Source organism: Actinoplanes sp. NPDC051861 (assembly GCF_040681145.1).
Taxonomy (GTDB): domain Bacteria; phylum Actinomycetota; class Actinomycetes; order Mycobacteriales; family Micromonosporaceae; genus Actinoplanes.
Window position 1 is genome coordinate 1 of the sequence record NZ_JBFAYE010000006.1, and the last position, 57,019, is coordinate 57,019.

Below are 57,019 nucleotides of genomic sequence, written 5' to 3' on the forward strand. Positions count from 1 at the left end.
GATACCAGCAGTGCTACCGCCACGAACAGCACACAACGCCGCACAGCCACGAAAGAGGCACCCCGACAAGATCACCTTAAGCTACGCGGCATTGGACAAGACCCCACCGTCGGCGGCGCGCATGGTCACGACTGAATTGCTCCTTCTCCGGAGAATAATTCCGCGCTTTGGTGCGGTCACGCATTGCAGCCGTCGCCGTCTGGCTGAATAATTGAAGCTGCTGGTACCGCATGAATCAATTATCCGCGCCTGCGCAGGGCCCGCTAAGAAAGTATTATGCCAACCTGGTAAAACCGCATTGAGCCAGCTGAGCCGCTGGCATCGCGTTCATGGTCAGCAGGTCGAGTGGAACAGGCCGGCGACGGCGGCGCCGCTGGTCGCGAGGTCGTTGTAGATATCCACTGCCTCGGTGGTCTCGACCTCGTGGACTGTGACGCCACGCTCGTTCAGCAATTTGTGTGTGCGCGGGTCGATCTGCAGTTGCAGTTGCATGCCGCGCGATAGAACGACGATTGTGGCGCCGTGAGCCAGGAGCTCTTCGACATCCTCGGGCTGAATGCCAGGGCTGTGCTGGGTATTGGTTTCGGTCCAGTCCCACGGGCGGCCACCGCCGGGGTAGAGCTTGAAGTCCTTACCGACCCCAAGTTTCTCGACGTCCATGCGACCCCACGAGATCGACACGATGCGCGGTGAGCGAGTCATGCCAGAACCTTCTCATGCCGTCGAACAGCCAGGAAGTAAAGAATGGGCGCGTTCGAGGGCTGCGGCCGCCGAGCGCTCTGCAGTGACGGCCGAACGTTGGCTGGCGCTGACTCACGGTTTCCGACCGTGATTGCCGGTCTGAGTGCCAGCCGGGCCCACTGGTCACTCCGTGGGGTAGCCGGCCGGGCTGGGTGCCGCCCGGACCGGTTGGTCACTCTGTGGGCGGCCGGGCGCGGGACCCGGCGGGTGGGCGCGAGAGGCGCCCTGTGGCATGGGGTGGCAGTGGCGTCGCGGGTCATCTGGAGGTAGGACGCGTAGCGCGTACCTCTTCAAAGGGTTTCTGATCCGCCAGGCACAAGGGTGACCTCGCCGTCCAGATGTTGGACCGTGAAGAGGGTTCCCGGGGGATAGGAGCCGAGCACCTCCGGGGGGAGCTGGACCGTCCCGTCGCCCGCGACCACCGCGAAATCCTGGCCGTCGCGGCCCTCCGCGCCCACGCGGCCGTCGCGGATCGTGACCGCTCGGCCCAGGCGGGCGCCGACCTCGTTGTCGTGCGTGACCACCACGATCGTGGTGTGTCGTTCCTGGTTCACCGTTTCGAGTGCGTCGAGGACCTCGTCGCGGCCCGCGGTGTCCAGGCGGCTGGTCGGCTCGTCCACCAGCAACAGGCCGGGACCTGCGGCGATGCCCACCGCCAGGGCCGCGCGCTGGCGGCCGCCGGGCGTCAGATCAGGCAGTTTTCGGCGGCCCTGGCCGGGGAGGCCGACCAGGTCGAGGATGCGGTCGGGGTCGTCGAGTTTGATGCCTCGGGTGTGTGCGGCGCGGCGCTGGGCGAGCCAGATGTTGCGGTGGAGCGTGGCGTAGGGGAGCAGGTTGCGGGCGGCGCCCTGCAGGACCACGCCGATCTCGGTGCCGCGGAGGCGGGAGATCTCGCCGTCGGAGAGTTTGCCCATGTCGTAGGTGCCGATGTTGATGCGGCCGGCGGAGGGGCGCATCAGGCCCGCGAGCAGGGAGATCAGGGTGGACTTGCCGGAGCCGGACGGGCCGACCAGGGCGAGGGTCTCGCCGGGGGCGATGGAGAGGTCGACGCCGGCCAGGGCCACGACGTCGCCGGCCTCGGCGCGATAGATGTGTACGACGCGTCGGCACGCCACGGCAAGCCCGTTCATGTTCACAAGCTAGCCAAGCCAGGACCGTCTGACGACCCCGTCCGGCCGCATTCTAGGGTGGTGCGCGTGCGTGACATCGCCGTTTTCACCGGATCCGCCCATCCCGAGCTGGCCGCCGAGATCTGCGAGAACCTGGGTGTGCCGCTGCTGCCCACCAAGATCTCGCGGTTCGCCAACGACTGCATCGAGGTGCAGCTGCAGGGGAACTGCCGGGAACGCGACGTGTTCCTGATCCAGCCGCTGGTCCCTCCGACCCAGGAGCACCTCGCCGAGTTGCTCTTCATGCTCGACGCCGCCCGGGGCGCGTCGGCCGCCAGGATCACCGTGGTCCTGCCGCACTACGCCTACGCGCGGTCCGACAAGAAGGACGCGCCGCGCATCTCGATCGGTGGCCGCCTGGTCGCCGACCTGCTGACCACCGCCGGCGCCGACCGGGTGCTGGCGATGACTCTGCACGCGCCGCAGGTGCACGGGTTCTTCAGCATCCCGGTCGACCACCTGCACGCGCTGCGCGAGCTGGCGAACCACTTCCGGGGGTACGACCTGAGCAACTCCGTCGTCGTCTCACCCGACCTGGGCAACGCCAAGGAGGCCGCGGCGTTCGCCCGGATGCTCGGCGTCGAGGTGGCCGCCGGTGCGAAGCAGCGGTTCGCCGACGACAAGGTCGTGATCAGCTCGGTCATCGGTGAGGTGGCCGACCGGGACGTGATCGTGCTGGACGACGAGATCGCCAAGGGCAGCACGGTGTTCGAGCTGCTCGCCCGGCTGCGCGAGCGCAACGTGCGCAGCGTCCGGGTGGCCTGTACGCACGGCCTGTTCACCAACGACGCGGTGGCCCGGCTCTCCGCGGAGAAGGAGATCGAGGAGATCGTCTGCACCAACACGGTGCCGATCCCGGCCGCGAGGCGTACCGACAAGCTCACCATCCTGTCGGTCGCGGCGCCGCTCGCCGAGGCGATGCGGCGGATACACAACGGCGAGTCAGTAAGCGCGCTTTTTTCCTAATTCTGGCAACACGAGCCTCACCAAACGCGAATCATGTCCGCATGGGAGTCATGGCTTACCCCCTCCGGTTCGCGCTCGCCGACCTCGCCCTCGCGCTCAGCCGCGCGGCGGCCGACCCGGCTGAGGTGCGATCGACCGCCGCCCGCGCCGCCGCCGACATGATCGGTGACGGCGCGGGCGTTCAACTGATTCGCGACGACGGCCGGTACGAGCAGATCTCGTACCACCATCTCGACGACGAGCGGTCCGGGCCGGTGGCGCGCGCACTGGACCGGTCCGGCCAGTCGCCGGACGACGAGTACTCGACGACGCTCGCCGCCAGCCGGCGCCCGATCGTGCTGGCGGGCGAGTCCGCGGCGGCTCTGGGCGCTCCGGAGCTGGGCATCACGGCGGCGGTGCTCAGCCCGGTGATCGTCGACAACACGTACGCGGGATATCTGATCCTGACCCGCCACACCCCGGACGCGTTCTATTCGACGCCGGAGGTGGAACTGGCCCGGGACATCGCGGGTGAGGTGTCGCTCGCGGTGTCGTCGGCGCGGGCGCAGGAGCGTCTGCGTGCCGCCGAGGAGCGGTACCGGCGGGTCCTGGAGACCATCCCGGAAGGCGTGCTGCAGCTCGATCCGGACGGTGTCGCCACGTACGCGAACGAGCCCATCGGCGTCGTCCTGGGCATGCCGAGAGCCGAGCTGATCGGCGTCTCACTGCGCGGCTTCCTCGACAACGTCGGGCAGAAGGAGCTGGACCGGCGGATCGCCGAGTGCCGTACCGGCCGGTCCACGGTGGGCGCCACCCGGCTGATGCGGGCCGACGGTTCGCGGCGCAGCGTGCGGATCAGCATGATGCCGGCGATCGACGACCACGGCGAGTTCGCCGGCGTGCTCTGCATGATCACCGACACGACCGACCACATCGACGCGCGCGGTCTCAAGCGGCAGCTCGACCACCTGCGCCGGCTGGACAGCCTGGGTCAGCTGATCGGCGGCCTGTCGCACGACTTCAACAACCTGATGACGGTCGTGGCCGGGTCCGCCGACATGATCCTGACCAGCGCGGAGGAGGACTCGTCGCACTACCGGCTGGCCAAGGACATCCTGGACGCGGTGGGCACCGGGCGTACGCTCACCCACCAACTCCTGGCGTTCGGCCGCAGCGAGGGCAACCGCCCCGAGGTGATCCCGATCCCGGACCTGCTCACCGACGTGCAGACGCTGTTCAGCCGTACGCTCGGCGAGCACATCGGCCTGGACCTCGCGTTCGGTGCGGACGTGTGGCCGATCAAGGCGGAGCGCGGGCCCCTGGAACAGGCCCTGGTCAACCTGGCCGCGAACGCCCGCGACGCGATGCTGCACGGCGGCATGGTCCGGGTGGCCGCCACCAACGAGGTCGTCGAGCCGGGTCAGTTGGCCGAGGGCGCACCCACCGGCAAGCTGGTGCACCTGGTGGTCACCGACACCGGCATCGGCATGGACGACGAGATCCGCAAGCGCGCACTGGAGCCGTTCTTCACCACCCGGCCCACGGCGGCGGGCCTGGGCCTGGCCACCACCGCCGGCATCGTGCACAACCTGGGCGGGCACATCGAGCTGGAGTCGCAGCCGCGGATCGGCACGACTGTGCACATCTACCTGCCCGCGGCCGAGCAGCAGAAGTCGCCGTCGGGTGAGCGCCGGGAGAAGGGCGCGGTGATCGGCCGGGTCCTGATCGTCGAGGACCAGCCGGACGTGGCGGCGCTGGTGGAACGGTTGATCGCGCCGGCCGGGTACGAGATCACGGTCGCCACCGACGCGCTGATGGCGGTGACACAGGTGGCGTCCGGAGCGCGGCCGGACCTGCTGATCACCGACGTGGTGATGCCGACGATGACCGGGCCGGAGCTGGCCGGGGCGCTGCGTACCCATCAGCCGGATCTGCCGGTGCTGTACATGTCGGGGTACACGGCGGCGTCGCTCGGGCCGCAGTTGCACCTGGACGAGAACAGCATGCTGCTGGAGAAGCCGTTCACCCGCTCCACGCTGCTCGGGGCGATCAGGTCTCTCTGCGGGCCGCAGCCGCTCCCGAACGACACCGCCCCGACGAAGTAACGGGAGCCGTCCCACTCCTACCGAAGGGTGCGAAACCCACGCTGAGAGCTTGCGACTCGATCCGGACAAACGGCAATATTCCGGGGCATTACCGTCGCCGGAAGGACTGCGGAGTTGATCCAGGATCCCACGGATAGCGGCTCGGATGCGGGACTCGCCGGGCGGTGTGTCGGGAATTCGTACCGTTTGGTCAGGCCGATCGGGCAGGGCGCCACCGGCACCGTCTGGCGCGGGGAGGACCGCAGCGCCGGGCGCCCGGTGGCGATCAAGCTGCTGCACGAGAGCCTTCTGCGGCAGCCGCGCCTGGTCACCCGGTTCGTCCAGGAACGGACCATCCTGCTGATGCTGCGGCACAGGCACGTGGTCCGGGTCCACGACCTGTTCAGCGTCGGCGAGACGCTCGGCCTGGTGATGGACCTGGTGGACGGCGGCAGCCTGCGCGACCATCTGAACCGCGACGGCACGGTGCCGCCCGGCGAGGCGGTCCGGCTGGCCGCGCAGGTCGCGTCGGCACTCGCCGAGGCGCACGAGCTCGGCATCATCCACCGCGACCTCAAGCCCGACAACATCCTGCTGTGCACCGAGGACGGGGCGCTGCAGACCCGGCTCACCGACTTCGGCATCGCCCGGATCCTCAACCTGCCGAGCATGACGACACCCAACGCGGTCGTCGGCACCCCGCACTACATGGCGCCGGAGGCGTTCCACGGGGTCACACCCAGTCCGGCGACCGATGTGTACGCGCTCGGCGTGCTGCTCTACGAACTTGTCTCGGGGCGTCCGCCGTACCGCAGCGACGCCATCGAGGAACTGATGCGCATGCACGCGGACGGCGATCCGCGCCGCCGTGACGGCATCCCCGACCCGCTCTGGCGGATCATCATGCTCTGCCTGGCGCACAAGCCCCGGCTGCGGCCCAGCGCCGCCGAACTCGTCACCGACCTGTCGAGCCTGGCCGCACTGCTCGGCGACCTGCCCGCCCTCTCCGCGCCGTCGCACATCGTCGTTCCCGACCTCTCGATGCCCAGGCCGCGCCGCCATGCCCCCAAGCGCAACGACGCGCCCAGGAACCGCTGGGTCCGGCCGGGTGCGACGGCCGCGGTGGTCGCCGGGACCATGCTCGCCTCCGGCATCGCGACCACCGCGTGGCATCTTGGCCGCTCCGGCGAGCCGCGCACGGTGGTGGTCGCGCCCAGCGCTCCGCAGGCCAGCGCGCCGGTCCGGCAGGTGCCGGTCCGGCAGAAGACCACTACCAGACCTCCGCAGCCGAGAAAGACCCATCCAGAGGTACGCGCACCGCGCGCGAAATCCAAGAAGGTCGCGTCCACCCGCTCGCCCGTGCCGGAGGCCAAACCCTACGGACCGTGGCAGTGCTCGCAGAACTTCGTCTTCGACCTGCCGTCGCGGACACCGCTCGGGCCGCGGTCCTGCCACTCGATCGGGCGGGACGTGCAGTTCCAGGCGTCACTGACCGCGCCCGCGGGAGGTAAGGGCCGGATTGAGGTCCGCCTCCAGGACGCGGGGACGGGTCGTACCGTGGCCGGCCCGACGACCTGTGACGATCTGAACTTCACGAAGAACCGGATCACGCACGAGTGCGGGCCGGCGGGCGCGGCTGCGCAGCGGGGCCACAGCTACGCCGTGGTGATGTCGTATCGGTATGTCCGCGACGGGCGCACCACGGCGAGTACCACTCGCGGGGCGCCTTTCACGTTCTGAGCCGTCACTTTTCGCGCAGGGGCGTCATCTCTCTCGCAGGGCGTCATTTTTCTCGCAGGGCGTCGGCCAGTGCGCGGACGAAGTCCGGGTCGTCCTCGGGGCCGATCGGGCCGCGGGGGAGGTGCACGTCACGAGAGGAGGTGGCGCGACCGGCCCGGAACCACGCGACGGCGCCGGCCAGCGGGCAGAGCAGGATCAGGACGATCCAGGCCGCCCGGGGGAACGAGCGCAGGCGCGTACGGTCGGTGACCAGGCAGTCGATCAGTGCCACCACGCTGAGGGCGACGACGACCAGGAAGATCAGCATGTTCACTCGGGCCATGGGGAGCAATCCTGGCGGCCGGAGGCGGCGCTCCCGGTCCGGTCACGGTGCGCTCCGGTTGCACGGGGCCCGGTCACGGTGCGTTCCGGTTGCACGGGGCCCGGTCACCCGGGCCCCGCTGTGATGATCAGCCCACCGACCCGCTCAGGGCCGGCAGATATCCGTTCGTGTAACCGCTGCTGTTCGGGTGGTAGGAGTTCTGCGGCGGGACCAGGGTCAGCCCGTTGAGATACGGCCGCGACGAGCACACCCCGTGCCCGGCGAATTCGTCACGGACGTCCGAGTAGACGAATCCCGCAGCTTCCGCCCTCTGCTTGATCATCGCGTCGAGCGTGTCGGCGCCGCTGTTCAGTGAGCGCCGCTTGGCGATGCTCATCTCGCAGAGCAGGGACGAGGTGTTGAAGATCTGCGGGTACGACAGCACCACGACCCGGGCGTCCGGTGCCTTCGCCCGGATCGCCTGATAGGTCTTGTCCAGCTTGCCCGGCAGGGTGTTGGCGACGTACGCCTTGCCCTCCGCCACCTTCGCGGCACAGGCCGAGTCGCTGGACGTCAGGCACGTGATGACCGTCGGCGCGAAGCCTGCGTCGTTGCCGCCGATCGTGATGCTGACCAGGTCGGCGCCGCTCTTGATGGCCGGCACCTGCGAGTTGAGGACGTCGTCGGTCTTGGCGCCGCTGCAGGCCAGGAACTGGAACGAGGCCGGGCTGTTGCGGGCGGCCCAGACAGCGGCATAGCTGGAGTTGCTGCGCAGGCAGGACCCGGACTGGCCGGGCGCGCCGACACCACTGGAGTACGAGTCGCCGAGTGCGACGTAGTCGATGCTCGCCGCCTGGGCGGGTGCGGCGAAGGCGAGGCTCAGGACGGATGACGTGACGAGAGTGGCGAGGACGTGGGCCGTTCTCATCGGTGGCCTCCGATATCCACGTGGGGATCTGGGGCCGAAGCGCTTCGGTTACCGCACAGTAAGTCAGCCGTCCGGGAAATGGAATCCAGTGACATTCTTATTACGATGTAGTAACATGCATCGATGTGAGCTGGGGATATCACACGTAGTGATGTTACGTGTGCGGTTCTCAACGGCTGTGGAGCCGATCTTCAGCGTGTTTCCAGATCACCGGTTTACCGTCGTCGGCATGGACGAGATTCGAGCCCGGCGGGTCGTCGAGAAACTGCGCGCCCGCAACGTGTTCGCCCACCTGAAACTTCCGCGAGCCGGCGTCACGCAGTATGGGATCCGGGTCGTCCTGCCCGACGGCCGCGAGGCGATCTGGGACAACGACGGCACGGCCGGCCTCGAGGCTCAGGTGATGCGCGACGGCATCCTGGTCGGCTTCGTGCCCTCGATCCCCGGCTCGGAGAACTTCGGCGAGGATCAGGTCATCGACGCGATCGCCGCCGCCGACTACGACCAGCCGATCGGCCGCTCCACGCCGCCCGCGGTCCGTCGCCCGGTCCCGCCCCCGCCACCCCCGTCCCTGGCCCAGCGCCTACGCACCTTCCGCACCTGACCCCCTCCCGTGTGAAGTTCGGCCCCCCTACGCACCCCAACTCCACACACCGAGCGCTTCAACCCGTTGTGTGTGGAGTTCGGCCGCTCTACGCACCGCAACTCCACACACCGGGCGCCTCGAGCCGTGTTGAGTTCGGCCCACCTGCGCACCCGAAATCCACACGCGATTTGGGGGTCAGGCTGAGTCGCGCCAGACGATGGGGGTGGGGAGCAGCTGGCCGCCGGGTTCCAGGTGTTCGCCGTTGAGCTGGCGCAGGACGAGTTGGGCCGCGCACGACCCCAGCTCCTTGGCCGGCTGGTGCACCGTGGACAGCGTCGGCTGGCAGCGCACCGCCCACGTGCTGTCGTCGAAGCCCACCACGCCGACGTCGCCCGGCACGCTTCGGCCCGCCTCGCGCAGCGCTTCGAGAGCGCCGGCCGCGATCGCGTCCGAGGCCGCGAACACGCCGTCCACGCCGGAGTCGCGCTGCAGCAACTCGCGCATGCCCTTGACGCCCGAGCCGTAGTCGTAGTGCGGCACCTCAACGACCAGATCCGCGTCGAACAGCGAACCCAGTGCCTCGCGGAAGCCGTTCAGCCGGTCGATGCCGGAGTCCCGGTCCAGCGCGGCCGCGATCATGCCGATCCGGCGGCGGCCGCCTGACCGGAGCCGGGTGGTGATCGCCCGGGCCGAGCCCGCGTTGTCTATCCCGACGAACGGGATGCTCTGGTCGAGGTCCGGTGGGTGGCCGACGAACGCCGCGGGCAGCGCCAGATCCGAGATCACCCTGATGATCGGGTCTCGGGTGCGGGCCGACACGACGATCGCGCCGTCGACGAAGCCGCCGCTCAGATAGCGGGCGACGCGCTCGGTGTCCCGTGCCGACTCCACGACGAGGCTCACCATCTGGTGATCGGCGAGCGACAGGGCCGCGTTGGCGCCCAGCATGATCGAGCCGATGTTCGGGTCGTCGAGGAAGAGCGAGTGCGGCTCGAGCGCGACGAACGCCACCGCCTGTGACCGCCGCATCTTCAGGGCGCGTGCCGCGTTGTTCGGTACGTAACCGACCTCGGTGATGGCGGCCTCGATCGCCGCGCGGGCCTCGGCGGAGACGTACCCGCCGTTCAGCACGCGGCTGACGGTGCCGCGGGAGACACCGGCGGCGGCCGCGATGTCGTGCACCGTGGCGCGCTTCTGCGGTTTCGGCCGGGACATGCGATCACGATAACGCCGCCACTATTGACCGAGCGCCAGGGCGGTCCTACTGTGTGCACGTTCACACATTGGTAACCGGCGTCACAAGACGCCGAAATGTGTGCACGTGCACAGATCTGTGACCAGGAGTTTTATGAACACGTTCCCCCTTCCGGGTATCAGCCTCGGCTGTGATTACAACCCGGAGCAGTGGTCGCCCGACGTATGGCGCGAGGACGTCGCGCTGATGCGCCGGGCCGGTGTCGACCTGGTGGCCGTCAACATCTTCGGCTGGTCCAACCTCGAACCCAGCCCCGGCGTCTACCACTTCGACGACCTGGACGAGGTCATCGAACTGCTGCACGCGAACGGCATCCGGGTCAACCTGGGCACCGGGACGTCCTCGCCGCCGCCGTGGCTCAGCACGCTCTACCCGGAGATCCTGCCGGTCACCGACGACGGCACGGTCCGCTTCCCGGGCGGCCGGCAGGCGTACTGCCCGAGCTCCCCGGTCTTCCGCGACCGCGCCCTCGACCTGGTCGCCCGGGTGGCCCGGCGGTACGGCAACCACCCCGCCGTTGCCCTCTGGCACGTCTCCAACGAGCTGGGCTGCCACAACGCGCTCTGCTACTGCGACGCCAGCGCCGACGCGTTCCGCACGTGGCTGCGTGGCCGGTACCGGAAGATCGAGACGCTGAACGAGGCGTGGGGGACGTCGTTCTGGAGCCAGCGCTACGGCGACTGGTCGGAGATCCACCCGCCCCGGCTCGCCCTGTCGATCCGCAACCCGGCCCAGATCGTCGACTTCCACCGGTTCAGCTCCGACGAACTGCTCGGCTACTACCGGGCCGAGGCCCAGATGCTGCGCCGCCACTCGGAGAAGCCGGTCACCACGAACTTCATGGTCACCGCGCACATCCGCAACCTGGACTACTGGACCTGGGCGCCGGAGATGGACGTGGTCGCCAACGACCACTACCTCGACCACCGCCTCGGCGACCCGGTCGCGGAGCTCTCCTTCGCCGCCGACCTGACCCGTGGGCTGGCCGGCGGCGCGCCCTGGATGCTGATGGAACAGTCGGCCGGCGCGGTCAACTGGCAGCCGCACAACCTGACCAAGGCGCCCGGCGAGATGCTGCGCAACTCGCTCACCCACGTGGCCCGCGGCGCCGACTCGATCTGCTTCTTCCAGTGGCGCGCCTCGGCGCAGGGTGCTGAGAAGTTCCACTCGGCGCTGCTGCCGCACGCCGGGACCGACACCGTCGCCTGGCGCGAGGTGCTGCGGCTCTCCGAGACCCTCGACCGGATCCAGGAGGTGGCCGGCACCGAGGTCGTCGCCGACGTCGCCCTGCTGTTCAGCTGGGAGTCGTGGTGGTCGGCCGAGGGCGAGGCCCGGCCGTCGCAGGCGGTGAAGTACCTGGACCAGGTGCACGCGGCACACCGGGCTCTGCGGGAACTCGGCGTGACCTGCGACGTGGTCTCCCCGGACGCCGACCTGAGCGGTTACCGCCTGGTCGTGGTGCCGTGCCTCTACATGGTGTCCGACCCGGCCGCCGAACGGATCGCCGAGTACGTCCGCGACGGCGGGAACCTGCTGGTCACGTTCTTCAGCGGGATCGTCGACGAGCGCGACCGGATCCGGCTCGGCGGTTACCCGGGCGCGTTCCGGGACGTGCTCGGCGTGCTGGCCGAGGAGTTCGCCCCGCTGCTGCCCGGCCAGGAGGTCACGCTGAGCAACGGCGCGACCGGCACGCTCTGGACCGAGCGGCTGCGCACCACGACAGCCACGACGGTCGCCAGTTACACGGACGGCCCGCTTCCCGGCGTCCCGGCGATCACCCACAACCGCCACGGTGCTGGAAATGCCTGGTATATCGCGACAAATCTCAACGAGATCGGCCTGAGAAATGCCGCAAAAGCCGCTATCCAGCAAGCAAAAGTCACACCGGCCGGCCCGGAGAGCAACGACGTCGAGGTCGTCAGGCGGAGAAAAGACCACCACAGCTACCTCTTCGTGATCAACCACGGGTCGCAACCTGTCGAGATCAACACCACCGGGTGCGATCTCGTCACCGGCGAGCCGGTCGACGGGTTGCTCCGCGTCGAGGGCGGCGGCGTGGGCGTCGTCCGAGAGGAGGCGAAATGAAACAAAGGAAGCCGACAGGGGCCCTGCTCTTCTTCATTCTGCCGTTCGGGCTGCTGTTCGCCGCGTTCTATCTGGCGCCGATCGGGTACGCCGTCAAGCAGTCCCTGTACAAGGTCCAGCGCACCGGAACGTTCGGCCCGGCCACCGAGGTCTTCGGCGGGCTGGCCCAGTACCAGCGGGTCTTCACCGACGGCCCGTTCTGGGAATCGATCGGCCGGGTGCTGCTCTTCGGTGTCGTACAGGTCCCGGTGATGCTGGGCCTGGCCCTGATCCTGGCCCTGCTGCTCGACTCCGGCCTGGTACGCGGCCGCCGCTTCTTCCGCCTCGCGTTCTTCGTCCCGTACGCGGTACCCGGTGTGGTCGCGGCGATCATGTGGGGCTTCCTCTACTCCCCGAACCTGTCGCCGTTCACCGCCGTCACCAGCGCCTGGGACCTGCTCTCCGCCGACCTCGTGCTCTGGGCCATGGCGAACGTCGTGACCTGGGTATACGTCGGCTACAACATGCTGATCATCTACTCCGCGCTGCTGGCGGTCCCGCAGGAGGTCTACGAGGCCGCCCGGATCGACGGCGCCGGGGCGCTGCGCACCGCGTGGTCCATCAAGATCCCGCTGGTCATGCCGGCGATCGTGCTGACCACCGTCTTCTCGATCATCGGAACCCTCCAGCTGCTGGCCGAGCCGCAGGTCTTCCGGACCTTCAGCTCCGCGGTCTCCAGCACCTACACGCCGAACCTGACCGTGTACTCCACCTCGTCCATCCCGAACTTCAACCTGGCCGCGGCGTTCTCGGTGGTCCTCGCGCTGGCCACCTGCGCCCTCTCCTTCGGCTTCCTGAAGCTGACCCAGCGAAGGGGGAGCGAGCTGTGAAGAACCGCGTCCTGCCCATGATCGTCATGGGCGCCGGCACGCTCTACTTCCTGGTGCCGATCTGGTGGCTGGTCGTCGCCGCTTCCAAGACCCGGAGCGAGTTCTCCAGTACCGACCCGCTCTGGTTCGCCGACTTCGCGATGGGCGACAACCTGAGCGAGCTGTTCGCCTACCGCGACGGCGTGTTCCTGCGCTGGCTCGGCAACAGCGTGCTCTACACCGGCGGCGCCGCGCTGCTCGGCACCCTGCTGGCCGCCATGTGCGGGTACGCCCTCGCGAAGTACCGGTTCCCCGGCCGGGAGGCGATCTTCAACGTGGTGCTCGGCGGCGTCCTGGTGCCGGCCACCGCGCTCGCCCTGCCGCTGTTCCTGATCTTCAGCCAGTTCGAGGCCACCAACACGTTCTGGTCGGTCTTCCTGCCCAGCCTGGTCAACCCGTTCGGCGTCTACCTGGCCCGGATCTACGCCACCGCGAGCGTCCCGGAGGAGCTGCTCGAAGCGGCCCGCCTGGACGGCTCCGGCGAGGTCCGGACGTTCTTCCGGATCAGCAGCCGCCTGATGTTCCCGGCCCTCGTGACGATCTTCCTGTTCCACTTCGTCGCCGTCTGGAACAACTTCCTCCTGCCGCTGATCATGCTCGGCAACGAGCGGCTCTTCCCGGTCACGCTCGGCCTCTACACCTGGAACACCCAGGTCAATCAGCATCCTGAGCTGCGGATGCTGGTGCTCACCGGCGCACTCGTCTCGATCGTCCCGCTGGTGATCGCCTTCCTGCTTCTGCAGCGCTTCTGGCGCAACGGCCTCGGCGCCGGCGCCGTGAAATAACCCCCTAGAAATGAGGATCAAGATGCGTCCACCCATGCGATCACTCAGCATCGTGCTGGCTTCCGCACTAGCCCTGACCGCCTGCTCGTCCGGCAGTGACGAGGAGGGGACCGCGGCAACCGGAACGGCGAGCTGCGCCCCGTCCTCCGGCCCGGTCACGCTGAACTACACCACCTGGATCCCCGGGATCGAGAACGTGGTGAAGGTCTGGAACGACAAGAACCCGAACATCCAGGTGAAGGTGCAGACCGGCCCGAACGGCAACGGCGGCACGTACCAGAACTTCTTCAACCAGCTCAAGGCCGGCAACGCCCCGGACCTGGGCCACATCGAGTACGACGCGCTGCCCAGCTTCCGCGTCCAGGACGGCCTGACGAACCTCGCGGACTGCGAGGAGGTCAAGGCGGCCAAGGACCAGTTCGTCGACTGGACCTGGGGCCAGGTCACGTTCGGCGAGGAGAACTCGGTCTACGGCGTGCCGCAGGACGCCGGCCCGATGGCGCTGTTCTACCGCAAGGACCTGTTCGAGAAGAACAAGATCCCGGTGCCCACGACCTGGGAGGAGTACGCGGCAGCCGCCGAGAAGGTGAAGGCCGCGGGTGGCTTCATCACCAACTTCTCGCAGAGCGACATCAACCAGTTCGCGGGTCTCGCCTGGCAGGCCGGCGGCCGCTGGTTCGCCAACGACGGCAGCAAGTGGACCGTGAACCTGGCCGACGAGAACACCACCAAGGTGGCGAACTACTGGCAGGGGCTGCTCGACAAGAAGCTGGTCTCGACGGTGCCGCCGTGGACCACCGAGTGGGACAACGCGTACAACACCAGCAAGGCCTGGACCTGGGTCTCCGCGGTGTGGGGCGCCAACTCCATCATGTCGGGCGCGCCGGACACCTCCGGGAAGTGGGCGGTCGCACCGATGCCGCAGTGGACCTCCGGCGGCACCGTCGCCGGTAACTGGGGCGGCTCGGCCACCGCGGTCTTCAAGGGCTCGAAGCACCCGTACGAGGCGGCCAAGTTCGCGCTCTGGCTGAACACCTCCTCAGAGGCGCTGACCCTGCTCAACAAGGAGGCGCAGCTCTACCCGGCGACCAAGGCCGGCGCCGCGCTGCCCGCGCTTTCCGAGGGAGTCGCGTTCTACGGCGGCCAGAAGATCTACGATGTCTTCGCACAGGCTTCCGCCCAGGTCGCGCCCGATTTCGTCTGGGGACCGACGATGACCTCCACCTACGCCAGCGCCTCCGACGGCTTCAAGGCCGCGGTGTCCGGCAACGGCACGCTCGTCGACGCGCTCAAGTCGGCGCAGGCGTCGACCATCGAGAACCTGAAGTCCCAGTCCATCCCGGTCGCCGAGTGACGGTGTTCCACCTGCGCGCCGCGGGCACCAGCGTTGTGCTGGACGCCCGCGGCGCTGCCGTACCCGCGATCGTTCACTGGGGCGCCGACCTGGGTGATCTGCCCGAGTCCGCCCTCACGGCGCTCGCCGAGGCATCCGTTCCCGCCGTGCCGCCGAGCTCGGTCGACGTACCCTTGCGGCTCTCGATTTTGCCGTCCCTCGCAGAGGGATGGAGTGGCAGGCCGGCGCTGCATGGTCACCCAGCCGGGCCCCTCCAGCTGATCAGTGCTGAAGATCAAAATGCTGGGGTACGGGTGACAAGCTCCGATGGTTCCCTTGAGGTGACGACTGACGTCGAGCTGGCGCCCCACGGTGTGCTGCGGATCCGGCACCGCCTGGCGAACCGTGGCACCGCCGACTTCGACCTGGCCGGCCTCGACGTCCTTCTCCCGATCCCGGAGAACGCCGCCGAACTGCTCGACTTCACCGGCCTGTGGGCGCACGAGCGCGAACCGCAACGCGCCCCGCTGCGCCACGGCGTCTGGAGCCGGGAGAGCCGCCACGGCCGTCCCGGGCACGACGACGCGTTCCTGATGATGGCCGGCGAGCCCGGTTTCGGCTTCCGGAGAGGTCGCGTCTGGGCCGTTCACCTGGCCTGGAGCGGCGACAAGCGGATCTGGGCGGAACGCAGCGCCCTCGGTCCCGGCGTGCTCGGCGCCGGCGAACTGCTCGCACCCGGCGAGATCCGGCTGGCGCCCGGCGGGACCTACGAGACGCCGTGGCTGGTCGCGGTCTTCTCGGACACCGGCATCGACGGACTCTCCGACCGCCTGCACCCGTGGATCCGCTCCCGCTCGACGCTGCGCCGGCCGCGCCCGGTCGTCCTCAACACCTGGGAGGCGGTCTACTTCGACCAGAGCCTCCCCGTCCTGACCGAACTCGTCGAGGCGGCGGCCGCCGTCGGCGTCGAACGGTTCGTCCTCGACGACGGCTGGTTCACCGGCCGCCGCGACGACAAGCGCGCCCTCGGCGACTGGTACGTCGATACCTCGATCTGGCCGGACGGCCTCCACCCGCTGATCTCGCTGGTCCGCAGCCGGGGGATGGACTTCGGCCTCTGGGTCGAGCCCGAGATGGTCAGCCCGGACTCCGCCCTGGCCCGTGATCACCCGTCCTGGGTGCTCAGCTCCGGCCTGACCTGGCGGTGGCAGCAGGTCCTCGATCTGAACGACCCGGATGCCTACGCCTACGTGCGTGACCGCGTCACCGCGCTGCTCAACGAGTACCCGATCGCGTTCCTCAAATGGGACCACAACCGCGACCTGCTCGTCGCCTCCCACCACCAGACCCGTGCCCTGTACCGCCTCCTCGGCGAATTGCGCGCGGCCTTCCCGGACGTGGAGATCGAGAGCTGCGCCTCCGGCGGCGCCCGCGTCGACCTGGGCATCCTCGACCTGGTCGACCGGTTCTGGACCTCCGACACCAACGACCCGCTCGACCGCCAGCGGATCCAGCGCTGGACCAGCGTCCTGATCCCGCCCGAGTACCTCGGCGGCCACCTCGGCGACGGCACCGCCCACGTCACCGGCCGCGTCTCGGCTCTCGGGTTCCGCCTGGCCACGGCCCTGTTCGGCAGCGCCGGCATCGAGTGGAACCTGACCGCGGCCTCGGACTCGGAGCGCGCTGAGATCGCGGCGTGGATCGCGGAGTACAAGCACTTGCGCCCCCTCTTGCACACCGGTGTCGTGGTGCGCGCGGACGCGGCGGATCCGGCACACGAGCTGCACGGCGTGGTCGCGCAGGACCGTTCCCAGGCGGTGTTCGCCCTGGTGTCGATGGGGTCGGCGCGGGCCGCCCTGCCCCCGCCGATCCGATTCCCGGGCCTGGATCCGGACCGGCTCTACACGGTGCGCCCCCTGGGAACACCCCCGCGCGTGATGCAGGACGCGCCGCCGCCCTGGATGGCGGCCGGGTCGGTCACCCTGCCGGGGCGGGTCCTGGCGGAGGTGGGCCTGCCGGCGCCGCTCCTCGCCCCGGAACAGGCGCTGCTGCTCAACGTCGCCCTCGCCTGAGCCGACCGGGGGTGGGGGTCAGCGGTGGTGGCGGGGGGACTGGGCCGCGGCGCCGTCGGTGCGGCGGCGGGCTATGCGGAACAGGCCGCCCTGTTGGGTCGGGTCCCATGAGGGTGGGGCCACGATGTGTGAGCGCCGGCGGAAGTTGGGTCCCGGAGCGCGGTGCCGGACCCGTCGTGGGTAACCGCCCAGCACGTAGACCAGGCCGGGACGGAACCGCGCGACGACCACCACCACGGTCGCCGTGATCAGCCCCTCGCCGATGCCGATCATCAGTTGCGCCTCGACGATCATCGCCACCGGCTGCGATGCCGTGGCGCCCAGCGCGTACTCGATGAGGTAGCCCGACGTCGCCGCCACCACGCCGGCGATCGACGCGATGAGGGCCGTGGCCGCCAGCCCGTCCGGGTTCTTCGGCAGCACTTTCAGGAGCAGGACGACCACGAGATAGGCGCCGAGAGTGCCCAGGATCGCCAGGTTGACGACGTTCGGCCCGAGTGCGCTCAGTCCCGCGTCGCCGAGCACGCTGTGCAGCACCGCGACAAGTGCCAGGGTGAACGTCCCCGCCCAGGGCCCGACCAGCATCGCCGCGAGCGCCCCGCCGACCAGGTGCACCGACACTCCCGGCGCCACCGAACGGCTGACGAACTGAGCGGCGAGTACGAGGACCATGACCGCGGCGGCCATGAGACACAGCCGCCGATCCAGCTGAAGGCGGGCTTTCGCGGCACACACCGTGAGCGCGGCCGCCGCGGCCAGTGAGAAAACGAAGGTGACCGGTACGTTCAACGCTTGTGCGTCCATGTGCGACCTCCCCGTCACACATGGATTCGCGCCAGTGAAGCCCGTGGATGGCTCGGATCAGAGGGGCAGCTCCAGCCGGGTCGTCCCGGTGAGGCAGAGGAAGACCCGGTCCGGCGTTCTGACCAGCCGCAACACCACGTCCTGGCACTCCGGGCACCGCCCGACCAGTCCCGGCGCCGGCTCCCACACCCGCAGCGTGGCCACGGCGCCCGCGTGCCCGCACCCGGCACACGTGAAGACGGCACCGGTCACGTCGAAAGCGAAGACCTCGCGCAGGTCGCCGGCGAGCGCGTTGCCGTCCAGCTCCATCAGGCACCTCCGAAGCGTTCGGTGCGGATCCTCTTCGGATCGTGCCCCAGCGCGACGAGGATGTCAGCGGCTGTCTCGACGAACGCGGTGGGGCCGCAGACGAAGCAGTCCGGCTGGAAGTCGGGCGGCCACCCGTACGTGTTGAGCGTCGCCACGTCGATGCGTTTCGGCGGCGAGGGCCAGTCGGCGGGCGTCTTGCGGGTGTAGACGAAGCGGACGTCGAGGCCGGGGTCGTCGCGTACCCGACGTTGAAGTTCCTCGGCGTAACAGGCGTCCGCTGGCGTGCGCACCGAATAGATCAGCCGGAACGGCTGCCGTCCGCGCGCCAGCCCGCGAGCCCGGATCATCGCCATCAGCGGCACCACGCCGGAGCCGCCCGCCACGAGCAGCACCGGCGCCGGCTGCTTCTCCCGCCAGACGAACCAGCCACCGACCGGGCCGCGCAATTCGAGCTGGTCACCCTTGGTGACGACATCACAGAGGTACGGCGAGACCTCACCGTCCTCGAGACGCTGCACCGTCAGCTCGACCGTCCCGCCCGGCTGCCACGCCGAGGCGATCGAGTAGCTGCGCTGGGCAGAGTATCCGTCCTCGGCCGTCAGCCGGATGTCGACGTGCTGGCCGGGCAGGTGACCCGGCCACTCCGGCACGTCGAGCACCAGCGTCCGCGCCGAACTCGTCTCCCAGCGGGCGTCGGTGATCGTAGCGACCCGCCAGTTCAGCCTGCCCCGCATCAGTCGCCGTGGTAGCGCTGCTCGAGCCAGGGGTCGCCGTACATGTGGTAGCCGGCGGCCTCCCAGAATCCGGGCTCGTCCTCGTGCATCATCCGCAGCCCGTTGACCCACTTCGCGGACTTCCAGAAGTACAGGTGCGGGATGAGCAGCCGCGCCGGTCCGCCGTGCTCGGGGTGCAGGGGCTCGCCGTCGTACTCGTACGCAATCCAGGCCTTGCCGTCCAGGAGGTCCTCGACCGGCACGTTAGTGGTGTAGCCGCCGTAGCTGTGTGCCATCGCGTAGTCCGCAGCCGACTCGACGTCCGCCAGCAGCACGTCCAGCGAGACGCCCTTCCAGCTGGTGCCGAGCTTGGACCACTTGGTGACGCAGTGGATGTCCTCGGTGATCTCCTCGGACGGCAGCGCGGTGAACTCGTCCCAGTTCCAGGTGTGCTTCTCGCCCGTCTCGGTGACGATCGAGAAGCTCCACCTGTCCAGCGGGATCCGCGGCGTCGGTCCGGCGGAGAGGACCGGGAAGTCGTGCGCCAGGTATTGACCGGGCGGGAGGTCGGGCGACGAGTCACGCCGCCGCCCGCCGAAGCCCCGGGAGATGATGCCCATGGGGTATGAGTAAACCCCACCGGCGGCCCCTCAGGTCAGGCCTTCACCGTGCCGCTGGTCACGCCCTGCACGGTCTTTGTGCTCGCCAGCACCACCCGGTACGTTCCGCCAGCGACCAGCCCGGTGACCTTGCGGCTCGTGGTCGCGCTGAACGTCTTGACCGTCTTCCACGACTTGTTCTGGTACCGCTGCACGGTCATCCGCTGCCCGGCGGCTCCGGCGACCTTCACGGTGATCGCGCCCTTGCCCGCCCTGGCCACCTTCACGACGGCCTTCACCGCGTACTCGACGGTCGCCGACGCCTCGGTGGAGATCTCCGTCTCCGGCACGTCCAGGCGCACCCGGAACGCGCCCTTCGCGGCCCACGGCACCTCCACCGCGCCGGAGGCGTCGGTCTCCGCGTCGTCGCAACTCCACGCGCCCCCGCCGGCCGAGACGCACGCCTGAACGGTCTGCGACGCCAGCGGGTCGCCGTTGACGAATACCGTGAATCCGGTGACGGTCCGCGTCCCGTAGGCGACCGGTGCGGACGGCTCCTCGACGTCGATCTCCGGCTCGACGAGCTCGCCTGGGCCGTCGGGGTCGCCGTCGCCGGGCTCGGCGGCCAGCGCGGCGGCCGCGTCGACGCGCCCGTAGCCGTAGTCCGCGTCGAAACCGTCCTCACCCAGGTCGACGGCGGTGTCCTTGAGCACGTCCTCGATCTGGTCGGGGGAGAGGTCCGGGTCCCTGCCGAGCAGCAGCGCGGCCACCGCGGCGACGTGCGGCGCGGCCATCGAGGTGCCGCTCATCGTGTCGTAGTCGCCACCCGGGTAGGTGCTGACGATGTCGCTGCCCGGCGCGGCCACGTCCACGTAGTCGCCGGCGTTGGAGTACTCGCCGTACTCGTCGTTCTCATCGGTGGCGGCGACCGCGATGACGCCCTCGTCGGCGGCGGGCCAGCTGGTCGGGCTGCCCTCCTCGCGCTCGTTGCCGGCCGCCGCGATCACGGTGACGCCCCTGTTACGCGCGTACCCGATCGCCTCGCTGACCGCCTCGGACCGCTCCGGCGCGCCCAGCGACAGGTTGATCACCTGGGCGCCGTTGTCGGCCGCCCACACGATGCCCTCGGCGGTGTCGGACATCCAGCCGGCGCCGTCCGCGTCGAGCGCCTTGACCGGCAGGATCCGGGCGTCCGGCGCGATGCCGGCGACGCCCTCGTCGTTGCCGGCGATCGCTGCGACGGTGCCGGCCACGTGCGTGCCGTGCCCGTTGTCGTCGGTGCCGCCGCCCTCGACGTCGTCGATCGTGTCGAAGCCCGGGAGCACCTGGCCGGCCAGGTCGGGGTGCTCGGCGTCGACCCCGCTGTCGATCACGGCGACGACCACGCCGTCACCGGTGGAGGTCTCCCACGCGGTGTCCACGCCCATCGTGTCGAGGTCCCACTGGTCCTCCCGGTACGGGTCGGACAGCGCCCGTACCGGGACGTCCACCTGCACGCTCGTCGTGCCGGCGGCCGCGGCGGCGATCGCGACCAGGTCGGCGGCGCGGGCCTTGGTGGTGGCCGTACGCACGCTGACCACCGGGCGGCCGGTGGCGTCGCGGGTGGTGGTGACCACCCGGACCGGCTGTGCCGCCGAGACGACCGCCGGCAGCGCCACCCCGTGCGAGACGGGTGCGAAGGCCTGGCTGCCGGTGGGCAGCGCGAACGCGCCCATCGCCGCCGCAGTGGTCACCGTGATGCCGTTGGTCAGGAAGCGACGCCGCACTTGTCCTCCGCTCGTTGCACGCCTTGTCTCGGCAAAGGTCCGGCGAGCGGAGTGCGAAGCGGGGTCATGCGGGTTGCGGTTCAGGAGTTGAGGACGACGAGCTCCCGGGTGGCGCGGGTCATCGCGACATAGCGGTCGACGGCACCCTCGATGCCGTCCCCGAACGTCTCCGGGTCGACGAGCACGACCAGGTCGAACTCGAGGCCCTTGACCAGTTCCGGCAACAGCGACCGGACGCGGTCCCGATCCTCGAACCACGGCGCGCCGACGACGCAGGCGGTGCCCTCGAACGGGGCCGCCAGGATCTCGTCGAGTTCGGACAGCGAGCCGTACCGGACCGGGATGCCGCTGCTGCGGATCGAGGTGGGCACGTTGGCGTCCGGCAGCGCGGCCCGGATGACCGGCTCGGCCTCGGTCATGACCTCCTCCGGCGTACGGTAGTTGATGCTGAGCGAGGCCATCTCCAGGTGCTCGACGCCGATCCGCTCCAGGCGCTCGCGCCACGACTCGGTGAAACCGTGCCGGGCCTGCGCGCGGTCGCCGACGATCGTGAAACTGCGGGACGGGCAGCGCAGCAGCAGCATCTGCCACTCCGCGTCGGTGAGCTCCTGCGCCTCGTCCACGACGATGTGCGCGAACGGCCCGGCCAGCCGGTCGGGGTCGGCCGCCGGCGCCTCGGAGTCGTCGACGAGGACCTCGCGCAGGTCCTTCTGGTACAGCATCTGCATCAGGCCCTCGCCGTCGTCGTACGCGTGCGACGCGATCAGGTCCTCGACGACGGTGTCCATCCGGTCCCGCTGGACGGCGAGTGCCGCCTCCTGCCGCCGGTTGCGGCGCGACGTCTCCGGGTCGCCGAGCCGTTGCCGTGCCGCGTCCAGCAGCGGCAGGTCGGCGACCGTCCACGCGCGGGCGTCCTCGCGCTGCAGAGCGCGGATCTCCTCGGCGCTCAGCCAGGGCGCGCACTTGCGGAGGTACGCGGGCACCGACCAGAGGTCCGCGACCAGATCGGCCGGCTCCAGCAGCGGCCACGCCCGGTGGAACGCGGTGGTCAGCTCCCGGTTGCGGGTCAGCGAACGGCGCAGCAGTGCCTCCGGCTCGTCGCCGTCGTACTTCTCGGCCAGGATCGTGAGCAGCTCCTCCCAGATCTGGTCGCGTGCCTCGTTGTGCGGTGCGCCCGGCCCGCCAGCCCGGAACGCCTCCGCCCAGTCGGCGCTGGTCAGCCGGATGTCCACGTCGTCGGTGGCCACGATCATCGGCTTGGCCGGCGGCTCCTCATAGAACCGGACCGCCGCCTCGATCGCCCCGACCATGTCCACCGACGACTTGAGCCGGGCCACCTCGGGGTCGGTTTCCGCCACGGCCGCCGCGCCCTCCGGGAGCAGGTCGCGCAGCGTGCAGGTCTGCACGTCGTCCTCGCCGAGGCTGGGCAGCACGTCCGCGACGTACGCGAGATACGGCTCGTGCGGCCCGACGAACAGCACGCCGCCCTGCCGGTGACCCAGGCGCGGATCGGAGTAGAGCAGGTACGCGGTGCGGTGCAGCGCCACCACCGTCTTGCCGGTGCCCGGGCCGCCGTCGACCACCAGGGCACCCCGCGAGCCGGCCCGGATGATCGCGTCCTGGTCGGCCTGGATGGTGCCGAGCACGTCACGCATCCGCGGCGACCGGGTGGTGCCGAGGCTCGCGATGAAGGCGGACTGGTCGTCGAGCGCGGCGTGCCCCTCCAGGCCCTCCGCGGTGAACACCTCGTCCCAGTAGTCGGTGATCCGGCCGCGGGCCCAGCGGTACCGCCGGCGGCTGATCAGTCCCATCGCGTCGGCGTGGGTGGCGCCGAAGAACGGCGCGGCGGCCGGCGAGCGCCAGTCGACGAGCAACCGCCGTCCCTCGCCGTCGGTCAGGCCGAGCCGCCCGATGTAGACCGGCTCGGCGTCGTCGCCCACCATCCGCCCGAGGCAGAGGTCGAGGCTGAACCGGCGCAGGGTACGCAGCCGCGACGTCATACGGCGTACTGCGTCGTCCCGGTCCACCGCTTGCCGTCCCCTGCCGGCCGGTGCCCGGCGTTCCACCTCGAGCCGCTCGGACAGCTCGGCGATCGAGTGTTCCAGGCTCTCCGAGACGGCCGCGAAGTGTTTCTCGTCGTCGGCGATCAGCGCCGGGTCGTCCTTCGCGGCGAGGTTGTCGGGCAGGTCGAACACGCGCAATTGGAACCCCCATATCGGCTTCGACCTGCGATTTTGGTGGATGACCCGGGTCTTGCGGCAAGCCCCCGTCTCTGCTATAGCTTGGAGATGGGAGGGGATGATCCGACGTAGTATCGGGATCATGCCGTTGACTGGTGAGTACGCACCCAGCACCGCGGGCTGGGCCCGCGACCAGGCCGAGAAGTACGAGGCGACCGATGGCGCCGAGGCCAACACCATTGTCGGAAAGCCCATCATCGTTCTGACGAGCGTCGGCGCGAAGACCGGCCTGTTGCGCAAGACCGCGCTGATGCGCGTCGAGCACGACGGGGAGTACGCGGTCGTCGGTTCGCTCGGCGGAGCGCCCAAGCACCCGGTCTGGGTCCACAACATCCGCAAGAGCCCACACGTCGAGCTGCAGGACGGCGCGGTCAAGAAGGACTACGAGGTGCGCGAGCTGGAGGGCGCCGAGCGCGAGACCTGGTGGGAGCGGTCCGTCGAGGCCTACCCGCCGTACGCGGACTATCAGAAGAAGACCTCCCGGCAGATCCCGGTCTTCCTGCTGACCCCTCGATAGTGGGAAATGGGGATGCCGAGCTGGTCTCCGCCTCGGATCATGGGCTGATGCGCGTACCGCACCAGCCCGTCGACCGGACCACGCCGACCCGCCCCGCGGGCACGGCGGGCTTCAGCCTGCCGCTCGCGGGGTCGATCGACGACGACGACCGTCTCGTCGACGTCGTCGACCTGCTCGCCCTGGACGCCTTCGTCACAGGGCGCGAGCCGTTCGGCCGCACGAAGTACCTGGAGAACCTGCGGGCCGAGGCGACGCTGACCACCGAGGGCGCGCGCCTGGTCCGCGAGGCCAAGGACGACGACGGGCACGGCTGGCTCAGTGTCGGCGACGGCTGGTCGCTGCACGTCACCCGCTGGAAGCAGAGCCGGCGTGCCCGGGTCGCGGTCACCGCCGTCTCCGCGGAACTCGCCGAGAAGGTGCTCGCCGAGGCCGTGGCGGACGCCTGCGACGAGCCGGCCCCGGTCGCCGAGAGCGTGCCGATCGGCTTCTGGCACCAGGGCCCGCACGGCCCGCGCCGCACCGAGCGGGAGATCGGCGCCACCCCGTGGGAGCAGATCCGCCCCAACTACGCCCAGCCGGTCGCCGACACCCTCGAACGGCTCATGGCCGTGGACAGCTCGGCGCTCACCGGCCGCCTCCTGCTGCTGCACGGCGAGCCCGGCACCGGCAAGACCACCGCGCTGCGGGCGCTCGCCCAGCAGTGGCGCGCCTGGTGCCAGGTGGACTGCGTGCTCGACCCGGAGCGCCTCTTCGCCGACCCGGCGTACCTGATGAACGTGGCTCTGGGCAGCGACGACGCTCAGCAGAAGTGGCGCCTGCTGATGCTGGAGGACTGCGACGAGCTGATCCGCGGCGAGGCCAAGGCGAGCGCGGGCCAGGCGCTGTCCCGGCTGCTCAACCTCACCGACGGCCTGCTCGGGCAGGGCCGCAACGCGCTCATCGCGATCACCACCAACGAGGACCTCTCGGCGCTGCACCCCGCGGTGGTCCGGCCGGGACGCTGCCTGGCCAGCATCGAGATCGGCCGGCTTCCGTACGCCGAGGCGGTCGCCTGGCTCGGCACCCCGACCGGCGTCAACCCGGACGGCGCAACCCTGGCCGAGCTCTACGCCCTCAAGACCGGCGCCACCCCGGTCACCGTCCCGAAGCAGGACATCCCGATCGGCGGCATGTACCTCTGAGACCCCCGAACACCGCCCGATATGTCCTGGCCTTTGGGAGCATGGAGCGGTGGCCGGGGATGACGAGCAGTGGGAGACGGGGGCGCGGAGCGGTCTTTACGCCTCGGTCACGGCGGCTGACGCGGCGGAGGCGCGGCGGGAGCGGCGGCGCCGGTGGATGGCTGTGGGGATTGTCGCGGGCGCGGCGGTGGTGGCCGGGGGCGGAGTCCTCGTCACTCGGAGGGTGAGCGAGTCGGGGGGAGGCGGGCTGCCGGAACCGGCGGCCATCGCGCCTCGGACGTTCGCCACCACAGCGGGGGAGACCGGCGGGGAGGCTTCGGTTGCGCGTACGCCGGAAGGGTTCAAGCCGGCGCAGCCGGTGGAGCGCAGCCCGGCGCCCGCGCCGCAGCCGAGTGATCAGCCGGACGCCGGCGGGGACGTGCGGCAGGAGGCTGCGGAGGACGGGGTCAGCGAGCGGACGGAGACCCTGGAGAACGGGACCATTCGCATCGTCACCGCCCCGCGGGATCTGACCGGGGAGCGGGAGTTGCTGCTCGCCGGGGATGAGGGTGAACAGGTGGCTGACGGGGTGCGGTGCACGAGCGACGTGCGGATGGGTATGGGGGTGCCGGCCAGCCGGCGGCCCACGTTGCTGCTCTGCTGGCGCACGTCCGCGGCACGGAGCGTGGTCACTGTGGCGATCGTGCCGAACGGGGAGCCACCGACGGCATCGAGCGTCGCCGTGATCGGCCGGGAGTGGGAACGGCTGGAATAGGCAGAGGGCCGCGGCAGGACCGGAGTCCCGCCGCGGCCGGAAGAACCGTCAGGCCTTGACGACGTTGCTGGTGGCGCCGAGCAGGCCGGTGGCGTCGGCGACGACCGCGCGGTACTGCTGGCCGGCGCGCAGGCCCGTGAATCGGGAGACGGGCTGGGCCTTGTAGGTGGCCACGGTTCGCCAGGTGCCGGAGCTGAGCTGCTGGACCTTGGTCGTCTGGCCGGCCGCGCCGGTGACCTTGACGGTCAGCTGGCTGCCGCTCGCGGTGACGGAGACGGCGGCGCGGACCTGGTAGGCGACCGGTGCGGACTCCACGGCCGGGTCGGCGATCTTGAGCTGGACCTGGAAGGCGGTCTTGGCGGTACGGGTGACCGCCACCGTGCCCGCGTCCGTGGTCGTGGTGTCCGTGCACGTCGCCGGGCCGGCGCCCTCGGTCACGCAGACCGAGACGGCCTGCTGAGCCCGCGCCTTGCCGTCCGCCGTCACCGTGAAGGTGGTGACCGTGCTGGTGCCGTGGACGACCTCGGAGGCGGACGCACTGGCCGTGATGACCGGCGTGACCTTGACCGGCGGCGCACTCGAAACAGGAGGCGCGGAAGGCGGGGACGTGGAAGGCGGGGCCGTAACAGGGGTCAAGGACTCCAGCGCCGCCACCGGATCAATGCGGCCGTTCCCGTAGTCGTTGTCGAAACCGGCCTTGCCCAGGTCGACCGCCGTCTTCTCCAGCGTCGCCTCGATCTCGTCCGGCGTCAGCCGCGGCGCGAACGACTTGAGCAGCGCGGCGACCGCCGCGACGTGCGGGCTGGCCATCGAGGTGCCGCTCATCGTCTTGTACGCGCTGTTCGGTGCCGTGCTGAGGATGTCGCTCCCGGGCGCTGCCACGTCGACGTAGCTGCCGGCGTTGGAGTAGCTGCCGTACCGGTCGTTGCTGTCGGTCGCGGCCACGCCGATGACGCCCTCGTCGGCACCCGGGTAGTTGGTCGGGTTGCCCTCCTGGCGGCTGTTGCCGGCGGCGGCGACGACCGTGACGCCCTTACTGCGCGCGTACTTGATCGCGTTGGTGACCGCGGCGACCTTGGCGTCCGAGCCCAGCGACATGTTGATTACCTGGGCACCGTGGTCGACCGCCCACGTGATGCCCTCGGCGGTGTCCGACATGTTGCCGCTGCCGTTGGCGCCGAGCGTCTTGATCGGGAGGATCTTGACGTCCGGCGCGATGCCCGAGATGCCCACGCCGTTGCCGGTGACGGCGGCGATGGTGCCCGCGACGTGCGTGCCGTGGCCGTTGCCGTCGGTGCTGACGCCGGCCTTGTTGGCGATCGCGTCGTACCCGCTGAGCACGTTCGCCTTGAGGTCAGCATGTGAAGCGTCGACGCCGGTGTCGATGACGGCCACCGTGACGCCCGCACCGGTCGACTTCGTCCAGGCCTCGTCGACCCGCAGCTTGGCGAGGTCCCACTGCTTGGCGCGCTGCGGGTCGGAGCCGGAGGGAACATCGAGGGCGTACGCCGTGGCGTCGAGCTCCACGCTGACCGCGTTCTTCGCCCGCTGCGCATCCTCGACCAGTGAGGTCGCGGACTGCCGGTCGGTGGCCTGCTCGACCTTGACGACCGGGCGGCCGTCCTCATCGATCGTCGTGGTGACGACGCGGGCCGGCTGCGCCTCGGAGACGGTGGCCGGGAGCATCTGCTCCGCGCTGGTGGTCAAACCGTAGGTGACGGGCTGCCAGCCCGCCGTGCCGGTCGGGAGGGCGAAGACGCCGACCCCGGCGAGCACACCCGCGGTGGCGGCACCGACGGCGAACCTACGGATCTGAGCCTTCACAACGTCCCCTCCCGTTTGGCGTACGGCAAACAGGTTCGGAAGGGGACGTTGTGATCTCGGGTGTCGCGTTGTTGCGGACCGGTTGTAGCGGTTCAGCCGGTGATGGTGGAGCTGGTGGCTCCCAGGATCGTGGTGGTGTCCGGCACGACCACCCGGTACCGCAGCCCGCTCGTCAGCCCGCTGACCTTGGTGGTCTCCGCGGCCGGGAACTCGCCGGCGCTCTCCCACCTGCCGAGGTAGTACTCCTGGACCTGCACGGTCTGGTCGGCGGCACCCGCGATGCGCACCGTCATGACGCCCCGGGCGGTACGGCTGACGGTCACCTTGGCGCGCACCTTCCATGTCGCGATCGGTGAGGTGGCGGCCTTCGTGGTCGCGGACTCGGCGACCTTCACGAAGGCCTGGTACGAGCCGGTGCCGGGCCGGTTCAGCACGACCGTCCCGGAGGCGGTGGTCGTGACGTCGGTGCAGGCGAACTCGGTGTCGCCCTTGATGCCCTTGATCCCCTTGGCCGCGAAGCCCTCCGCCACGCAGAGCGACGCGGGCTTGCGATCCCACGCTTTACCGCCGACCCGGACGGTGAAGGTGGTGGAGGTGGCGGCCCCGTAGGCGACCTCACGAGTGGTCACATTGGACGTGAGGAGGGGGTTGAGCTTGGGAGCGCCCGAGGAGGGAGAGGAAGAGGGAGAGGAGGAAGGGGACGGGCTCTTCGACGCGGGGGTCAGCGACGCCAGCGCCGCCACCGGGTCGATACGACCGTTGCCGTAGTCGTTGTCGAAGCCCTTGGCGCCCAGGTCGACCGCGGACTTCTCCAGCGCCGCCTCGATCTGGTCCGGGGTCAGCGTGGACACGGCGGACTTGAGCAGCGCGGCCACCGCGGCCACGTGCGGGGAGGCCATCGAGGTGCCGTTGAGCGACGCGTACGGCTTGCCGAGCGCGGACGGGTAGGTGCTCAGGATCGCGCTGCCGGGCGCGGCGACGTCGACATAGCTGCCGGCGTTCGAGTAACTGGCGTACCTGTCGGCGGAATCGGTCGCGGCCACGGCGATCACACCGGCGTCGGCGCCGGGATAGGAGATCGGGCTTCCGGACGTACGGCTGTTGCCCGCCGCCGCCACAACGGTGACGCCCTTGCTCCGGGCGTAGGCGACGGCATTGCTGACCGCGGTGACCTTGGTCGTCCCGCCCAGCGACATGTTGATGACCTGGGCTCCGTGGTCGGCGGCCCAGATGATGCCCTCCGCGGTGTCCGACATGTTGCCGCTGCCCTTGGCGTCCAGCACCTTGATCGGCAGGATCTTGACGTCCGGCGCGACGGCCGAGATGCCCACGCCGTTGCCGGTGACGGCGGCGATGGTGCCCGCGACGTGGGTTCCGTGGCCGTTGCCGTCGGTGCTGACACCGGCCCTGTTGGCGATCGCGTCGTACCCGCTGAGCACGTTCGCCTTGAGGTCGGCATGCGAAGCGTCGACGCCGGTGTCGATGACGGCCACCGTGACGCCCGCACCGGTCGACCTCTTCCAGGCCTCGGTGAGGTTCAGCTTCGCGAAATCCCACTGCTGACTGCGATAAGGATCAGAGCCAGAGGGTACGCCGAGCGCGTACACCGGTGCGTCGATCTCCACGCTGACCGCGTTCTCGGCCCTCTGCGCGTCCTTGACCAGTCTGGTCGCGGCCGTCTTGCCGGTCGCCTCCTTGACCGTCACGACCGGGCGGCCGTCCTTGTCGAGGGTGGTGCTGACGACGCGGGTGGGCCGGTCCTCGGAGACGGTGGTGGGGAGCAGCTGCTCGGGGGTCTCGGTGAGGCCGTAGGAGACGGGCTCCCAGGCCGGGGTCGCGGGCGGCAGCGCCACGACGACCACCGCCGCGGCGGCGAGCGCACCGCTGGCCGCGGCTCCGGCGGCGTACCGGCGTAGATGATGCCTCATCCTCGAGTCCCTCCCGTTGGGGTCGGGATCGAGGATCGGCGGGGCCGCGGTGGCGATGAACCTTCCTGGGTTGCAGGTTGGTAGCACCGCTGGTGGTGCCGTGGGCATAAAACCGCAAATTATTCGGATTAGGTCCGGTATGCACCGGACCTCTGGAAGCATGAGGGGCTGTGAACTCGACCGACCACGAGGGCGGTGACATGACGGAGGACTCCCGAAGCCGGCGCCGGCTTGTTCTGATCGGCGCGGGCGGTGCGGCCGGGCTGCTTGTGGGTGGCGTGCTGTTCGCCACGCAGATGCGAGATCCGCAGCAGGAGAGACTTCCGGAAGTCGTGGTCGCGGCGCCGCTGGACACCACCGCCGCGGCCGATCCGGAGCCGGCGTCCGACGCCGAGGAGCCGGCCGCCGGGACCACCGCGCCGGACAACGCCGCACCGAAGACCGCCGATACCGTCGACCGGACCACCGAGCCGCCGCAACCGAGAACGACGGAGCGGGTCCGGGACGAGATCGAGCAGGCGCGGGCCAGAGCGGCCGAGGAGGGTGTGACGCTCCAGCGGCCCCTGAAACAGGCGCGGGGCGCCCAGGTGGAGCACCGCACCGAGACGACCAAGAACGGCACGATCCGCGTGACGACCGCCCGGGACGACCTGACCGGCACGGCTCCGCTGACGATCGCCGCCGACGAGGGCACCAGGGTGGGCAGCGCTCACTGCACCGACCGGGTTCGCTTCAGCCAGGACGCACCGGCGGTGAAGCGGCCGACGTTGCTGCTCTGCTGGCGCACGTCCGCGGATCGGAGCGTGGTCACCATGGCCGTGACTCCGAAAGGCAAACCGAAGGCCGCGACCAGCGTCGAGATAATTGACCAAGAATGGGCGAAACTCGGCTGAGTTCCACCGGAAAACAAATGGCGGTCGGCGGTTTAGCCGGTCGCCATTTCGGTGAATCCGGAAATGGGCCGACACCAGCATCTCCCCTGGCCGCAGCGCTCCCAGGCGTGCAGCCTCGCGCGTGATCAGTCTACGTCGCGACTTCCGGCCGGGTTGGGAATCCGCGAAAAACCGGGTCCGGACAAATGTCGGATCGAACCACCCGATTGCAGATCCACTCAAATTCGTCAGTCTTGGCAATTCACCGTAAATGCCACGTTACGCTCACCGCGAGACGGCCCGCGATGCGCATTCGAGCGCCCGGGCCACACATCCAAGCAACGCGGTCCGAAGGGACCCGTAGGAGGACCTCGCATGCGTAACTCCCTGCAACGAAGGCGAACGCGGCTGCTAGGGGCCGGGCTTGTCACCGGAGCCGTCGTCGTCGCCATCACGGGCACCCAACTGCCCGCCCTGGCCGCCCCACTCGCCAACATGACGGGTGGTGGCCCGACCGGATCGACCGTCTACGCGGCCGGTATGACCGCGAACGCCAACGCGACCATCGGCGCCATCTTCACGACCGCGACGAGCTGCCCGAGCACCTACAACACCACGGCGCCCAACGTCGCGGCCGGCAGCCCCACCAAGCTGAGCAGCACGTCGGGCTCGTTCACCGTGCCGACCACGCTCACGCTCAACACCGGCGGCCTGCCGAAGACCTACTACGTCTGTGTCTACAACGGCACGACGGTGGGTACGAGCTCGGTCATCGGTGACGCCACGCCGTTCGCGCTGACTCCGGCGGCGACCCTTACGCCGACCAGCGGCGCCAGCGGTGGCGGCAACACCGTCACGATCAACGCACCGGCCACCAGCACCACGCTGTTCTCGACCACCGCGCCGTACGTCGCGTTCGCGTCGAGCACCACCGGGTGTGGGCAGGTCGCCAACGACTCGGCGCCGGCGAACATCGCGGCGACCAGCACGACGAAGGTGTCGGCCACCCAGCTGACCGCCGTCGTGCCGCCCGGCGTGGGCGGACCGAACAACACGTCGTTCGCCGTCTGCGCCTACACCGAGTCCGGCGGCTCCGGCACGCTCCTGGCAGTCGGCTCGTACTCGGTGACCCTGCCGGCCGTGACGCAGAGCAGCACGGTCGGACCGGAGCTGGCCAGCGTTACGCTCACCGCCACCTCCGCCTTCCTCACCGGCATCACGCCGGCGGCCGAGGTCGTCGCTCCGGCCACCACCACGACCACGACGGCTTGCCCGGCGCTGTACACCACGCCGACCTCCGACATCGTCTCGGCCACCGTCCGCAAGATCTCCAACTACAAGGCGGCTGTCACCATGCCGTCGGACGTGGACGAGGGCGAAGGCCCGTGGAGCATCTGCCTCTACACCGAGGCGACGAACGCAGTCGGCAAGCTGCTGGCAGCGGGTCAGTATGCCGCGGCCGCGGTACCCACGCTGGCCACCGTCTCGCCGTCATCCGGTACGCCGCTCGGCGGAAGCCAGATCACGATCAAGGGCGCCAACCTGCCGACAACGGCCGGCTCCATCACCGCGAACCTGGGCGGCACCCCGCTGGTCGTGACACCGGTCAACGAGACCACCTTCACCGCGGTGACCCCGCAGAACAGCCTTGGCAGCAAGGCGCTGACCATTTCCACGGCGACCGGTACAGCGACGCTGCCCGGCGCGTTCACCTACGTGAACAGCCTCGCGGTAGCGCCGAACACCGCGCCCAACACGGCGACGGCACAGGACATCGACGTGCAGGGTACGGGCTTCCTCGAGTACACCTTCGCGAACACCGCCAACGTGTCGGCGCACGTCTACCTCGTGGCCGGGCGCTGGGTTGGCACCGAGCACGCCACCATCTCGGAGAGCCGGGCCAACGTCAACGCGGTCGCGGACTGTCTCAACGTTCTGGTGATCAGTGACAACGAGCTGGTGTGTGCTCTCGACCTGGCACACGCGCTGGGCGCCGACGGCGCCCCCACCGACAACGACGACGGCTCGCGCAGCGCCACCGGCACCCCGACAACCGTCGTGGGTACCACCATCTCGGCAACCGATGCCAACTTCACCAGGGCTGACATCGGCAAGCCGGTGACGGCGACCGGCGGTACCGGCACCGTTGCGGCAAATGCGGTGATCGTCCAGGTCATCGACGAGACGACCGCGATCATGTCCGCGGCCGGCACCGCCGGTAACCCGACATCCTTCACGATCGGCAGCACCCGCAACGTTACGGCCAACGCCGACGACGACGCGACCTCGCTGACCGCCGCGCCGGGCACCTTCACCACGGCCGACGTCGGCAAGTACGTCAGCGGCACCGGCGTCGAGGCCGACAGCTTCATCACCGGTGTCAACGAATCCGGTAGCACCGCCACCCTCTCGCTCGCCACCACGGCTGCCATCAACGCCGGCACCATCGCGGTCAAGACGAGCAACGCGGTTCCCAGCGGCGCGTACAACGTGACCGTGGTCAGCGACGCCGACCCGGACAACGCCAGCGTCGCCAGCGTCACCTCCAGCGGTTCCACCTTCACGGTGGCCCCGTTCTGATGTGACGGTGTGACACCAGCACGACCTGAGTAGCGCAAGCGAGGCGGCCCGGAGCATCAAGCTCCGGGCCGCTTCACGTGTCCACTAACAAATCAGCCCATCGCCTTCCAGCGCTTCTCCAGCGCCTTCACGCTCTTCTCCTTCGACGGCTTGCCGTCCAGGTCAACGAGAACCGTGTACACGCTCTTCGAGGTGCTCGTCCGCCAGCAGATCAGCAGGTTCGGCTTTTTCGCCGCCTTCTCCTCGTTGGCCAGCTTGAACGTCTGGGAGCAGGTCGCGGATCCGTACGGCTTCCCGAGATCCGCCACCCAGGCGAGTTCCCGCTGCCCGGTCAGGTCGGACTCGGCGGACATCACCTTGAGCTGCTCGCCGTGTTTCTGCAGAGTGCCGGACTCCTTCACCTCGACGTCCGCGTCACGCACCCCGATCTCCCCGGGGAGCGGCCGCTTCACCGGTACACCGCGCTCCTCGCCCACCTTGCGCGCCGCCGCGGCCCGCTCCTTGGCGGTCTGCGCCTGCGCCTGCGGCTGAACCGGCCCGTGGACAGCGCCGGACTTGCGCTCCTGAGGCTCCTGAGGCTCCTGATCCGGCCCCGCCCCGGCGGTGATTGTCGGCGACTCGTCCGGCCGTTGGTGGTCGACGATCAGGAAGACGCCGGCCCCGAGAACCACGGCCACTCCGGTGGCCCCGATGGCGGCCTGCGTGCGACGGCGGCTGAGGCCGGCTTTCGAGGGGGTTCGTCGGTCACGTTTACGCATGCTCTCGCCCTTCGCGGTTCGCCCGTTCTGGCCGCCCCGCTGTGGGGGCGAACCCCGGACGACCATCGTTTCAGACCTAAAGGCGAATATTCTGGCGAATTGACCAGCTCCATCGCCGCCTTGACAGCGCCAGCGGGGCGAGCTAGGTTCATCTCATATCGAGTAAGACTCAACTTGAGAAACACTCACAGCGAGGCAGACTCCATGGACGAAGCGACTTACCTCAAGAGCTACGACCCCACGGCCTACCCCTCGATCGCCGTGACCGTCGACGTCGTCGCGCTCACCATTCGCGACTCCAAGCTCTGCGTCCTGCTCGTCGAGCGCGGCGCTCCGCCCTACGCCGGCCACCGCGCCCTCCCCGGCGGCTTCGTCAAGGCCGAGACGCTCGACGAGGCGGCCAAGCGGGAGCTCGCCGAGGAGACCGGTCTGAACCCCGGGCACGGCGTCCTCGACCGGGTCCACCTCGAGCAGCTCAAGTCGTACGGCGACCCCACCCGCGACCCCCGGATGCGCGTCATCTCGGTGGCGTACCTGGCCTTCGCCCCCGAGCTGCCGGAGCCGACGGCGGGCAGCGACGCCGCGGGTGCCTACTGGGTGCCGGTCGACGAGGCCAAGGACCTGGCGTTCGACCACGACGAGATCGTCGCCGACGGGCTGGAGCGCGCCCGCTCCAAACTCGAATACACGCCACTGGCCACCGCCTTCACGAACCCCGAGTTCACGATCAGCGAGCTGCGCCAGGTTTATGCGGCGGTCTGGGGCGAGGAGCTGCACGCCGGCAACTTCCACCGCAAGGTGCTGTCGGTGCCGGGCTTCGTGGAGGGCACCGGTGGGACGACGGCGCGCGGCGGTGAGCGAGGCGGGCCGAGGGCGAAGCTCTACCGTGCCGGCGACGCGACGTCGCTGCATCCGGCACTGCTGCGGCCCACACGGGAGGACCGGGTGCGATGACGAAGCAGGAGGAGCAGCCGAGGCCCAAGCACTACCGCGGACGGCATCGCAGGAAGCGCCGGTTCACGAAATGATCACCTTCGACGAGGCGGTTCCGCGGATCATGGCGGCGACCACGTTCAGCGAGCTGATGGACGAAAATCGCCCGCTTTCCGCGTACCGAAAATGGGTGAAGATCGTCCACCCGGACACCGTGGGTGCGCCGCGGCGCGCAACCGCGACGCAGGCCTGCGCGAAGCTCTCGGAGCTCTACCACGGGCGTGATCGGACATGGATCACCGGTGACATCGCGGATTTCTTCGAGAGCGACGGCGACGTGCTGCTCAAGGTGCCGCGCGACCCGGCGGACAACGATCTGATGGCCACCGAAGCGGACGCCCTGCGAAAACTACGACAAAGCGGCGATCTGCGATTTCAGGCCTATGCGCCGCGGCTGATCGACACGTTCCTCCACGAGGACGGGCAGAGGCGGCGCCGCCACGTCAATGTGATCAAGCGCCAGAAAGACATGACAAGTCTCGACAAAATCACCCAGGTCAGCGTCGAGGACGGCATCTGGATCTGGCGCCGGCTCCTGGTGGCACTCGGCTGGGCGCATCGGACCGGCGTGATCCACGGGGCGGTCCTGGAGCCCCACATCCTGATCAACCAGCGCGATCGCGGCCTCGTGCTCGTCGACTGGTGCTATGCGGGACATCGACCGAAGGCGATAGTGGGGGCAAGGGAGTCCGCCTACCCGCCGGAGGTGCTGACGGAAAAGATCGCGAGCCCGGCCACGGACATCTACATGTCCGCCGGCGTCATGACCCGCGTCCTCGGCGAACGAATGCCGCAAAGGCTGCGCAACTTCGCGGCCGGCTGCAGCTTCGACCGAGAGAACATGCGGCCCCGGGACGCCTGGGAGCTCCTGGCCGAGTTCGACGCAATCATCCCCCAGCGGTACCGGAACTGAGGAGGAAGACATGGGAAGCGGACGATGGTCCACTGACGTCTGGACCGCGGCGGCCGACTACCGAGCCGCCTCCGGGCAGAGTGCCTTCGCGTACAGCGACAGCGGCGCCCGTACGGTGCACCCGGACCTGGACCCGCACGGGGTGTTCATGCGGGAGAGCCGGGACAGCGAGGAGCACCCGTTCAGCACGCCGATCACCGTCCTGTTCGACGTGACCGGCTCGATGGGACACGTTCCCCGCGTGCTGCAGACGAAGCTTCCGCAGCTGCTGGGCCTGCTCACCCGCAAGAGCTACGCGATCGACCCGCAGATCATGTTCGGCGCGATCGGCGACGCGACCTGCGACCGGGCGCCGCTGCAGATCGGCCAGTTCGAGTCCGACAACCGGATGGACGACGACCTCGCCAAGATCCTGCTGGAGGGTGGCGGCGGCGGGCAGAAGCGGGAGTCCTATGAACTCGCGCTCTACTTCATGGCCCGGCACACGGTCCTGGACTCGATGATCAATCGCGGTCGTCGCGGGTATCTGTTCATCATCGGCGACGAGATGCCGTATCCGCAGGTCAAGCCGCGTGAGGTCAAGGCCGTGATCGGCGACGAGCTGCAGAAGCCGATTCCGATTGAGGACATCATCACGGAGCTGCGGCGCAAGTACGACATTTACTACATCCTCCCGACGGCCGCGGGCTGGGGCGGCGACCGGGAGATCCTGGGCCGCTGGCGGGAACTGCTCGGCCAGAACGTCCTCGAACTCGACGACCTGGACGCGGTCTGCGAGACCATCGCGCTCACCGTCGGCCTCGGCGAGGACGCCATCGACCTGGACGAGGGCATGTCCGACCTGGTCGACCTCGGCTCCGAGGCCGGCGACTCGGTCGGCCGGGCGCTCGCCTCCCTGCCGCGCACGCCGGTGGTCCGCGACGCGCCGTTCCAGATCAGCGCCGGCCCGGGTGGAAACCGGCGACTGTGAACGATCATGTCGCGGTGGTCGATCTCGGCTACGGGGACGCGGGCAAGGGCAGGGTGGTCGACGCCCTGTGCGAAAGCGGTCAGGTCACCGCCGTACTGCGCTTCAACGGAGGGGCGCAGGCGGCGCACAACGTGATCACCGAGGACGGCCGGCACCACACGTTCGCCCAGTTCGGCTCGGGCACGCTGCGCGGCGTGCCCACCCATCTGACCCGCTTCATGGTGGTCGATCCGCTCGCGCTGGCCGCCGAGGCGCGGGCGCTGGGCAACCCGTTCTCCCTGCTCACGGTGGATGGGGACGCCCTGCTCGCCACTCCGTGGCATCGCGCCGCGAACCAGCGCCGGGAGCTTGCGCGAGGCGATCAGCGGCACGGTTCGTGCGGGATGGGCGTGGGCGAGACCATGGCGTACGCGCTGAGCCACCCCGACGCCCCCAGGATCGCCGACACGCTGTCCCCTCGTCGTCTCCGCGCCCGGCTCTCGGCCGTACGCGACGAACTGGGTGATTGCGGAGTTCTCCTTCAGGACGCCGTCGACGCCTACACCGCCTTCGCCGCCACCGTCCGCATCGTCGGCTCCGAGCACACCGACCGCCTCCTGGCGCAGGGCCCGTGCGTCTTCGAGGGCGCGCAGGGTGTCCTGCTCGACGAGTGGCGCGGCTGGCACCCGTACACCACCTGGTCCACCACGACGTTCGACAACGTGACCGCGCTCTGCCCGTCGTTCCGGCGGCTCGGTGTCGTGCGCACGTACACCACCCGGCACGGCGCCGGCCCGTTCGTCACCGAGGCGCCGGAGCTGGAGCCGGACCTGCCCGAGGCGCACAACGGCCGGGACGAGTGGCAGGGCGCGTTCCGGATCGGCCACTTCGACGCGGTCGCCCACCGGTACGCGATCGAGGTGGCCGGCGGCGTGGACGCGCTGGCGATCACCCACCTGGACGCGCCGGAGCGCTGCCCGGGTCTGCGCATCTGTCCGTCCTATCGGATCGACGGCCGCACCTGGAATCGGATCGTGCCCGGCCCGGTTCGCGATCTCGCCTACCAGGAACAGATTTCCGATAAGTTGCGGCGAGCGTGCCCGGACGCGCTTTACCGTCCGGATGACTGGGCCGCCGAGATCGCCGAAATACTGGGTTCACCAGTGTTTCTGGAGTCTCACGGACCACGCTCCGGCGACAATTTCGCAGCGCAACTAGCAGGGAAGACTCCCCTAACAAATGGTTAGGCTGGCCTAAGTAAATCTTTACGGCAACATCAATAAGATAAGTGGAAACAGATTCCTTCGCGGGTTATGGTCACGGAGAGGCCATTGACCATCAGGGGAGCTGGTAACCATGACGCAGATGATGAACATGCCGCGGGTGCAGACCTGTACGGTCGCCGAATGCGGCTACAACCACGACGGCTGTACGGCTTTCGCGATCACCATCGGAAGCTTGAGCAGCGCGGAGTGTGACACCTTCATCGGCACCGGCGACAAGGGCGGCATGGGCGTTGCCACCGCTCAGGTGGGCGCCTGCAAGCGTGCCGACTGCAAGTACAACGAGAACCTGGAGTGCCGTGCCCCGGCGATCACCGTGGGCGCCTCCGCCGACCGGGCCGACTGCTTGACGTACGAGCACAGCTGACCCGGCGCGACCTCAGGCCGCCGTCCCCGAACCGGGGGACGGCGGCCTCGCTCTATCAGGGCATACGCCCCGCGTCCTACGTTGAATACGCTTCCGGGCGTATTGCCCCTCCGTCGAGCCGGATCGATGCTGAAGTGGTCCGGCTCGAAGGGGGAAAGTCCGGTGCGTACGACATATCGCGTCATTGCGATGCTTATTCCGATCGGCGTGGCCGTGCAGGTGATCGTGATCGCCGGCGCGTGGTTCCTGGTCCTCAACGACCTCGACTCCGGAACCGTCCTCGACAACAACACCGTCGGCAACTGGGCGCACGCCGCGCACGCCCAGATCGGCGCCATCGTCATCCCGCTGCTCGCCCTGGCGCTGCTGATCGTCTCGTTCTTCGCCAAGGTCCCGGGCGGCGTCAAGTGGGCCGCGATCACGTTCGGCGTGGTGATCCTGCAGGTCTTCCTGGCCTTCGTCGGCTTCGCGGCACCTCTCGTCGGCCTGCTGCACGGTGCCAACGCACTCGCCGTCGCGGCCGTTGCCGAGGTCGCCGCCGGCAAGGCCAAGAAGGCATCCGTGACGGCGCCGGCCCAGCCGGCCGTCGTTTCCTGAGCGGGTGCGCACGGGGGTAAGGGCCGCCATCGCCTCGGTGGCGGCCCTCGCCGTGCTCGGGCCGATCGGCTGGTTCTGGTACGACAGCCTGGTGCCCGGCACGTACGACATGGCCGCCATGGGCTACGCGGACTTCGGCGGCGGCCCGGCGGTCGACCACCGCCACACTGGTGGGCTCAGCGTCGCCGACCTGCGCGGGCCGTCCGGCCCGGCGGACGTGCGCGTCACGCTGACCGCCCGGCGCGACGGCTCCCGCTACACCCTCAACGGCTCCTCACCCGGCCCGGAGATCCGCGCCGAACAGGGTCAGTTGATCGAGGTGACGCTGGTCAACGAGTCGGTGCCGGACGGTGTGACCCTGCACTGGCACGGACTCGACGTGCCCAACGGCGAGGACGGCGTCGCCGGGCTCACCCAGGACGCCGTCGCGACCGGCGGCACCCACGTCTACCGGTTCGTGGCCTCCGACGCCGGCACCTACTGGTATCACTCCCACCAGGTCTCGCACGAGCAGGTGCGGGGCGGTCTCTTCGGCGCGCTCGTGATCTCCGGGGCGGGCGATCCGGTGGTCGCCGTGCACACCTACGACGGTCGCCGCACGATCAACGGCAAGCCGGGGATCACCCCTCTCGACGCCGCGCCGGGCAGCACCGTCCGCGCCCGGGTGATCAACACGGACGCCGGCCCGATCCGGGTCTGGGTGAGCGGGCCGGCCTACCGGGTGGTCGCGGTGGACGGCCGGGACCTGCACGATCCGGCACCGGTCACGGGCAAGGCGGTGCTGGTCACGGCGGGTGGGCGGGTCGATCTGGAATTCCCGGCGCCGGGCCGCGTCGAGGTCGGGGGCAATGCCGCCATCGGGTCGGGCGAGACCTCCGCGGAGCCGCGCGAGCTTCTCGATCTTTTAGCGTACGGGAAAAGCACTCCCCTGACCTTCGACCCGGCCCGCGCCACCCGCGTGTTCGACTACCGCATCGGGCGCCGGATCGGCTTCCTGGACGGCGTGCCCGGCCTCTGGTGGACCGTCAACGGCAAGCTCTTCCCCGACGTGCCGATGTTCATGGTCCGCACCGGTGACGTGGTGCGCATGACGGTCAGCAACTCCAGCGGCGAGGTCCACCCGATGCACCTGCACGGCCACCACGCGGTCGTCCTCAGCCGCAACGGCCAACCCTCGACCGGCAGCCCCTGGTGGATCGACTCCCTCGACGTCGCCGACGGGGACAGCTACGAGATCGCCTTCGTCGCCGACAACCCGGGCATCTGGGCCGACCACTGCCACAACCTCGAACACGTCCCCGAGGGCCTGGTCGCCCACCTCGCCTACGAGGGCGTCAGCACGCCTTACCGCGTGGGCGGGGACGCCGCCAACGTCCCCGAGTGAGCATCACCAGTGCGCGGCGTCCACCACGGTGTAGTCACCGTCGCGAAGCGAGAAGTAGCCGGCCGGCCCCATGCACTCCCGCAACACCGGCTGATCACCCGTCGGCAGTCCGGTGAAGCCGACCCGATCGCGCCGGCCCAGGTCGGTGACGCTGAAGCCGACGACGCTCCCGATCGCCGACCGGCCGTCCGGCGCCGCGTCGACGATCTCTCCGGTGACAGTGGCGGTGTTCCCGCCGGTCATCAGGCAGGTCACCCTGATCGAGTACCAGATGACGCCCGGCCGCTCACCGGTGAAGACGTGGGTGAGCCGGGCGGTGCCCCAGGAGTCACCGGCGGCCGGGAACGGGCTGCCGGTCGGGTTGCGATAGCGCGCGTGCGCGTCGACGGCGAATCGAACGTCGTCGTCCGGCGACGGCGGGAACAGCACGCGGGCGGACCCGCGAAGGGAGGCGATCTCCCCGCCCCGCGCCGCACTGGCCGGGACGGCGGCGACACCGATCAACGCGATGGTGGCCAGCACGGCTCCGGTTCGTCGAAGGTAGGCCATGACAGTTCCCCGTTCTCGAAGGACAGTGATTGCCTTCGATTCTCTGGACGGCCCGCTGTGCTGCGGCTGTGCCCGGCTCAGCGGTTTCTCAGAGACGCGGCCAGGACATGGCGTTGCCGGATGCCGGTCAGAGGTGGTGGCCCGTTGGCTTATCCATGGCCCGGCCCGCTCCCGCACGCGGTATGGCATCACTCGGACCGGCGAGCCGCACCTTCCGTCTGTTGACCCGCGCCCGCGGCTCCCGCAGTGTGTGGGGAACACGGGTGCGATGGCGGCGGACCCGGAGCCCTTCCGTCGTGCCCGTTCCGAGCGGGAAGGGGTCCGTCGTGCGGCAGTCCACCGGAGACCCTGCGCCGGCACCCGGCCCGTCCCGGATCATCAGCAAAGCGGCACCCGGCCTGTCCCGGAGCAGCGGCAAAGCGGCAGCCGGCCCGTCCCGGATCAGCAAAGCGGCAGCCGGCGATGACCCTGCCCGATGAGCACGAACCTTCCCGCCCCTCCTGGGACTGCGCCGCCTGCGGCCGCCCCTGGCCCTGCGGCCCCGCGCGCGCGAACCTCACTGCCGAACTCGGCCGCGTAGACCTCGCCGTCCGCATGTGGGACTACCTCGAGGAAGCCGCCCGCGAACTGCCCCAGACCCCCGCCTCCGAACTCTTCGACCGCTTCCTCCGCTGGACCGACTAACCCACCCCCCGTGTGGAGTTCAGCCTCCCCGCACACCCCAACTCCACACGCAACAAACCGCCCAACCCAGCGTGTGGAGTTCGGCCTCCCCGCGCACCCCAACTCCACACGCAACCAACCGCGCAACCCTGCGTGTGGAGTTCGGCCTGCCTGCGCACCTCAACTTCACACGCAACCAACTGCGCAACCTGCGTGTGGAGTTCGGCCTGCCTGCGCACCTCAACTTCACACGCAACCAACCGCGCAACCCGTGTGTGGAGTTCGGCCTGCCTGCGCACCTCAACTTCACACGCAATCTGGGTGGGTTAGTGGAGGGCGGCTACTGCGGCGTCTTTGCCGCCGCGCCAGATGAGGCCGGCCTCGCTGTAGCCGGCGGTGCGCAGGGCTTCGATGTGCCACGTGGCCGGTGGCAGCCACTCCTGGTTGTGGTCCTCCGCCGGGTAGATGCGCGCCCTCTCGACGGCCTTCTCGGCGAGCTGGTCGTCGGCGGCGGCGAGGGCCCACCAGGCGGGCCACGAGGTTGAGGCGCCGCTGGCGTACCGTGCCTCGCGTTTGATCCGGGCCTGATCCTGCAGCTTGCTGGAGAGAGTCGGCAAGGTCTCCTCCGGCATGTGGTCCGCGTTGATGAAGATGCCGCCGGGGCGGAGCGCGTCACGGATCTCCGCGTAGAGCGCGCTGACCCGCTCGGCCGGCAGCCAGTGCAGCGCGGTGGCCGTCAGCACCGCGTCGAAGCCGTCGCCCGTCCCGCTCTGTGGCAGCTTCGCCCGCCAGCCGGGATCGCCGAGGTCCGCGTCGACGATCGTGGCCCGGTCGTGCAGGGAGGACTCGGCGATGGTCAGCAGCACCGGATCCTGGTCCAGCACCGTCACGTGCGCGCCGGGGAAGCGGGCCAGGGTGCGCAGCGAGATCGCGCCCGTCCCGCCGGCCAGGTCGAGCAGGCGTGGCGGCCTGTCCTCGGTCACCGCGGCGACGGCGTCGAGCATCGCGGTGAACCGGTGCTCGCGGTCCGGCATGAACGCCTCTTGTTGTCTGTCCCACGACTCCTGCCAGACCGAAGGGTGGTTCAAGTAAGCAGTCATGCCCCCTACGGTACTTACTGCCAAGAATTTGCAACAGCCCTTAGTTGGCAAATGCGCGGAGGTCTCGGCGCTCGATCGCGGCTGCCATCAGATCCGGGAAGGCGTCCGGCGTGCAGGCGAAGGCTGGCACCCCGAGAGCCGCGAGGGCCGCCGCGTTCTCGTGGTCGTACGCCGGCGCGCCCTCGTCGGAGAGCGCGAGCAACACCACGACCTGCACGCCCGCAGCCGTCATCTCCGCGACGCGGCGCAGCATCTCGTCGCGTACGCCACCCTCGTACAGATCACTGATCAGCACGAAGATGCTGTCCCGCGGCCTGGTGATGAGCTGCCGGCTGTACGCGATCGCCCGGTTGATGTCCGTCCCACCGCCGAGCTGGGTTCCGAACAGCACCTCCACCGGATCGCTGAGCTGCTCCGTGAGGTCCACGACCGCCGTGTCGAAGACGACCAGCGACGTCCGCAGTGACCGCATCGACGCCAGCACCGCCGCGAACACTCCGGAGAACACCACCGACGCCGCCATCGACCCGGACTGGTCCACGCAGAGCACCACGTCGCGCTGCACCGAGGTTGTGCGCCGGCCGTACCCGATCAGCCTTTCCGGAATGACCGTGCGGTGTTCGGCCTGGTAGTGCTTCAGGTTCGCCAGGATCGTCCGGTCCCAGTCGATGTCGGCGTGCTTCGGCCGGCTGATCCGGGCGGCCCGGTTGAGCGCACCGGTGACCGCCGCCCGCGTCTTCTGCTCGATCCGGCGTTCCAGCTGCTCGACCACGGTCCGTACGACCTGCCGCGCGGCCTCCTTGGTGGCCGCGGGCATCACCCTGTTCAGCGAGAGCAGCGTCCCGACCAGGTGCACGTCCGGTTCCACGGCGGCGAGCATCTCCGGCTCCAGCAGCAGCCGCGTCAGATCCAGCCGCTCGATCGCGTCGGCCTGCATGACCTGCACGACGGTGCTCGGGAAGTACTCCCGGATGTCGCCGAGCCACCGGGCGACCTTGGGCGCGGAACTTCCCAGCCCCGCGGACCTCCGCGTGGCCGGACCCTCGCCCGCCTCGTCCCCGTCGTAGAGCGCCGCCAGCGCGGCATCCATCGCACCGTCCCGCCCGGCGGCCGAACCAAGCGACTCCTCCGCCGCCCCGCCGAGAACGAGGCGCCACCGGCGGGCCCGCTCCGGCGTGACGCTCACCTCGACCCCGGCGGCGGGCTAGTGAAGACGATCTGGACACCCGCCGAGCGTGGCCTCTCCTCCAGCGCCTGCTCGTCCGGCGGGCTGCTGAACCACACGTCCGGCACTTCGGGCGGATTCGCCGGGGGTGCCGGGCGCGGGTCGATCTGTGAGTCGGTCATGTCTCCTCCAAGAGTGCGGGCCGCACGTCGCGGCCGAGCAGGGCACCGAGCACGGGCAGCACCATTGCGGCCCGCTCGGTGTCGACAGCGGTGGATTCGGGGCCGCCGCGGGTGCTCCGGCCGGCCACCCGGTCGCCGATCGCGCGGCGTTCGCCCGGGTCGAAGCTGCCGAAGGTCCGGCGCAGCAGCGGCAGCACGTCGTCGAACGCGTCCGCCGGGATGTCGGCGAGCCAGTCGTCGACCAGTGCGAGCAGAGCCTCGTCGTGCACGAGGAGCAGCCCGCCGCCGGCTAGGAAGCCCTCCACCCAGGCGGCGGCGTGCGCGGGCGGGGTGCCGACGGTCAGCGGCAGCCGCATCCGCCGGCGGACCTCGGTCGCGTCCAGCCGGCCGGCGTCCAGGAGCAGCCGGGTGAGGCGCCCGGCGGGCAACCCGTGCAGGTCGGTCCGCCCGGCGAGGGACTCGACGGTGGTCAGCCAGAGTTCGCGGAGCCGCTCGTCGGCGAGCAGGCTCACCGCCTGATGCACGCCGTCCATGCCATCACGCAGCTGCTTGGCGGCCTCGTCGGAGAGCGAGCCGGCCGCGGACGGCAGACCGGCGCAGATCCGGGCCAGGAGACCGGCGGTCACGGTGGCGAGGCCGGCCAGATCGGTACGCCGGACATCCCCGTACCGCAGAGTCCGCGCGAGAGCCGGAACCGCCGCCATCAGGTGGTGCACGTCGGCATCGAGCGCGGCGCGGGTGTCCAGGGCGGCAAGCACCGGAGGGTACGCCTCCGTCAGCTCCGCCAGCAGACACGTCTCGACAAGAGCGGTCACCTCGGCGAGCGTCGTCGCGTCCCGAGCGCGGCGCGTGACCCGGGCGGTCGCGGCGGCGGCCACCGTGGTGCCCCACATGCTGCCCTCCACCAGCCGTACCGCGAACTCCGGCTGCCAACGAAGCCGCCACTCCTCGCGGAACGTTCCGGTGCTCCGCCGAGCCGTCGTGCGCTCACCCCACGGCACGTCCAGCGTCCGCAGCCGGTGCAGCAGACGACTGCGGCGCAGGTCGATCTCCCGGCGCAGGTCCAGGTCGAGAACACGCTCGCCCGGCTCCGGACGCAGGCGCACGGACCGTTGTTGCGCGGCCAGGTCGCGCGCCAGCGGCACAGAGGGCATTTCATCGGGTACGCGACCGAGCCGCTCGCCGACCACCAACTTCCGTGCGATCAGCTCGGTCCGCAGCGGCTCGCCGTCACACATGACCGCCTCGGCCGCCTCGGTGACCTCGGCGAGCCCCGCCAACGGACGCCCCCGCAGCGTGGCCAGCGCCTCGGCCAGCCGCGTCGCCTCGATGACGTGCGCCGACGAGGTGGGCACGCCCTCGGCCCGCAACACACCGGCCGCGTCGACCAGCCATCGTGGAACCACCTCGTCGGCCGAGGCGAACAGGTGGTGATACCACCCCGGCGACCGCACCCCGGCCCCGTAACCCGACCACGACGCGAGCCGCCCGTAGGTCCACGGCACCCAGGTGAACGCGACCTTGCCCCTGCGCCGCCCCTTGAGCAGCGCGGTGTCGTCCTTCACCGGCACCTTGCGGGTGAGCGCCGGCACATGCCAGGCACCACACACCACGGCGATCTCCTCATGCCGCCGGCGCTCCTCCCGCAGCACCCCCCGCATGTACGCCTCACGCACCAGATCGTCGGGATCCTCCACCGCGGTCTCCCGGATGGCCGCCATGGCCTCCGCGATCGCCTCGAACACCGGCACACCCCGATGCTCGACAACGTCCTCCCACCACCGCTCCGGATCGTCATAACCCGCAGCCGCCGCCAACTCCCCAATCGGATCCACCGGCCGCCGCGGCACCCCATCGTCGGCCAGCACGCCCTCGACAAGCGGCACTCCCTCGGAGGGCGGCGCCCCTTGGGAGGACGGCGCCGCCCCGGCGGAGGGAATCGCCGAGGCGGAGGGAATCGCCCCGGCTGAGGGATTTGTTCCTGCTGAGGGATTTGTTCCGGTTGAGGGGGCCGTGACGCCGGGCGGCGCGCCCTCCGCAGGCGGCACACCCGGCGCCGGGGCGGCCGCACTCCGCATCGCACCCCCAGGACGTCCCCTGCGCGCGGCGTCGAAGAGTCCGCCGTCAGGGGAGCGATCGGCCGTCGACGGGAGGGCCGTCGGGTGGGAGGTGGGCGAGGGGGTGGCTGCCGGGTGGGAGGTGGGCGAGGGGGTGGCTGCCGGGTGGGAGGTGGGCGAGGAGGCGGCCGCGGGGTGGGAGGTGGGGGCGGGTGTGGCTGCCGGGTGGGAGGTGGGGATGCGAAATCCGTATGGCAGGTCGAAGAATCTGACTCGCACGCCGTGCCGGACCGCCCAGCTGATGGCCTGCCACTCGGGAGAGAAGACGGCGAACGGCCAGAAAGCGGCGCGCGCCGGATCGTCCACGGCGTAGCCCAGCAGGGCGACCGGCGGCTCCAGGCCGGCGTCGGCGACCCAGCGGACCAGGTCGTCGGCCTCGGGTGGGCCCTCGACCAGTAGAACTTCGGGTGGGTGTTGTTCCAGCTCGCGCACCACGGCGCGGGCCGAACCCGGACCGTGGTGGCGGACGCCGTAGATGCGTTCAGGCATCTCGGGCGGCCCGATAGAAGTCGAGCCAGCCGTCGCGTTCGCGGACGACCGTCTCGAGGTATTCCCGCCAGACGGCGCTGTCGGAGACCGGGTCCTTGACCACGGCGCCGAGGATGCCGGACGCCACGTCGCCCGGGTGCAGGGTGCCGTCGCCGAAGTGGGCGGCCAGCGCCATCCCGTTGGTGATCACGGAGATGGCCTCGGCGGTGGAGAGCGTGCCGGTGGGTGACTTGAGCTTGGTGCGGCCGTCCTCGGTCATGCCGGTCCGCAGCTCGCGGAAGACGGTGACGACGCGGCGGATCTCGTCGAGTGCGGCGGGCACCTCGGGAAGGTCCAGCGAACGGCCGAGCTGGGCGACCCGCCGGGCGACGATCTCCACCTCCTCGTCGGCGCTCGCCGGAACCGGCAGCACGACGGTGTTGAAGCGCCGCCGCAGGGCGCTGGAGAGCTCGTTGACACCGCGGTCCCGGTCGTTGGCCGTGGCGATCAGGTTGAAGCCGCGCTCGGCCTGCACCTCGGTGTTCAGCTCGGGGACGGGAAGTGTCTTCTCGGAGAGGATCGTGATCAGCGCGTCCTGGACGTCGGACGGGACGCGGGTGAGCTCCTCGAGGCGGGCGATCGAACCGGTCCGCATGGCGCGCATGACCGGGCTGGGCACCAGGGCGGCGTCGGTCGGGCCCTCGGCGAGCAGGCGGGCGTAGTTCCACCCGTATCGGATCGCCTCCTCGGCGGTGCCGGCCGTGCCCTGGATCAGCAGCGTCGAGTCGCCGGAGACGGCCGCGGCCAGATGCTCGGAGACCCAGGTCTTGGCGGTGCCGGGAACGCCGAGCAGCAGCAGCGCCCGGTCGGTGGCGAGGGTGGCGACGGCGACCTCGATGAGGCGGCGGGGGCCCACGTATTTCGGTGTGACCTTCGCACCGTCGCCGAGCAGGTAGGTGACCACGGCCTGTGGCGACAGCCGCCAACCCGGCGGCCGGGGCCGCTCGTCGGCGGCGGCGAGCTCGGCCAGCTCCTCGGCGAACTGGTCCTCGGCGTGCGGTCGCAGAGCGGTCACTACAGACTCCTGAGTCGTCCCCGGATGAGGGTTTCAGGCTACGGCGGGGGTACGACAAAATTGAGCCAGGCAGGCCCCGACCCGCCCGAAACGGGCAAGCCGGAGCCTTTTCCAGGAAAAGCTACTGCTTGGTGCAGGTGAGGACGATCAAGGAATCTGCGGCGATTTTCTTGCCGGGCTTGGGGGAGATTTTCTTGACGGTCCAATTCTGCGGCAGGAGCACGATCTTGTCGTCCTCGTCAGCGGATCCGAACGATATGTTGGTGAAGCCGAGCGCTTCCAGTTCGTCCTGAGCGATGGCCGCGTTCTCGCCCGCGAGAGCCGGAATCTTGATCAGTTTCGGTGCGGGCGGAGCGGTCGACGTGGGCGGTGCCGTGGTCGGAGCGGTGGTTGTCGGTGTGGTCGGAGCTGGTGCGCTGCTGATTTCCGTCGTGGCCGCCACGGGTGGCGGCGCGGAGACGATCGAGGTGGCCGTCTTCTGGTCGTCATCGTCGCCGAAGACCGCACCACAGCAGCCGATAACGATCAGAACAGCAAGTGCGCTTCCCGCCCAGACAAGGTGTTTCTTTTGCACCTGGGCAACATTAATGCTTATTGAGCGTTCAAGATCAACTCAGTTGTGTGAGGTATCCCTCGCCAATTCCTGCACCATTTCGGCGCGAAAGGTGAGGGTGCGGGCCAGATCGGTCACCGGCCGCACCCGTGTCGGATCCACGATCTGGTCCAGCTGGGCGGCGAGCCGTCCGGCCAGATCCGCGTACGCCGGGGGCATCGCCAGCGCCGCCGTCCGGCAGAGCTCGCCGAGTTGCCAGGTGTGCCGGTCGTTGCGGGCACGGGTGGCCACCGTCTCCAGCACCGCCACCGCGAGATGGTCGGGCCACGGCCCCGGGTGCAGGGCCAGCAGCCGATGCGCCGACCCGTCCTCCTTGCGCAGAGCCTCAGCCGCGAGCCGCGCCAGCACCTCCGGCGGCAGCACCAGATGCAGATCCCAACGAACCGCCTCCCGCAGCATTCCCGAGTCCCGCTCCAGCAGAGCCGCCGCCCACTCCGCGTTCCGTTGCGTGACCGCCGCCTTGGCCCACCCGTGCAACAGCGGCGTGGCCCAGTCGTGCCCCCGCGCCAACTCCAGAATCCCGCCGACCTCAGGCCGCACCCACCCACCAGCGGGCTCGGTCCAGGTGGACAGTGGGGTTCCCGCCAGAACCTCTTCGAGCAGCCAGGCCCCCGCCCCGATCCCGCGAATCGGCGCCGCGCCCACGCCATCCCGGCGTAGGGAGTCGTCGAGTTCCTCCGGTGGCTCCACGATCAGGCGGCCGGGTGGAAGAAGCCGGACCGCCGCGTGGGCCCGCACCGCCATCCGCCGCCCGAGCCCCGCTCCCGGGAGGTGGCGCAACAGCTCCAGTGCGGCCTCACGCACCTCTTTCCGGCGGTCGTCGAGCGCGTTCTCCAGCAGCGGCTCGTCCCTGAGCGACAGGCCGGTCGCGAACGTGCCGAGGAAGCGTGCGCGGTTCTCCGACGGCTCCGTCTTCCAGGCTTCCTCCAGCAGTTCACGGGCGCGGTCCGGATCGGAGCGGCGGAGCGCGGCCAAATGGCTCAGGCGTTCGGCGCTGGTGGCGGTGTGCCAGTCGGACACGTCGACGGCGATCGCCTCGTCGAGCAGCCAGCGCCAGTCGGGCCGCTGGCCGGCGAGCCAGGCGCCGCGGCGGCCGGCCACGCGGGCGAGTTCGGCGCGGATCGTGGTGTTGCGGCGTCCCGCTTCGAGCAGGTCGGGCAGCATCGCCGGTGGGATGAGCCCGCCACGCTCGGCGGCCGCGTCGAGCCATTGGGCGAGCAGTTCCTGTTCGAGATGACTGCCGCCGGGGGCACCGCCGCCCAGGATCCGCGCCAGCCGGGCCGACGCGGGCGCGGGGAGAAGCGGCTCCGTCTCGGGCGGCGCCTCCGGGACGGGCTCCCTGTCGCGCGACGGCGTGGTCCCGGCCCGCCGCGAAACCAGGGCGACAGCCGCGGCCTCGAGCAACGCGCCCGCGGAGGAGGCGGAAGGGGATGGCGGGTAAGGGCGCCGAGCCGTCCCCACCAGCGCCGCCGCCAGTAGTGAAGCCGGCAACTCCGCGCCCCGCCGCCCGCCCCCACCGGGGTCGAAGACCGGCGCACCGGCCCGCACGAACCCGCCGTCGACCCAGGCGGCCAACGGGCGCAACCCGGCCGGCGACCACTCCGCCGCCACATCCGCCGGTCCCGCCCCGGCCGCCGCCAGCAGCCACCACGGCTCCCGGTGCCCGGCGGCCAGCGGCAACGCCGAACCCTCCGAGTCGAGCAGGAAGCCCGAGGCCCCGGGGCGGACCGACGACAGGAGGACCGGTGCGTCGTACCTCCAAGGCTCTCCGGCCAGGAGCGCCGCCCAGCCGGACAGAGCGTCCCGGATGGACCCCGCGCCGTCCGGCGAGCCGAACGGCGCTGCCGCCGAGTCGCGTGCGGCGACGAGGGCCCGCAGCGGAGCCGACGACGGATAGAAGCAGAGGTCGCCGCGGAACTCCGTCCCAGGCACCAGGTCGTTCGACAATGCCTGCCCCGGCGCCGCGAACGACAGCACCAGCGCGAACCGCCCGGTCGCCGAACCGCGGAGCCAGGTGCGGCGAGTGGTCAGCGCCCCGTCGTCGCTCTCCGTCTGCCCGAGGATCTGCCACCGGTCGCTCACCCGAGGGCCGGCCAGCACCTCGTCGGTGGAGGTCGGGAACCCGATCCGGCTGCGCACGGTGGCTGCCAGCCCGGGGTCCAGGGAGTCCAGCCGGGAGTGCGCGCTGACCAGCAACCGGAGCAGCGCCAGCTCGCCCAGCACGCGGTCAGCCCAGTGCGCCCCGGATGCGGCGCTCAGCCGCCGGACCGCGCCGGCCGCGGCGGGCGCCTGGGCGTCCACCAGGCGTGCTGCCATCGGCTCGACCGACTGCCGGGCGAAATCCGCGAGCCCCTGCGAGATCTGGTCGTCGAGCCACCGGCTCAGCTCGGCCATCCCACCGGCCACCCGTGAGGCCCGCTCCTGAACCCGCTTGGCGGCGGCGACCGGATCAGGAGGGCCTGACGGCCGGGGCCGGGCCGCCCGAAATGTCGCGAACGACGGCGCGGGCGACTCAGAGAGCCCCGACGAGGCCCACAACAGCAGCAACCCGAGCGCGTGCTTGCAGGGCACCTTGCGGCTGGGGCACGAGCACTTGAACGCCGGCCCCGACACGTCGGCCGCCACCTGATAGCCCCGGCACACGCCCCACACCACGTCACCGGCCTCGCCGGACTCCGTGAACCGTCCGGTGACGCCGCGAGCGTTCCGCAGCGAGGCCGGATCGGGTGCGAGAGCCTCGACCTGGGTGGTGGACCATCGTTCAGCGGGCACGATGAAACCCTAGGCCGAGGGTATGACGAATTCAGGAGCGAGCATGCGCGTGATCCTCTTCGGGGCGACCGGGATGGTGGGCCAGGGTGTGCTGCGGGAGTGCCTGCTCGCGCCGGACGTCAGCGAGGTGCTGGTGGTGACGCGCACGCCCACCGGTGTCCACCACGCGAAGCTGCGCGAGGTCACGCTCGCCGACTTCACCGACCTGTCCCCGATCGAGGCCGACCTGGCCGGGGCCGACGCCTGCTTCTACTGCCTGGGCGTCTCGTCGGTGGGCATGGACGAGGCCGCTTACACCCGTGTCTCCTACGACTTCCCGATGGCCGCCGCGCGGGCGCTGCACCGGCAGAACCCGGACCTGACCTTCATCTACGTCTCCGGGGCGGGCACCGACGCGAACAGCCGGCTCATGTGGTCCCGGGTCAAGGCCCGCACCGAGAACGAGGTCATGGCGCTGTTCCCGAACGGATACGCGTTCCGCCCCGGCTTCATCCAGCCCACCCACGGTGTCCGGTCGAAGGTCGGCTGGTACAACACCGCCTACACGATCGCCGCGCCCCTGGTGCCGCTGCTGCGCCGGGTCGCCGGCAACTACGTGACCAGCACCGATGCCGTCGGTCAGGCGATGCTGCGGGCCGTCCGCACCGGATTCCCGCGCCGGGTCGTGACGAACGCGGACATGGGCTGACTGTCCCCACACGACCGCGCCGAAGGCGAGCACCATCCCGGCCAGCTGGAGGGGCGTCAGCGACTGGCCCAGCGCGGCCCACCCGAGGACCGTCGCGGTGACCGGTGAGAGCAGGCTGAGCAGGGAGACCTGGGCGGCGGGGAGGCGGTCCAGACCGCGGAACCAGAGCGTGTACGCCAGCGCGGTCCCGATCAGCGACAGGTACGCGTACCCGATGATGTTGGTCTTGGTCAGCGAAGCCGGCAGGCCCTCGGTGATCAGGGTGACCGGCGCGAGAAGCAGGCCCCCCGCGGTGAGTTGCCACCCGGTCGCGGTGAGAAGCGAGACGCCGGGGCGCCCCCACCGCTTGGTGAGGATGAGGCCGAGCGCCATCGAGCCGGCGCCGGCAAGACCGGCGAGAACACCGATCGCATCGAGGTGGGTGGTTGCGGTGAGCACGGCGAGTCCGACTCCGATTACTCCGGCAAAACCAGCCAATACGGTACGGAGTGACGCGCGCTCCGCCAGGAGGATCACACTCAATCCCGCCACCAGCAGTGGCTGAACCGCCCCGAGCACCGCCGCCATGCCGCCGGGCAACCGATACGCCGTGATGAACAGCAGCGCGAAGAAGATCCCGATGTTGAGGGCGCCGAGCACCGCCGACTTCCACCACCAGGCGCCACTCGGCAGCCGCCGGGTGATCGCCAGCAGCACCAGCCCGGCCGGCAACGCTCGCAGGAGCCCGCTGAGCAGCGGCCGGTCCGGCGGGAGGAACTCGGTCGTCACCACATACGTCGTGCCCCAGACCAGCGGAGTGATTGCGGTGAGCATGATCCAACTCCCTCGACGTAAAGTATCTCGACGTAAAGATACTCTATGATGAGGGAATGAGCGATGGTGTGGATCGAATCCTCGAACAGTGGGCACAGGAGCGGCCCGACCTGGACACCGAGGCGATGGAGGTGTTCGGCCGGATCTTCCGGCTCGCGCGGATCGGCGGCGACGCCACCGAGCGGGCCTACGCGGAGTTCGGCATCGGGCGGCCCGAGTTCGACGTGATCGCCACCCTGCGCCGCGCGGGCGAGCCGTTCCAGCTGTCACCGGGCGCGCTCGCCGCCTCGATGATGCTCAGCACCGGCGGCACCACCGCGCGCCTGGACCGGCTGGAGAGGGCCGGCCTCGTCGTCCGCTCACCCGACCCGGGCGACCGGCGCGGTGTGCTCGTGCGGCTCACCGCGAAGGGCCGCGACATCGCCGACCAGGCGGTCGCGGCCGGGCTTGCCGAGCAGCAGCGCCTGCTCAGCCACCTGCCGCCGGAGAAGCGCACCCGGCTGAACGCGCTTCTCCGCGATCTCATGGACGGTCTGTGACCGGAGCCGGGGGGCCACCCAGTTCCTCCCGCCCGTGCGGGGTCGTCCACCCGCTCGGGTCCGGGCCCACCGGCACGATCCCGGTCGGGTTGATGTCGCGGTGCACCACGTAGTAGTGCTCCTTGATCTGGCCGAAATCGATCGTGTCCCCGAACCCCGGCGTCTGGAACAGGTCCCGCGCGTAGGCCCAGAGCACCGGCATCTCGCTGAGCTTCGACCGATTGCATTTGAAATGGCCGTGATAGACGGCGTCGAACCGGGCGAGGGTGGTGAACAGCCGGATGTCGGCCTCGGTGATCGCGTCCCCGACGAGATAGCGCTGTCCGGCGAGCCGTTCCGACAGCCAGTCGAGCCGGTCGAACAACTGGTCGTAGGCCTTCTCGTAGGCTTCCTGCGACCCCGCGAACCCGGCACGGTAGACGCCGTTGTTCACGTCCCGGTAGACCACCTCGTTGACCGCGTCGATCTCGTCACGAAGCGATTCCGGGTAGAGCTGCGGCGCTCCCGGCCGATGGTGCTCCGCCCATTCCAGGGACAGGTCGATCGTGATCTGCGCGAAGTCGTTGGTGACAACCTTTCCACTGGTCACGTCCACGATCGCCGGCACCGTGATGCCCTTGTCGTAGTCCGGGTACCGCTTCAGGAACGCCTCCTGCAGCCGTTCGATCCCGAGCACCGGATCGCGCCCGCCAGGATCCAGATCGAACGTCCAGCTCCGCTCGTCGTGGGTCGGGCCGCAGACGCCCATCGAGAGGACGTCCTCCAGCCCGAGCAGACGCCGCACGATGATCGACCGGTTCGCCCACGGGCACGCCCGGCTCACCACCAGCCGATAACGCCCGGGTTCGACGGGATAGCCGTCCCGGCCGTCCCTGGTGATCCGGGAGTTGATGTAACGCTGGTCGCGCGAGAACTCACCCGAAGAATTCGCCATGCTCCTTGCATACCCCGCTACCACGTTCGCGGTATGCCTTCACGCCTGCCGTTACGTACCGTGTCCGCATGCACCGTGCGATGAGCGTGGCCGGCCCGGCGGTGCTCGCTCTCCTGCTGGCCGCCGTCCGGGTGGCGGTCGCCCCCGTGCTCCCGGCCGACCGCGCCCCCGATGCCCTGGCATACGCCCTGGTCGCGGCCATGGCGGCGGCGCTGTTGCTGCGCACCCGGCTCCCCGCGGTCACCCTCGCCGTCGTCGGCGCGCTGTTCTTCACCTATCACGTGCTGCGCTACCCGGGCGGCGCTCCCGCCGTGCCGGTGTGGATCGCCCTGTACTCGGTCGCGGTCGCACCCCGCCGCCGCGCCGGACTGACCGTCGCCGCGCTGATCCTGATCTTCGACGCGCACAGCCGGATGACGGTCGCCGGAATCGGCCCGTTCGACGCCGCCCTCGACGGCTCCACCGGTGTCTTCGTCGCGGCGCTGCTGCTCGGCGAGGTGGTGCGCGGCCGTCGCGCCCGGCTCGCGATGCTCGCCGCCGAGCAGGAGCGCCTCGCCGAGGAGCGCGTCGTCCGCGAGCGCATCCGGATCGCCCGCGAACTCCACGACGTCACCGCGCACACCCTCGCCGTCGTCGCGGTCCAGGCCGGGGTGGCCGCCGACATCCAGCGCGACGACCCGGACGGTGCCCGGGCCGCGCTGGAGACGGTCCGGCAGGCGGCCCGGGACGCCATGGCCGAGCTGCGGGCGGCGGTCGGCGTCCTGCGCGACGGCACCCGGGAGGAGGGGCCCGCGGCACCCGCGCCGACCCTGGACCGCCTGCCGGAACTGGCCGGGGACACCGGCGCGGTGCTGATCAGCGAGGGAACGCCGCGGCGGCTGTCGCGGGCGGTGGAGGCGACCGCGTACCGGATCGTCCAGGAGGCCGTGGCGAACGCGGTCCGGCACGCGGGCGCCTCGCGGATCGAGGTCCGGGTCGGCTGGGTCCCGGACGGCCTGTCGCTGGACATCTCCGACGACGGGCACGGCCCGCAGGACGGTGCCGAGGGTGGCAACGGCGTGAACGGCATGGTCGAACGGGCCCGTGGGCTCGGCGGCTGGCTGCGGGCGGGACCGCGCGACGAGGGCGGTTTCCAGGTGCGAGGGTGGCTGCCCGGATGACCACGCGAGTGCTGGTGGCGGACGACGAGGCCCTGGTGCGGGCCGGTTTCCGTGTGCTGCTCGACCGTGACCCCGGCATCGAGGTCGTGGCCGAGGCCGCGAACGGGGACGAGGCGATCGCCCTGACCCGCGCGCACCGGCCGGATGTGGTGCTCATGGACGTACGCATGCCGGGAACCGACGGTCTCACCGCGACCCGCCGCATCCTGGGTGACCCCCGCCTGCCCGGCGTCCGCGTGATCGTGCTGACCACGTTCGAGCTGGACGAGTACGTCTACGCCGCCCTGCGCGCCGGAGCGGTCGGCTTCCTGCTCAAGGACGTCAGCCCGGACGAGTTGCGGCACGCGGTGCGGGTCGTCGCCGCCGGTGGCGCGCTGCTGGCGCCGGCCGTGACCCGGCGCCTGATCGCGGCGTTCGCCTCCGAGGAGGAACCGCCGCCACCGGCCGTCGAGACCCTGACCGCCCGGGAGCGGGAGGTGGTGACCATGATCGCCGACGGGCTGTCGATGGCGGACATCGCCGGGCGGCTGCGGATGAGCCCGGCCACCGCGAAGACGCACACCAATCGGGCGATGACCAAGCTCGGTGCCCGGGACCGCGCCCAGCTGGTGGTCCTCGCCTACCGCTGGGGGCTCGCCCGGGTACCGCGAACGCGGTAGCCCGGCTGCCACGAACGGGGAATTCGCCCGGCGCGGATCGTTCGTAGCGTCCGGGACATGTTTCTCATCCTGGGTCCGGCGCTCAACCTCGCCGGCAGCTTCTTCTGGAAGGGCGACGGTCCGGACACGACCGGCGCCACCCTCGTGGCCGTCGGCCTGGCCTGCTGGCTGATCGGCCTGATCCCGCTGTATCAGGGCCTGCCGTCCCGGTGGGGGCGGACGATGCTCCCGCTCACCGTCTTCGGCGTGACCGGTGGTCTGGCGTTCAGCGTTCAGGCGATCTACGAGGTCGTCTTCGACGTCTCCCATGCGCGGGCCGTGGAGTTGCTCAACGCGTACCCGATCCCGGCGAACGTCCTCTACTGGATCTGCGGGCCCCTCTTCCCGCTCGCGATGGCGCTCCTCGGTGTGGCGCTCCTCCGGCTCAGAGCAGCGCCTGTCCCGGTCGGGTTGCTGCTCGTGCTCGGCGCGGTGGCCTTCCCGCTGAGCCGGATCACCCGGGAGCTGGTGCTCATCCACGCGGCGGATCTGCTGCTCCTGCTGCCGTTCCTCTATCTGGGGGTGAAAGCACTGCGGGCCGGCCCGGTCCGAGAACCGGTGCCGGCCGTGCGGGACTGATCAGTCGCGGGCGCCGGTCAGGTGCGGGCGCAGGGCCAGCAGCAGGCCGAGCGCGGCGTACCCGACCAGCAGGTGGGTGGCGCCGACGAACCGGCCGGCGGTCGCGCCGAAGATCCCCATCGCGGGCAGGGTCACGAACACCCAGCTCTCGGCGATCAGCGGGTACCAGCGAGCCGGACCCTGCCACCGGCCGGCGAAGGCGATCTTCACGCCGATCACGAACATGCCGAGCATCGAGAGCGGCCAGAACACGTCCAGGATCGCCAGCCAGAGGTCGTCACGGAAGGCGGGGAACAGGCCGTGCAGCACGCTCCACGTGGTCGCCAGGCTGAGCAGCACCAACTCGGTGCGCAGCATGCCCCGGGCGAGGCGGGTGACACCGGTCGCGCCGGTCCGCAGCTGCACCATGACCAGGGCGAGCAGGGCCAGCTGTGCGGGCACCGCGCCGAGGTCGATGACGGTCGTCTCGGCCGAGTCGGTGGTCTGCGGGCTGAACGCGTAGTAGGTCGCCGACCAGAGCGTCGCGCCGGCGGCGACGGCCCAGCCGGTGCGGCGAACCGCCCGGGTGCTGATCCGGGGCGCGGCCGTGTCGTCGGTGCGGGCCGGTGCCGGAGTGGTGCTGATCGTCATCGTGTCCTCCA

The 57,019-nt window shown here is 70.2% G+C and carries 51 protein-coding genes and 1 pseudogene; 27 read left to right on the forward strand and 25 right to left on the reverse strand.

The window, feature by feature from the left end:
- Positions 1-333: 333 nt before the first annotated feature.
- Together AB0M02_RS18700 and AB0M02_RS18705 are read right to left on the reverse strand one after the other, a co-directional pair.
- Positions 334-702: an Mth938-like domain-containing protein gene (locus AB0M02_RS18700; protein ID WP_364228297.1), complete on the reverse strand. Its 369-nt coding sequence runs from the start codon at positions 700-702 to the stop codon at positions 334-336.
- A 329-nt stretch (positions 703-1,031) separates the two neighbouring features.
- On the reverse strand, positions 1,032-1,871 hold the full coding sequence (locus tag AB0M02_RS18705; protein ID WP_364228299.1) for an ATP-binding cassette domain-containing protein: 840 nt from the start codon (positions 1,869-1,871) through the stop codon (positions 1,032-1,034).
- Positions 1,872-1,937: 66 nt separating this feature from the next.
- On the opposite strand from AB0M02_RS18705, the gene AB0M02_RS18710 reads away from it, so the two are divergent.
- From AB0M02_RS18710 to AB0M02_RS18720, 3 genes are all read left to right on the forward strand, one after another.
- Positions 1,938-2,876: a ribose-phosphate pyrophosphokinase gene (locus tag AB0M02_RS18710; RefSeq protein ID WP_364228301.1), complete on the forward strand. Its 939-nt coding sequence runs from the start codon at positions 1,938-1,940 to the stop codon at positions 2,874-2,876.
- 50 nt (positions 2,877-2,926) lie between these two features.
- Positions 2,927-4,960, forward strand: coding sequence for a response regulator (locus AB0M02_RS18715; protein WP_364228303.1), 2,034 nt, complete (start codon positions 2,927-2,929; stop codon positions 4,958-4,960).
- A gap of 186 nt (positions 4,961-5,146) precedes the next feature.
- A complete protein-coding gene (locus tag AB0M02_RS18720) occupies positions 5,147-6,679 on the forward strand; it encodes a serine/threonine-protein kinase (protein WP_364228305.1) in 1,533 nt (510 codons plus the stop codon).
- A gap of 43 nt (positions 6,680-6,722) precedes the next feature.
- On the opposite strand, the gene AB0M02_RS18725 is transcribed toward AB0M02_RS18720, so the two are convergent.
- On the reverse strand, positions 6,723-7,001 hold the full coding sequence (locus tag AB0M02_RS18725; RefSeq protein ID WP_364228307.1) for a PLD nuclease N-terminal domain-containing protein: 279 nt from the start codon (positions 6,999-7,001) through the stop codon (positions 6,723-6,725).
- A 127-nt stretch (positions 7,002-7,128) separates the two neighbouring features.
- The gene (locus AB0M02_RS18730; RefSeq protein WP_364228309.1) at positions 7,129-7,908 is read right to left on the reverse strand and encodes an SGNH/GDSL hydrolase family protein; all 780 of its coding nucleotides are present in this window, start codon (positions 7,906-7,908) and stop codon (positions 7,129-7,131) included.
- Between the two features lie 229 nt (positions 7,909-8,137).
- Between AB0M02_RS18730 and AB0M02_RS18735 the strand changes: the two genes are divergently transcribed.
- A complete protein-coding gene (locus AB0M02_RS18735) occupies positions 8,138-8,512 on the forward strand; it encodes a hypothetical protein (protein ID WP_364228311.1) in 375 nt (124 codons plus the stop codon).
- Between the two features lie 177 nt (positions 8,513-8,689).
- Here AB0M02_RS18735 and AB0M02_RS18740 read toward each other — a convergent pair whose 3' ends face one another.
- Complete coding sequence (locus AB0M02_RS18740; RefSeq protein WP_364228313.1) at positions 8,690-9,709, reverse strand: LacI family DNA-binding transcriptional regulator; 1,020 nt, start codon at positions 9,707-9,709, stop codon at positions 8,690-8,692.
- 133 nt (positions 9,710-9,842) lie between these two features.
- Here AB0M02_RS18740 and AB0M02_RS18745 point away from each other — a divergent pair, with 133 nt between their 5' ends.
- From AB0M02_RS18745 to AB0M02_RS18765, 5 genes are read left to right on the forward strand one after another with little or no spacing between them, the layout of a single operon-like run.
- On the forward strand, positions 9,843-11,834 hold the full coding sequence (locus tag AB0M02_RS18745; RefSeq protein WP_364228315.1) for a beta-galactosidase: 1,992 nt from the start codon (positions 9,843-9,845) through the stop codon (positions 11,832-11,834).
- The gene (locus AB0M02_RS18750; protein WP_364228317.1) at positions 11,831-12,703 is read left to right on the forward strand and encodes a sugar ABC transporter permease; all 873 of its coding nucleotides are present in this window, start codon (positions 11,831-11,833) and stop codon (positions 12,701-12,703) included. Before AB0M02_RS18745 ends, AB0M02_RS18750 begins: the two co-directional genes overlap by 4 nt.
- Positions 12,700-13,527, forward strand: a complete 828-nt coding sequence (locus AB0M02_RS18755) for a carbohydrate ABC transporter permease (protein WP_364228318.1) — start codon at positions 12,700-12,702, stop codon at positions 13,525-13,527. Before AB0M02_RS18750 ends, AB0M02_RS18755 begins: the two co-directional genes overlap by 4 nt.
- 34 nt (positions 13,528-13,561) lie before the next feature.
- Entirely contained in the window at positions 13,562-14,881 is a 1,320-nt protein-coding gene (locus AB0M02_RS18760) for an extracellular solute-binding protein (protein ID WP_364228320.1), read from the forward strand.
- 35 nt (positions 14,882-14,916) lie between these two features.
- The gene (locus tag AB0M02_RS18765) at positions 14,917-16,932 is read left to right on the forward strand and encodes an alpha-galactosidase (protein ID WP_364228937.1); all 2,016 of its coding nucleotides are present in this window, start codon (positions 14,917-14,919) and stop codon (positions 16,930-16,932) included.
- An 18-nt stretch (positions 16,933-16,950) separates the two neighbouring features.
- Here AB0M02_RS18765 and AB0M02_RS18770 read toward each other — a convergent pair whose 3' ends face one another.
- The 6 genes from AB0M02_RS18770 to helR all read right to left on the reverse strand — a co-directional run bounded on the left by AB0M02_RS18770 (position 16,951) and on the right by helR (position 23,324).
- The gene (locus tag AB0M02_RS18770; protein ID WP_364228322.1) at positions 16,951-17,736 is read right to left on the reverse strand and encodes an energy-coupling factor ABC transporter permease; all 786 of its coding nucleotides are present in this window, start codon (positions 17,734-17,736) and stop codon (positions 16,951-16,953) included.
- Positions 17,737-17,793: 57 nt separating this feature from the next.
- Positions 17,794-18,045: a DUF6510 family protein gene (locus tag AB0M02_RS18775; protein ID WP_364228323.1), complete on the reverse strand. Its 252-nt coding sequence runs from the start codon at positions 18,043-18,045 to the stop codon at positions 17,794-17,796.
- Entirely contained in the window at positions 18,045-18,779 is a 735-nt protein-coding gene (locus AB0M02_RS18780; RefSeq protein ID WP_364228324.1) for a ferredoxin reductase, read from the reverse strand. Before AB0M02_RS18780 ends, AB0M02_RS18775 begins: the two co-directional genes overlap by 1 nt.
- Complete coding sequence (locus AB0M02_RS18785) at positions 18,779-19,378, reverse strand: sulfite oxidase-like oxidoreductase (protein WP_364228325.1); 600 nt, start codon at positions 19,376-19,378, stop codon at positions 18,779-18,781. Before AB0M02_RS18785 ends, AB0M02_RS18780 begins: the two co-directional genes overlap by 1 nt.
- 35 nt (positions 19,379-19,413) lie before the next feature.
- Positions 19,414-21,123 (reverse strand): S8 family peptidase, encoded by a 1,710-nt coding sequence (locus AB0M02_RS18790; protein ID WP_364228326.1) that lies wholly within the window; start codon positions 21,121-21,123, stop codon positions 19,414-19,416.
- An 80-nt stretch (positions 21,124-21,203) separates the two neighbouring features.
- Positions 21,204-23,324 (reverse strand): RNA polymerase recycling motor ATPase HelR, encoded by a 2,121-nt coding sequence (gene helR, locus AB0M02_RS18795; protein ID WP_364228328.1) that lies wholly within the window; start codon positions 23,322-23,324, stop codon positions 21,204-21,206.
- A gap of 121 nt (positions 23,325-23,445) precedes the next feature.
- On the opposite strand from helR, the gene AB0M02_RS18800 reads away from it, so the two are divergent.
- Genes AB0M02_RS18800 through AB0M02_RS18810 form a run of 3 tightly spaced genes read left to right on the forward strand, consistent with a single transcriptional unit; the run spans position 23,446 to position 25,815 of the window.
- Positions 23,446-23,880, forward strand: a complete 435-nt coding sequence (locus AB0M02_RS18800; protein ID WP_364228330.1) for a nitroreductase family deazaflavin-dependent oxidoreductase — start codon at positions 23,446-23,448, stop codon at positions 23,878-23,880.
- A gap of 47 nt (positions 23,881-23,927) precedes the next feature.
- Positions 23,928-25,061 carry a DUF5925 domain-containing protein gene (locus tag AB0M02_RS18805; protein ID WP_364228331.1) on the forward strand — a complete coding sequence of 378 codons (1,134 nt, stop codon included), beginning with the start codon at positions 23,928-23,930 and terminating at the stop codon, positions 25,059-25,061.
- A gap of 49 nt (positions 25,062-25,110) precedes the next feature.
- Positions 25,111-25,815: a hypothetical protein gene (locus AB0M02_RS18810; RefSeq protein ID WP_364228333.1), complete on the forward strand. Its 705-nt coding sequence runs from the start codon at positions 25,111-25,113 to the stop codon at positions 25,813-25,815.
- A gap of 48 nt (positions 25,816-25,863) precedes the next feature.
- On the opposite strand, the gene AB0M02_RS18815 is transcribed toward AB0M02_RS18810, so the two are convergent.
- Together AB0M02_RS18815 and AB0M02_RS18820 are read right to left on the reverse strand one after the other, a co-directional pair.
- Positions 25,864-27,639 (reverse strand): S8 family peptidase, encoded by a 1,776-nt coding sequence (locus tag AB0M02_RS18815; RefSeq protein ID WP_364228335.1) that lies wholly within the window; start codon positions 27,637-27,639, stop codon positions 25,864-25,866.
- A gap of 92 nt (positions 27,640-27,731) precedes the next feature.
- Positions 27,732-29,567 carry a S8 family peptidase gene (locus tag AB0M02_RS18820; RefSeq protein ID WP_364228337.1) on the reverse strand — a complete coding sequence of 612 codons (1,836 nt, stop codon included), beginning with the start codon at positions 29,565-29,567 and terminating at the stop codon, positions 27,732-27,734.
- A gap of 170 nt (positions 29,568-29,737) precedes the next feature.
- Between AB0M02_RS18820 and AB0M02_RS18825 the strand changes: the two genes are divergently transcribed.
- Positions 29,738-30,460, forward strand: a complete 723-nt coding sequence (locus AB0M02_RS18825) for a hypothetical protein (protein WP_364228339.1) — start codon at positions 29,738-29,740, stop codon at positions 30,458-30,460.
- A gap of 354 nt (positions 30,461-30,814) precedes the next feature.
- Positions 30,815-33,019 carry an IPT/TIG domain-containing protein gene (locus tag AB0M02_RS18830; protein ID WP_364228341.1) on the forward strand — a complete coding sequence of 735 codons (2,205 nt, stop codon included), beginning with the start codon at positions 30,815-30,817 and terminating at the stop codon, positions 33,017-33,019.
- Between the two features lie 92 nt (positions 33,020-33,111).
- On the opposite strand, the gene AB0M02_RS18835 is transcribed toward AB0M02_RS18830, so the two are convergent.
- On the reverse strand, positions 33,112-33,777 hold the full coding sequence (locus AB0M02_RS18835; RefSeq protein WP_364228343.1) for a hypothetical protein: 666 nt from the start codon (positions 33,775-33,777) through the stop codon (positions 33,112-33,114).
- Between the two features lie 204 nt (positions 33,778-33,981).
- Here AB0M02_RS18835 and AB0M02_RS18840 point away from each other — a divergent pair, with 204 nt between their 5' ends.
- The 7 genes from AB0M02_RS18840 (at position 33,982) to AB0M02_RS18870 (ending at position 40,263) form a co-directional block, all read left to right on the forward strand.
- Entirely contained in the window at positions 33,982-34,731 is a 750-nt protein-coding gene (locus AB0M02_RS18840) for an NUDIX hydrolase (protein ID WP_364228345.1), read from the forward strand.
- A 70-nt stretch (positions 34,732-34,801) separates the two neighbouring features.
- Positions 34,802-35,683: a serine/threonine protein kinase gene (locus AB0M02_RS18845; RefSeq protein WP_364228346.1), complete on the forward strand. Its 882-nt coding sequence runs from the start codon at positions 34,802-34,804 to the stop codon at positions 35,681-35,683.
- 10 nt (positions 35,684-35,693) lie between these two features.
- Positions 35,694-36,653: a hypothetical protein gene (locus AB0M02_RS18850; protein ID WP_364228348.1), complete on the forward strand. Its 960-nt coding sequence runs from the start codon at positions 35,694-35,696 to the stop codon at positions 36,651-36,653.
- Positions 36,650-37,879 carry an adenylosuccinate synthetase gene (locus AB0M02_RS18855; protein WP_364228350.1) on the forward strand — a complete coding sequence of 410 codons (1,230 nt, stop codon included), beginning with the start codon at positions 36,650-36,652 and terminating at the stop codon, positions 37,877-37,879. The genes AB0M02_RS18850 and AB0M02_RS18855 overlap by 4 nt, the downstream gene beginning before the upstream one ends.
- 109 nt (positions 37,880-37,988) lie before the next feature.
- Positions 37,989-38,282 (forward strand): DUF1540 domain-containing protein, encoded by a 294-nt coding sequence (locus AB0M02_RS18860; RefSeq protein ID WP_364228351.1) that lies wholly within the window; start codon positions 37,989-37,991, stop codon positions 38,280-38,282.
- Between the two features lie 189 nt (positions 38,283-38,471).
- Positions 38,472-38,879: a hypothetical protein gene (locus AB0M02_RS18865; RefSeq protein ID WP_364228352.1), complete on the forward strand. Its 408-nt coding sequence runs from the start codon at positions 38,472-38,474 to the stop codon at positions 38,877-38,879.
- A gap of 4 nt (positions 38,880-38,883) precedes the next feature.
- Positions 38,884-40,263 carry a multicopper oxidase family protein gene (locus AB0M02_RS18870; protein ID WP_364228353.1) on the forward strand — a complete coding sequence of 460 codons (1,380 nt, stop codon included), beginning with the start codon at positions 38,884-38,886 and terminating at the stop codon, positions 40,261-40,263.
- A gap of 3 nt (positions 40,264-40,266) precedes the next feature.
- On the opposite strand, the gene AB0M02_RS18875 is transcribed toward AB0M02_RS18870, so the two are convergent.
- A complete protein-coding gene (locus AB0M02_RS18875; RefSeq protein WP_364228354.1) occupies positions 40,267-40,812 on the reverse strand; it encodes a hypothetical protein in 546 nt (181 codons plus the stop codon).
- A gap of 462 nt (positions 40,813-41,274) precedes the next feature.
- Here AB0M02_RS18875 and AB0M02_RS18880 point away from each other — a divergent pair, with 462 nt between their 5' ends.
- Positions 41,275-41,496 carry a hypothetical protein gene (locus tag AB0M02_RS18880; protein WP_364228356.1) on the forward strand — a complete coding sequence of 74 codons (222 nt, stop codon included), beginning with the start codon at positions 41,275-41,277 and terminating at the stop codon, positions 41,494-41,496.
- Positions 41,497-41,801: 305 nt separating this feature from the next.
- Here the strand turns inward: AB0M02_RS18880 and AB0M02_RS18885 are convergent, their stop codons facing one another.
- The 7 genes from AB0M02_RS18885 to AB0M02_RS18915 form a co-directional block, all read right to left on the reverse strand.
- Positions 41,802-42,575 carry a class I SAM-dependent methyltransferase gene (locus AB0M02_RS18885; RefSeq protein WP_364228357.1) on the reverse strand — a complete coding sequence of 258 codons (774 nt, stop codon included), beginning with the start codon at positions 42,573-42,575 and terminating at the stop codon, positions 41,802-41,804.
- Positions 42,576-42,615: 40 nt separating this feature from the next.
- Positions 42,616-43,761 carry a VWA domain-containing protein gene (locus AB0M02_RS18890; RefSeq protein ID WP_364228358.1) on the reverse strand — a complete coding sequence of 382 codons (1,146 nt, stop codon included), beginning with the start codon at positions 43,759-43,761 and terminating at the stop codon, positions 42,616-42,618.
- Positions 43,758-43,922 (reverse strand): hypothetical protein, encoded by a 165-nt coding sequence (locus AB0M02_RS18895; RefSeq protein ID WP_364228360.1) that lies wholly within the window; start codon positions 43,920-43,922, stop codon positions 43,758-43,760. The genes AB0M02_RS18890 and AB0M02_RS18895 overlap by 4 nt, the downstream gene beginning before the upstream one ends.
- Complete coding sequence (locus AB0M02_RS18900; RefSeq protein ID WP_364228362.1) at positions 43,919-46,528, reverse strand: DUF5682 family protein; 2,610 nt, start codon at positions 46,526-46,528, stop codon at positions 43,919-43,921. Before AB0M02_RS18900 ends, AB0M02_RS18895 begins: the two co-directional genes overlap by 4 nt.
- Positions 46,521-47,582 (reverse strand): AAA family ATPase, encoded by a 1,062-nt coding sequence (locus AB0M02_RS18905; protein ID WP_364228364.1) that lies wholly within the window; start codon positions 47,580-47,582, stop codon positions 46,521-46,523. The genes AB0M02_RS18900 and AB0M02_RS18905 overlap by 8 nt, the downstream gene beginning before the upstream one ends.
- 121 nt (positions 47,583-47,703) lie before the next feature.
- On the reverse strand, positions 47,704-48,156 hold the full coding sequence (locus AB0M02_RS18910; protein WP_364228365.1) for a PASTA domain-containing protein: 453 nt from the start codon (positions 48,154-48,156) through the stop codon (positions 47,704-47,706).
- A gap of 39 nt (positions 48,157-48,195) precedes the next feature.
- Positions 48,196-50,967, reverse strand: coding sequence for an SWIM zinc finger family protein (locus AB0M02_RS18915; protein ID WP_364228367.1), 2,772 nt, complete (start codon positions 50,965-50,967; stop codon positions 48,196-48,198).
- Between the two features lie 43 nt (positions 50,968-51,010).
- On the opposite strand from AB0M02_RS18915, the gene AB0M02_RS18920 reads away from it, so the two are divergent.
- Entirely contained in the window at positions 51,011-51,655 is a 645-nt protein-coding gene (locus AB0M02_RS18920; RefSeq protein WP_364228369.1) for an NAD-dependent epimerase/dehydratase family protein, read from the forward strand.
- Positions 51,656-51,676: 21 nt separating this feature from the next.
- On the opposite strand, the pseudogene AB0M02_RS18925 reads toward AB0M02_RS18920, so the two are convergent.
- Positions 51,677-52,468, reverse strand: a pseudogene (locus tag AB0M02_RS18925) (EamA family transporter); the annotation flags it as partial.
- A gap of 56 nt (positions 52,469-52,524) precedes the next feature.
- Here AB0M02_RS18925 and AB0M02_RS18930 point away from each other — a divergent pair.
- Positions 52,525-53,007, forward strand: coding sequence for a MarR family transcriptional regulator (locus AB0M02_RS18930; protein WP_364228371.1), 483 nt, complete (start codon positions 52,525-52,527; stop codon positions 53,005-53,007).
- Here AB0M02_RS18930 and AB0M02_RS18935 read toward each other — a convergent pair.
- Positions 52,991-53,941, reverse strand: a complete 951-nt coding sequence (locus tag AB0M02_RS18935) for a glutathione S-transferase C-terminal domain-containing protein (protein WP_364228372.1) — start codon at positions 53,939-53,941, stop codon at positions 52,991-52,993. The genes AB0M02_RS18930 and AB0M02_RS18935 overlap by 17 nt on opposite strands.
- A 68-nt stretch (positions 53,942-54,009) precedes the next feature.
- Here AB0M02_RS18935 and AB0M02_RS18940 point away from each other — a divergent pair, with 68 nt between their 5' ends.
- The 3 genes from AB0M02_RS18940 to AB0M02_RS18950 are packed head-to-tail and all read left to right on the forward strand — an operon-like array spanning position 54,010 to position 56,378.
- Positions 54,010-55,101, forward strand: a complete 1,092-nt coding sequence (locus tag AB0M02_RS18940; RefSeq protein ID WP_364228373.1) for a sensor histidine kinase — start codon at positions 54,010-54,012, stop codon at positions 55,099-55,101.
- Positions 55,098-55,760, forward strand: coding sequence for a response regulator transcription factor (locus tag AB0M02_RS18945; protein WP_364228374.1), 663 nt, complete (start codon positions 55,098-55,100; stop codon positions 55,758-55,760). Before AB0M02_RS18940 ends, AB0M02_RS18945 begins: the two co-directional genes overlap by 4 nt.
- Before the next feature lie 57 nt (positions 55,761-55,817).
- Positions 55,818-56,378, forward strand: a complete 561-nt coding sequence (locus tag AB0M02_RS18950; RefSeq protein WP_364228375.1) for a hypothetical protein — start codon at positions 55,818-55,820, stop codon at positions 56,376-56,378.
- Here the strand turns inward: AB0M02_RS18950 and AB0M02_RS18955 are convergent, their stop codons facing one another.
- Positions 56,379-57,008 carry a hypothetical protein gene (locus tag AB0M02_RS18955; RefSeq protein ID WP_364228377.1) on the reverse strand — a complete coding sequence of 210 codons (630 nt, stop codon included), beginning with the start codon at positions 57,006-57,008 and terminating at the stop codon, positions 56,379-56,381.
- Positions 57,009-57,019: the final 11 nt, after the last annotated feature.

Coding starts and splice junctions, on each gene's coding strand:
- AB0M02_RS18700 (WP_364228297.1), bottom strand. CDS start 702: ATGACTCGCTCACCGCGCATCGTGTCGATCTCGTGGGGTCGCATGGAC.
- AB0M02_RS18705 (WP_364228299.1), bottom strand. CDS start 1,871: ATGAACGGGCTTGCCGTGGCGTGCCGACGCGTCGTACACATCTATCGC.
- AB0M02_RS18715 (WP_364228303.1), top strand. CDS start 2,927: ATGGCTTACCCCCTCCGGTTCGCGCTCGCCGACCTCGCCCTCGCGCTC.
- AB0M02_RS18725 (WP_364228307.1), bottom strand. CDS start 7,001: ATGGCCCGAGTGAACATGCTGATCTTCCTGGTCGTCGTCGCCCTCAGC.
- AB0M02_RS18730 (WP_364228309.1), bottom strand. CDS start 7,908: ATGAGAACGGCCCACGTCCTCGCCACTCTCGTCACGTCATCCGTCCTG.
- AB0M02_RS18735 (WP_364228311.1), top strand. CDS start 8,138: ATGGACGAGATTCGAGCCCGGCGGGTCGTCGAGAAACTGCGCGCCCGC.
- AB0M02_RS18740 (WP_364228313.1), bottom strand. CDS start 9,709: ATGTCCCGGCCGAAACCGCAGAAGCGCGCCACGGTGCACGACATCGCG.
- AB0M02_RS18745 (WP_364228315.1), top strand. CDS start 9,843: ATGAACACGTTCCCCCTTCCGGGTATCAGCCTCGGCTGTGATTACAAC.
- AB0M02_RS18750 (WP_364228317.1), top strand. CDS start 11,831: ATGAAACAAAGGAAGCCGACAGGGGCCCTGCTCTTCTTCATTCTGCCG.
- AB0M02_RS18760 (WP_364228320.1), top strand. CDS start 13,562: ATGCGATCACTCAGCATCGTGCTGGCTTCCGCACTAGCCCTGACCGCC.
- AB0M02_RS18770 (WP_364228322.1), bottom strand. CDS start 17,736: ATGGACGCACAAGCGTTGAACGTACCGGTCACCTTCGTTTTCTCACTG.
- AB0M02_RS18775 (WP_364228323.1), bottom strand. CDS start 18,045: ATGGAGCTGGACGGCAACGCGCTCGCCGGCGACCTGCGCGAGGTCTTC.
- AB0M02_RS18780 (WP_364228324.1), bottom strand. CDS start 18,779: ATGCGGGGCAGGCTGAACTGGCGGGTCGCTACGATCACCGACGCCCGC.
- AB0M02_RS18785 (WP_364228325.1), bottom strand. CDS start 19,378: ATGGGCATCATCTCCCGGGGCTTCGGCGGGCGGCGGCGTGACTCGTCG.
- AB0M02_RS18800 (WP_364228330.1), top strand. CDS start 23,446: ATGCCGTTGACTGGTGAGTACGCACCCAGCACCGCGGGCTGGGCCCGC.
- AB0M02_RS18805 (WP_364228331.1), top strand. CDS start 23,928: ATGCGCGTACCGCACCAGCCCGTCGACCGGACCACGCCGACCCGCCCC.
- AB0M02_RS18820 (WP_364228337.1), bottom strand. CDS start 29,567: ATGAGGCATCATCTACGCCGGTACGCCGCCGGAGCCGCGGCCAGCGGT.
- AB0M02_RS18830 (WP_364228341.1), top strand. CDS start 30,815: ATGCGTAACTCCCTGCAACGAAGGCGAACGCGGCTGCTAGGGGCCGGG.
- AB0M02_RS18835 (WP_364228343.1), bottom strand. CDS start 33,777: ATGCGTAAACGTGACCGACGAACCCCCTCGAAAGCCGGCCTCAGCCGC.
- AB0M02_RS18840 (WP_364228345.1), top strand. CDS start 33,982: ATGGACGAAGCGACTTACCTCAAGAGCTACGACCCCACGGCCTACCCC.
- AB0M02_RS18845 (WP_364228346.1), top strand. CDS start 34,802: ATGATCACCTTCGACGAGGCGGTTCCGCGGATCATGGCGGCGACCACG.
- AB0M02_RS18850 (WP_364228348.1), top strand. CDS start 35,694: ATGGGAAGCGGACGATGGTCCACTGACGTCTGGACCGCGGCGGCCGAC.
- AB0M02_RS18860 (WP_364228351.1), top strand. CDS start 37,989: ATGACGCAGATGATGAACATGCCGCGGGTGCAGACCTGTACGGTCGCC.
- AB0M02_RS18865 (WP_364228352.1), top strand. CDS start 38,472: ATGCTTATTCCGATCGGCGTGGCCGTGCAGGTGATCGTGATCGCCGGC.
- AB0M02_RS18875 (WP_364228354.1), bottom strand. CDS start 40,812: ATGGCCTACCTTCGACGAACCGGAGCCGTGCTGGCCACCATCGCGTTG.
- AB0M02_RS18880 (WP_364228356.1), top strand. CDS start 41,275: ATGACCCTGCCCGATGAGCACGAACCTTCCCGCCCCTCCTGGGACTGC.
- AB0M02_RS18885 (WP_364228357.1), bottom strand. CDS start 42,575: ATGACTGCTTACTTGAACCACCCTTCGGTCTGGCAGGAGTCGTGGGAC.
- AB0M02_RS18895 (WP_364228360.1), bottom strand. CDS start 43,922: ATGACCGACTCACAGATCGACCCGCGCCCGGCACCCCCGGCGAATCCG.
- AB0M02_RS18900 (WP_364228362.1), bottom strand. CDS start 46,528: ATGCCTGAACGCATCTACGGCGTCCGCCACCACGGTCCGGGTTCGGCC.
- AB0M02_RS18920 (WP_364228369.1), top strand. CDS start 51,011: ATGCGCGTGATCCTCTTCGGGGCGACCGGGATGGTGGGCCAGGGTGTG.
- AB0M02_RS18930 (WP_364228371.1), top strand. CDS start 52,525: ATGAGCGATGGTGTGGATCGAATCCTCGAACAGTGGGCACAGGAGCGG.
- AB0M02_RS18935 (WP_364228372.1), bottom strand. CDS start 53,941: ATGGCGAATTCTTCGGGTGAGTTCTCGCGCGACCAGCGTTACATCAAC.
- AB0M02_RS18940 (WP_364228373.1), top strand. CDS start 54,010: ATGCACCGTGCGATGAGCGTGGCCGGCCCGGCGGTGCTCGCTCTCCTG.
- AB0M02_RS18945 (WP_364228374.1), top strand. CDS start 55,098: ATGACCACGCGAGTGCTGGTGGCGGACGACGAGGCCCTGGTGCGGGCC.
- AB0M02_RS18950 (WP_364228375.1), top strand. CDS start 55,818: ATGTTTCTCATCCTGGGTCCGGCGCTCAACCTCGCCGGCAGCTTCTTC.
- AB0M02_RS18955 (WP_364228377.1), bottom strand. CDS start 57,008: ATGACGATCAGCACCACTCCGGCACCGGCCCGCACCGACGACACGGCC.